At 39.2% G+C, this 57671-nt stretch carries 47 protein-coding genes (1 of these 47 running past the window's edge); 26 read left to right on the forward strand and 21 right to left on the reverse strand.

Annotated elements, in window-relative coordinates; genetic code table 11:
• Positions 1–160: 160 nt before the first annotated feature.
• The 3 genes from I6E85_RS14625 to I6E85_RS14635 form a co-directional block, all read right to left on the reverse strand.
• Positions 161–976: a DUF2971 domain-containing protein gene (locus I6E85_RS14625; protein WP_197237056.1), complete on the reverse strand. Its 816-nt coding sequence runs from the start codon at positions 974–976 to the stop codon at positions 161–163.
• A gap of 605 nt (positions 977–1581) precedes the next feature.
• Entirely contained in the window at positions 1582–1761 is a 180-nt protein-coding gene (locus I6E85_RS14630) for a DUF6435 family protein (protein ID WP_007375469.1), read from the reverse strand.
• Between the two features lie 153 nt (positions 1762–1914).
• Positions 1915–3090, reverse strand: a complete 1176-nt coding sequence (locus I6E85_RS14635) for a PQQ-dependent sugar dehydrogenase (protein WP_197237057.1) — start codon at positions 3088–3090, stop codon at positions 1915–1917.
• A 275-nt stretch (positions 3091–3365) separates the two neighbouring features.
• Between I6E85_RS14635 and I6E85_RS14640 the strand changes: the two genes are divergently transcribed.
• From I6E85_RS14640 to I6E85_RS14650, 3 genes are all read left to right on the forward strand, one after another.
• Entirely contained in the window at positions 3366–4409 is a 1044-nt protein-coding gene (locus I6E85_RS14640) for a flavin reductase family protein (RefSeq protein WP_197237081.1), read from the forward strand.
• Entirely contained in the window at positions 4406–5458 is a 1053-nt protein-coding gene (locus I6E85_RS14645; RefSeq protein WP_197237058.1) for an acyl-CoA desaturase, read from the forward strand. The genes I6E85_RS14640 and I6E85_RS14645 overlap by 4 nt, the downstream gene beginning before the upstream one ends.
• 200 nt (positions 5459–5658) lie before the next feature.
• Entirely contained in the window at positions 5659–6660 is a 1002-nt protein-coding gene (locus I6E85_RS14650) for a branched-chain amino acid aminotransferase (protein WP_257983256.1), read from the forward strand.
• 81 nt (positions 6661–6741) lie between these two features.
• Here I6E85_RS14650 and I6E85_RS14655 read toward each other — a convergent pair whose 3' ends face one another.
• Entirely contained in the window at positions 6742–9324 is a 2583-nt protein-coding gene (locus I6E85_RS14655; protein ID WP_197237059.1) for a TonB-dependent siderophore receptor, read from the reverse strand.
• Between the two features lie 670 nt (positions 9325–9994).
• Positions 9995–10309, reverse strand: coding sequence for a DUF962 domain-containing protein (locus I6E85_RS14660; protein ID WP_010552524.1), 315 nt, complete (start codon positions 10307–10309; stop codon positions 9995–9997).
• A gap of 164 nt (positions 10310–10473) precedes the next feature.
• Between I6E85_RS14660 and I6E85_RS14665 the strand changes: the two genes are divergently transcribed.
• Positions 10474–12630: a prolyl oligopeptidase family protein gene (locus I6E85_RS14665; RefSeq protein WP_197174173.1), complete on the forward strand. Its 2157-nt coding sequence runs from the start codon at positions 10474–10476 to the stop codon at positions 12628–12630.
• Positions 12631–12713: 83 nt separating this feature from the next.
• Here I6E85_RS14665 and I6E85_RS14670 read toward each other — a convergent pair whose 3' ends face one another.
• The gene (locus I6E85_RS14670; protein ID WP_197237060.1) at positions 12714–14006 is read right to left on the reverse strand and encodes an anti-phage deoxyguanosine triphosphatase; all 1293 of its coding nucleotides are present in this window, start codon (positions 14004–14006) and stop codon (positions 12714–12716) included.
• A 247-nt stretch (positions 14007–14253) separates the two neighbouring features.
• Here I6E85_RS14670 and I6E85_RS14675 point away from each other — a divergent pair, with 247 nt between their 5' ends.
• Complete coding sequence (locus I6E85_RS14675; protein ID WP_197237061.1) at positions 14254–15060, forward strand: glucosaminidase domain-containing protein; 807 nt, start codon at positions 14254–14256, stop codon at positions 15058–15060.
• Positions 15053–15721, forward strand: a complete 669-nt coding sequence (locus I6E85_RS14680; RefSeq protein ID WP_007585308.1) for a DUF2987 domain-containing protein — start codon at positions 15053–15055, stop codon at positions 15719–15721. Before I6E85_RS14675 ends, I6E85_RS14680 begins: the two co-directional genes overlap by 8 nt.
• 72 nt (positions 15722–15793) lie before the next feature.
• On the opposite strand, the gene I6E85_RS14685 is transcribed toward I6E85_RS14680, so the two are convergent.
• The 3 genes from I6E85_RS14685 to I6E85_RS14695 form a co-directional block, all read right to left on the reverse strand.
• Positions 15794–16798, reverse strand: coding sequence for a LacI family DNA-binding transcriptional regulator (locus I6E85_RS14685; RefSeq protein ID WP_197237062.1), 1005 nt, complete (start codon positions 16796–16798; stop codon positions 15794–15796).
• Between the two features lie 62 nt (positions 16799–16860).
• A complete protein-coding gene (locus tag I6E85_RS14690; RefSeq protein ID WP_197237063.1) occupies positions 16861–18183 on the reverse strand; it encodes a glycoside-pentoside-hexuronide (GPH):cation symporter in 1323 nt (440 codons plus the stop codon).
• 46 nt (positions 18184–18229) lie between these two features.
• Entirely contained in the window at positions 18230–19558 is a 1329-nt protein-coding gene (locus I6E85_RS14695) for a GH1 family beta-glucosidase (protein WP_197237064.1), read from the reverse strand.
• Between the two features lie 258 nt (positions 19559–19816).
• Here I6E85_RS14695 and I6E85_RS14700 point away from each other — a divergent pair, with 258 nt between their 5' ends.
• Both I6E85_RS14700 and I6E85_RS14705 read left to right on the forward strand, forming a co-directional pair.
• Positions 19817–21091 carry a sugar MFS transporter gene (locus I6E85_RS14700; RefSeq protein WP_197237065.1) on the forward strand — a complete coding sequence of 425 codons (1275 nt, stop codon included), beginning with the start codon at positions 19817–19819 and terminating at the stop codon, positions 21089–21091.
• A complete protein-coding gene (locus tag I6E85_RS14705) occupies positions 21091–23643 on the forward strand; it encodes an exo 1,3/1,4-beta-D-glucan glucohydrolase (protein ID WP_197237066.1) in 2553 nt (850 codons plus the stop codon). Before I6E85_RS14700 ends, I6E85_RS14705 begins: the two co-directional genes overlap by 1 nt.
• Positions 23644–23832: 189 nt before the next feature.
• Here I6E85_RS14705 and I6E85_RS14710 read toward each other — a convergent pair whose 3' ends face one another.
• Both I6E85_RS14710 and I6E85_RS14715 read right to left on the reverse strand, forming a co-directional pair.
• On the reverse strand, positions 23833–24786 hold the full coding sequence (locus I6E85_RS14710; protein WP_197237067.1) for a GGDEF domain-containing protein: 954 nt from the start codon (positions 24784–24786) through the stop codon (positions 23833–23835).
• A 354-nt stretch (positions 24787–25140) separates the two neighbouring features.
• Positions 25141–26031 carry a TIGR01777 family oxidoreductase gene (locus tag I6E85_RS14715; RefSeq protein WP_010552533.1) on the reverse strand — a complete coding sequence of 297 codons (891 nt, stop codon included), beginning with the start codon at positions 26029–26031 and terminating at the stop codon, positions 25141–25143.
• Positions 26032–26201: 170 nt separating this feature from the next.
• Here I6E85_RS14715 and I6E85_RS14720 point away from each other — a divergent pair, with 170 nt between their 5' ends.
• Positions 26202–27239, forward strand: coding sequence for an AI-2E family transporter (locus I6E85_RS14720; RefSeq protein WP_007585280.1), 1038 nt, complete (start codon positions 26202–26204; stop codon positions 27237–27239).
• A gap of 83 nt (positions 27240–27322) precedes the next feature.
• On the opposite strand, the gene I6E85_RS14725 is transcribed toward I6E85_RS14720, so the two are convergent.
• From I6E85_RS14725 to I6E85_RS14750, 6 genes are all read right to left on the reverse strand, one after another.
• A complete protein-coding gene (locus I6E85_RS14725) occupies positions 27323–28405 on the reverse strand; it encodes an FAD-dependent oxidoreductase (RefSeq protein WP_197237068.1) in 1083 nt (360 codons plus the stop codon).
• Between the two features lie 124 nt (positions 28406–28529).
• Positions 28530–28940 carry a hypothetical protein gene (locus I6E85_RS14730; RefSeq protein WP_197237069.1) on the reverse strand — a complete coding sequence of 137 codons (411 nt, stop codon included), beginning with the start codon at positions 28938–28940 and terminating at the stop codon, positions 28530–28532.
• Positions 28927–30264, reverse strand: coding sequence for an ATP-binding protein (locus I6E85_RS14735; protein WP_010552535.1), 1338 nt, complete (start codon positions 30262–30264; stop codon positions 28927–28929). The genes I6E85_RS14730 and I6E85_RS14735 overlap by 14 nt, the downstream gene beginning before the upstream one ends.
• Positions 30258–30932 carry a response regulator transcription factor gene (locus tag I6E85_RS14740; protein ID WP_007375447.1) on the reverse strand — a complete coding sequence of 225 codons (675 nt, stop codon included), beginning with the start codon at positions 30930–30932 and terminating at the stop codon, positions 30258–30260. Before I6E85_RS14740 ends, I6E85_RS14735 begins: the two co-directional genes overlap by 7 nt.
• A 3-nt stretch (positions 30933–30935) precedes the next feature.
• Positions 30936–31193 carry a PepSY domain-containing protein gene (locus I6E85_RS14745; RefSeq protein WP_002959808.1) on the reverse strand — a complete coding sequence of 86 codons (258 nt, stop codon included), beginning with the start codon at positions 31191–31193 and terminating at the stop codon, positions 30936–30938.
• 162 nt (positions 31194–31355) lie between these two features.
• On the reverse strand, positions 31356–31658 hold the full coding sequence (locus I6E85_RS14750) for a YciI family protein (RefSeq protein WP_010552536.1): 303 nt from the start codon (positions 31656–31658) through the stop codon (positions 31356–31358).
• Positions 31659–31847: 189 nt separating this feature from the next.
• On the opposite strand from I6E85_RS14750, the gene I6E85_RS14755 reads away from it, so the two are divergent.
• Both I6E85_RS14755 and I6E85_RS14760 read left to right on the forward strand, forming a co-directional pair.
• Positions 31848–33272, forward strand: coding sequence for a sodium-dependent transporter (locus tag I6E85_RS14755; RefSeq protein WP_024590912.1), 1425 nt, complete (start codon positions 31848–31850; stop codon positions 33270–33272).
• A 111-nt stretch (positions 33273–33383) separates the two neighbouring features.
• On the forward strand, positions 33384–33836 hold the full coding sequence (locus I6E85_RS14760; protein ID WP_197237070.1) for a hypothetical protein: 453 nt from the start codon (positions 33384–33386) through the stop codon (positions 33834–33836).
• Positions 33837–33889: 53 nt separating this feature from the next.
• Here I6E85_RS14760 and glp read toward each other — a convergent pair whose 3' ends face one another.
• On the reverse strand, positions 33890–35107 hold the full coding sequence (gene glp / locus I6E85_RS14765) for a gephyrin-like molybdotransferase Glp (RefSeq protein ID WP_197237071.1): 1218 nt from the start codon (positions 35105–35107) through the stop codon (positions 33890–33892).
• A gap of 45 nt (positions 35108–35152) precedes the next feature.
• On the opposite strand from glp, the gene modA reads away from it, so the two are divergent.
• The 3 genes from modA to I6E85_RS14780 are packed head-to-tail and all read left to right on the forward strand — an operon-like array spanning position 35153 to position 37599.
• Positions 35153–35905, forward strand: a complete 753-nt coding sequence (gene modA, locus I6E85_RS14770) for a molybdate ABC transporter substrate-binding protein (protein WP_197237072.1) — start codon at positions 35153–35155, stop codon at positions 35903–35905.
• Entirely contained in the window at positions 35892–36569 is a 678-nt protein-coding gene (modB, locus tag I6E85_RS14775) for a molybdate ABC transporter permease subunit (protein ID WP_002959821.1), read from the forward strand. Before modA ends, modB begins: the two co-directional genes overlap by 14 nt.
• A 1-nt stretch (position 36570) precedes the next feature.
• The gene (locus I6E85_RS14780; protein ID WP_197237073.1) at positions 36571–37599 is read left to right on the forward strand and encodes an ATP-binding cassette domain-containing protein; all 1029 of its coding nucleotides are present in this window, start codon (positions 36571–36573) and stop codon (positions 37597–37599) included.
• Here the strand turns inward: I6E85_RS14780 and moeB are convergent, their stop codons facing one another.
• Positions 37600–38358 carry a molybdopterin-synthase adenylyltransferase MoeB gene (gene moeB, locus I6E85_RS14785; protein WP_197237074.1) on the reverse strand — a complete coding sequence of 253 codons (759 nt, stop codon included), beginning with the start codon at positions 38356–38358 and terminating at the stop codon, positions 37600–37602.
• 288 nt (positions 38359–38646) lie between these two features.
• Between moeB and I6E85_RS14790 the strand changes: the two genes are divergently transcribed.
• From I6E85_RS14790 to moaE, 11 genes are all read left to right on the forward strand, one after another.
• Positions 38647–40116, forward strand: coding sequence for a NarK family nitrate/nitrite MFS transporter (locus I6E85_RS14790; protein WP_197237075.1), 1470 nt, complete (start codon positions 38647–38649; stop codon positions 40114–40116).
• Positions 40117–40129: 13 nt separating this feature from the next.
• On the forward strand, positions 40130–41887 hold the full coding sequence (locus I6E85_RS14795) for a bifunctional protein-serine/threonine kinase/phosphatase (protein ID WP_197237076.1): 1758 nt from the start codon (positions 40130–40132) through the stop codon (positions 41885–41887).
• 9 nt (positions 41888–41896) lie between these two features.
• A complete protein-coding gene (locus I6E85_RS14800; RefSeq protein ID WP_197237077.1) occupies positions 41897–43090 on the forward strand; it encodes an alginate export family protein in 1194 nt (397 codons plus the stop codon).
• A 227-nt stretch (positions 43091–43317) separates the two neighbouring features.
• Positions 43318–44841, forward strand: a complete 1524-nt coding sequence (locus I6E85_RS14805) for an FAD-dependent oxidoreductase (protein WP_024590921.1) — start codon at positions 43318–43320, stop codon at positions 44839–44841.
• A 43-nt stretch (positions 44842–44884) separates the two neighbouring features.
• Positions 44885–47581, forward strand: coding sequence for a nitrate reductase (locus tag I6E85_RS14810; RefSeq protein ID WP_024590922.1), 2697 nt, complete (start codon positions 44885–44887; stop codon positions 47579–47581).
• Positions 47582–47597: 16 nt separating this feature from the next.
• Entirely contained in the window at positions 47598–48569 is a 972-nt protein-coding gene (moaA, locus tag I6E85_RS14815; protein WP_024590923.1) for a GTP 3',8-cyclase MoaA, read from the forward strand.
• 1 nt (position 48570) lies between these two features.
• Positions 48571–49251 (forward strand): molybdenum cofactor guanylyltransferase, encoded by a 681-nt coding sequence (locus I6E85_RS14820; RefSeq protein WP_024590924.1) that lies wholly within the window; start codon positions 48571–48573, stop codon positions 49249–49251.
• Entirely contained in the window at positions 49248–49787 is a 540-nt protein-coding gene (gene moaB, locus I6E85_RS14825; RefSeq protein WP_008135434.1) for a molybdenum cofactor biosynthesis protein B, read from the forward strand. The genes I6E85_RS14820 and moaB overlap by 4 nt, the downstream gene beginning before the upstream one ends.
• A 1-nt stretch (position 49788) precedes the next feature.
• On the forward strand, positions 49789–50259 hold the full coding sequence (gene moaC / locus I6E85_RS14830; protein ID WP_166377637.1) for a cyclic pyranopterin monophosphate synthase MoaC: 471 nt from the start codon (positions 49789–49791) through the stop codon (positions 50257–50259).
• The gene (locus tag I6E85_RS14835) at positions 50237–50536 is read left to right on the forward strand and encodes a MoaD/ThiS family protein (protein ID WP_024590926.1); all 300 of its coding nucleotides are present in this window, start codon (positions 50237–50239) and stop codon (positions 50534–50536) included. The genes moaC and I6E85_RS14835 overlap by 23 nt, the downstream gene beginning before the upstream one ends.
• Positions 50536–50994: a molybdopterin synthase catalytic subunit MoaE gene (gene moaE / locus I6E85_RS14840; protein WP_024590927.1), complete on the forward strand. Its 459-nt coding sequence runs from the start codon at positions 50536–50538 to the stop codon at positions 50992–50994. Before I6E85_RS14835 ends, moaE begins: the two co-directional genes overlap by 1 nt.
• Positions 50995–51711: 717 nt before the next feature.
• Here the strand turns inward: moaE and I6E85_RS14845 are convergent.
• Both I6E85_RS14845 and I6E85_RS14850 read right to left on the reverse strand, forming a co-directional pair.
• Positions 51712–52872, reverse strand: coding sequence for a putative zinc-binding metallopeptidase (locus I6E85_RS14845; RefSeq protein ID WP_024590929.1), 1161 nt, complete (start codon positions 52870–52872; stop codon positions 51712–51714).
• 69 nt (positions 52873–52941) lie between these two features.
• Entirely contained in the window at positions 52942–53715 is a 774-nt protein-coding gene (locus I6E85_RS14850; RefSeq protein WP_024590930.1) for an SHOCT domain-containing protein, read from the reverse strand.
• 1021 nt (positions 53716–54736) lie between these two features.
• Here I6E85_RS14850 and I6E85_RS14855 point away from each other — a divergent pair.
• Positions 54737–57671, forward strand: the 5' portion of a protein-coding gene (locus I6E85_RS14855; protein ID WP_197237078.1) for a DUF2126 domain-containing protein. Its footprint extends 377 nt past the window's final position; 2935 of the gene's 3312 nt are visible here — the first part of the coding sequence; the start codon lies at positions 54737–54739; the stop codon falls past the right edge of the window.

The raw sequence follows: 57671 nt of genomic DNA on the forward strand, positions 1-57671 counted from the left end.
ATTCAAGGTTAAAAAGCAACCAACCAAGAATAGTTGGATACGTTCCTAAAAAGAGTAATTCTACAGCCTCAACGCCCACTTAAGCGGACAAAAATAGTTGGTTAAAATGTGAAGCGAAGCGGAACCTAACCAACTGTTTTTATTCCGTTTGAAGTGCTTGTTAGCTACCGTTATGTACATAACTTTCAAGTTGCCAATTGTTTTTTATTTGGCGAACATTAAAAACAGAAATCCCTTTAGTTTTCCACTCATTTTTTATTTGTGCATATTCTTGTTCAGGAAAACCTAGTCTCGATATGTTTTTATACGTTGAACAACCTAAATAAATTTCTTTCACTGACCCTATAGGGATACTAAGACAGTAAATTGGTCGCCCTTGAAATTGAATAGTGTTCCATACTCCAGACTTGTTTTCAAAATTAGATTCTGAATACCTTGATGATGAGTGTGAATTTATATTTTTAACAACTCTAACTTCTTCCTCATAGTTCCAAGGTAAAGATTTATACAAAAATGTTCTTTTGAAAAGCTCATAATCTTGTTCTTCAAAAGATTCGACTTCATTACCAATTGCCATTAATTGCTCAGTTGATAATTGTGGCAACTGCTTAGTTGGTATTGTTGATGAATAAATTACATCGCCATATTTAGCAGGAACTAGGCTGGTTTTTGAAGAGTTTAAATTGGCTGCTTCAACGTCAATGCCTATTACAACACCACGATGATCATCACCATAATGTGACCACATCGTAGGATTTAATGGTGTTCTAGTTAGTGAAAGAACACCAAATTTTCGACTCATTCTATTTCGAACTGCATTAGCTGCTAAGTTTGTTGGAACATCGCCATTATCTTCAAAATGGACTGAAGTTCCCTCGAAAGGGTCGTTAAGATCTTCAAGACAAGAAAAACCAATTGTTGAGTTTTTTACAATTGATACAGCAGTTTTGAAAGATACGTATTTATATAGAATCATCCAGACTGACCTTAGGTAGCTAACACTTTATCGAGGACACTTCCCTCTTTTTATGAGCAAAGTATGTCCTCTTAATTATTTTTAATATTAATAACAAATCCTGTAACACATTGCGAGTATTAAACTTTAAGTCGGGCTGTTCTTTTAATAATATGCAGAAATGAGGAAAACGTCCTCATTTTTTGACTTAGGAGGAAAAACGCCAGCGCGGTACATAAATGCAGCAATTAAATATTTAAAATGAAAACCAAACCCGATTTTAAATCATTTAATAGTCACTAAAAAACGGTGGCGATAATGTAAGTAACCGCTTTAAGTACACTTGTTTGTGTAAGCATATTATAAAAGGTGGTTTACGGATGTTGGAAGCTGTAAAAAGAAGGTCATGAATTATTTACTAAACGCGTCTTCCTTCTTTTAAAATAGGGCAGACACGATGTATTTATACCAATCGACTTAAATATTTAGCCTTTCTAGCGTGCTAAATAAAGCGTTAACGGCGTTATAAATTTCTCATGTAGAACAACTACATGTCGAAATTTATGCCTTGTTATCACTCTATTTATCCGTCGCTATAAATGTCTAATAACTTAACACGATTGGTATTATTTGGCTTTTTTAGCCTCTAGAGTTTCTATTTCACTCCAGATTTTTTCGGCTTCTGCACTTAACATGGCAAAGCTTTTAATGTCGCCTTTTCTTTGTGCCTGCATGCCTTGCTCTAGTTTTACGTCGTATTCTTTACGCAGTTTTTTTACGGGATCAGGCTTTAAAAATGAAAACATTAGTATTCTCTTAATTTATTAAATTATATGTAGTTAGTGTACGCATTAATGGGCTTAATAGTTCTTTGTTTGGTGAAAATGTTTACTTTGCGCTTTAAAAGCGCAAAGTAAACACGGTGTAATTATTAACGAACTGTGTGCTAGTTCTAGTGTTTACGTTTCTGGCTCTAGGCGTTTAATACCTTGGCCATCAATACCTAAATAAATAAAACCATCACTGCCTTGGGCTAAGCTGCGTACTCTGCCTATTCCATCGAGTATTTTATATTGCTTAACAACCTTACCTTTTGATAGTTCCAGAGCGCTAATAAATGCAAATTTCATTGATGCTAATAATAGCTTACCTTTAAGTTTTGGGTATTTATCACTTGTTACATACAACATATCGGAAGGGGCAATTGAAGGGGTCCAATGTAATACGGGCGATTGCATGCCGTCTTTTTCTTTAAGGTCTGTAAACTTGGTACCGCTGTAGTTAACGCCATAGCTTACTAAAGGCCATCCGTAGTTAGCGCCTTTTTTTATTATGTTAAGTTCATCGCCACCGCGTGGTCCGTGCTCGTGAGACCATAAAATATTATTTTGATTATCAAACCACATGCCCTGTGGATTACGGTGCCCATAAGACCATGCTGCATGTTTTGCATCTTTTTGTTTAACAAACGGATTGTCGCTTGGGATACGGCCATCATCGTGTAAGCGATAAATTTTACCGCCGTCCCGCGTGAGATCTTGTGGGTTTATGTCGCGCGAGCCGCGATCGCCAATTGAAAAATAAACATAACCTTCATTATCAAACACAATACGGCTGCCGTAGTGCTGGCCTTTGGTAGTATTATGCTCGCCTTTGTATAGCAATTGCTGATCAGACAGCTGCGTATGATCGCTATTTAGCTTGGCGCGCATTAAGGCGGTGTTACTTCCGCTTCCTTTGCCCTCACTACTTGAGTAACTAAAGTACAGCCATTGGTTTTGCTTACTATCGGTGTGTAGTGATAAATCAAGTAATCCACCTTGGCCATTAGCGTCAATGTCGGGAAGCCCTGAAACCTTAGTTAATTTAGTGGTATTTTTAGGTAATAAAAATAACGCTCCACTGCGCTCAGATATTAGCAAGTCACCATTAGCTAAAGGCTCAATAGCCCAAGGTATAACCACACCTTCTGCCGCTGTTACTGCGTTAACGTTAAGCGATAAAGTATCGAGCTGTTTATAGTTTTTTACGTAATCGCTTTTTGCATTTGCGGGTGCATTAATAGCAAACATAACAACGGTTAAGCCTGCACTTATTATTTTAGGGAGTGTGTTATGTGACATTAAATTTATCATTATGGCTTCCAAAATTAATCCAATCTTACATAACCTTAACATGGCATAAATAAATTTGTTAAGCGTTGAGTTGAATGAAAAACACACACTTATATTTTTATACGATGATCTTTTAACAGAAAATTGTTTTAGTAATTAGTGCTAATAAAAAATTGAATAATTACTCTATTGGGGTTGAAAACTAAAAATTTCAGCGTACACTTGTGCGCTGAAGTTTGAGCGTACACGTGTAAGTTCAAACGTTAAGTATTTTACGATCCAAGAGATTAATAGTGATGATAATTAAAGTATTAAACCAATTTTCAAAATGGTTTTTACACCATCAAAGTTTTGCAGGCTATATAGAGCCAATAATGCAGGTGTTTAAACCTGCGTGGCGTGCAGGACAGTTTAGAGCGCAAGTAGTTAGTACCGCTGTGCTTGATGGCGGTTTTTTAAGTGTGCAGCTTAAGCCAAGCAAACAATGGCAGGCGCATACGTCAGGGCAGCATATAAGTTTAACGCTTGAAATTAATGGGCGATTATTAACACGCGTTTTTACCGTGGCTTCAAGCGTTCAACAATTTAAAAATACAGGTTTAGTGCGCTTACTAATCAAAACAAATGCGCAAGGGCGCTTTACAGGCTTACTAAGCAGTGCATTAAAAGCGGGTTTATGGTGCAATATTTCTGCGCCAAACGGCGACTTTGTATTTAAAAATACACATACACCGGCTACTTTTGTTGCCGGTGGGTCGGGTATAACACCTATGCTGGCTATGCTTGATGATTACTTAAGCCAAACTACGCAAAAAGTCTCGTTAGTGTATTACGCAAAAGCCACTGAGCATCAATGTGTTGATGAGCTGAGTGAGTTGGCAGCGCAATTTGAGCATTTTTCGTTTTTATTATTAACGCGTGAGCAATCAAGCGATATAACCAGCAATATTAAGCCGTGGGAAAATCCAGACATTTACTGCTGCGGTCCGGCAGCATTTATGCAAACGGTGAGTGATTTTGCTAAAACGCATAAGCTAAATTATTACCAAGAAGCATTTGGTTTAGCGCTACCAAGCTTAAACGACGATAGCCAATTTAACGTAAAAATTAACGCCAGTGCCCATGTTGTATCGGGCAACGATGTTTTACTGACTCAGTTTGAAGAAAAAAAGCTACCCGTTAAACGCGGTTGCGGTATTGGTATTTGCCATCAATGCCAATGTATTAAAAAGTCAGGCGTGGTACGCAATTTAAAAACAGGTGAATTGAGTGACAACGGCGAGCAGTTAATACAACTTTGCGTAAGCCAACCTGTTAGTGATTTGGAGTTACAATTATGAAAAACATAAACTATGACATGCTCGCAAGCGAGCTAGATGCCATTAAAATGGATACCCTTGGCAAAGTAGGCCAACAAGATGCTGACTATATTCGCTCTGTTGTGCGCAAACAGCGAGTGTGTGAATGGAGCGGGCGAATTTTGCTAATGCTTGGTTTTATCCAGCCATTATTGTGGGTTGCAGGTGTGTTGCTATTAGCGCTTGCTAAAATTTTAGACAATATGGAAATTGGCCACAATGTAATGCATGGTCAATACGATTGGATGAACGACAAGCAACTTAACTCACAACATTATGAGTGGGACATAGCGTGCGACGGGCAAAGTTGGCACCGCGTTCATAACTTTGAGCACCATACATATACTAATATTATTGGTAAAGACAGAGACTTTGGTTATGGCTTGTTGCGTTTAAGCGATGATTTTAAATGGCGCTTTAAAAATGTATGGCAGTTTTTTACGTATATTAATTTAAGTGTGTTATTTCAGTGGGGCGTGTCGTATCACGAGTTGGCTGCAGAGCGTGTTTTTATTGGTAAAAAGAAAGAAAACCGCGAAGGGCTTGTTTCACACTCTACATTAAAGCAGCGCTTTTTTAGTAAAGGCGCTCGCCAATTAATTAAAGATTATGCGATATTTCCGTTACTTGCAGGGCCTTTATTTTTATGGGTATTGGCGGGGAATTTAGTAGCTAACTTAATCCGTAATTTATGGACATCGACCATAATATTTTGTGGTCACTTTACTGAAGAAACGCACACTTTTAAACAAGAAGACTGCGTAAACGAAACCCAAGGGCAGTGGTATTACCGCCAAGTACTGGGCTCGTCTAATATTAAAGGACCGCATTGGTTTCATGTTTTAACAGGGCATTTGAGCTGCCAAATAGAGCATCATTTATTTCCTGATATGCCGTCTTCGCGCTATCAAGAAGTTGCACCTCAAGTACAGGCCGTTTTGAAAAAACACGGTATTGATTATCATACAGGTGGTTTTTTTAGACAGTATACGTCGGTGTTAAAACGTATTATTAAATATTCGTTTAAATAAACATGTTTTAATTAACGAATGAAAAAATCGGTCTGTGTAACTACACTGACCGATTTTTTTGTTTATTGCACTCAATACGGTTGATTAGTAAACAGCACTTGCAAAAAATTCTCATAGTTAATTAAAAAAGCCTTACTTTAGCTATGGTTAAATAGCGTGTGATTGTCATACAATGGAGGGAAATAGACCACACAAGAGAGATTAAAATGGCCGCATTTGGTACCGTGTTTATGCCGCAGATGATTCAAGCTCGTTTTTCTGATAATAAATGGAGCGAAAGCTCAATTGTCCCTTCCGATAAACTTGAACTTCATGCTGGTGCGCACGTTCTTCATTATTCAAGTACATGTTTTGAAGGCTTAAAAGCCTTTCGCCATGAAGATGGTTCTGTTTATCTTTTTAGAATGGATGCAAACATTGCACGCATGCAACAAAGCTCAGCGCTATTAAGCTTACCGAGTTTTGACAGCGATATGCTAAAAACGATGATTATCGATATTATGCGCGAATACGCAGATGAAACGCCATTACCGCCGGGCTCTATGTATATTCGCCCAACGCACATTGGTACTGAGGCTGCAATTGGTAAAGCGGCAGCGCCATCAATGAGCTCGCTTTTATACACGTTACTATCGCCAGTAGGTGATTACTTTGCCGGTGGCGCAACTGCACTGCGCGTACTACTTGAAGAAGATGGCATGCGCTGCGCCCCGCACATGGGAATGGTAAAAAGTGGTGGTAACTACGCCAGTGCTCTAGCACCTATTAGTGCTGCACGAACTAAGTATCAAGCAGATCAAATTTTATTTTGCCCTGGTGGCGACGTACAAGAAACCGGTGCTGCTAACTTTATACTTATTGATGGCAACGAAATTATTACTAAAGCGCTTGATAGCACGTTTTTACACGGTGTAACGCGTAATAGTATTTTAACCATAGCCAAAGATTTAGGTATGACGGTAAGCGAGCGTAACTTTAGCGTTACTGAGTTACTAGAGCGTGCTGCTAAACCAGGTACTGAAGCGGCGCTTTCGGGCACTGCAGCTGTACTAACTGCTGTGGGTACGTTTATTCATAACGATAAAGAATACAAAGTAGGTACTGGCGAGCCAGGCCCAACGACTGCGCGCCTTCGCCAAGCATTGAACGATATTCAATGGGGTAAAAGTGAAGACAAGCACGGCTGGTTAACTAAAATCTAATTATAGATTTAATAGCAACTCGCATTAAAAAGCCACCTAATCGGTGGCTTTTGTGTGTTTGGTTACTTTAAGCTGTGCTTATTAGAACTTCATTTCTATTTTACCGTACACGTAGCGTCCGTTAAATCCATACGGTGAGAAGCTAGAGTAAGCAAATAAACGTGAGAAGGTTGTTACATCGTCAACATTTTCACGGGTTGCATCTGGGTAAACATCAAAAATGTTATTAGCCCCTAAGCTCAGCGATACGTTGCTAGTAAGCGAATAGGCAACATCTAAGTCGGTTATCCATTTAGGCTTAAGCACTTCGTTACGTTCTGGATTATCTGAAGGGTCTTGAGTTTCGCCGTAACGCGTTGTTCTAAGAGTGGTACGAATATCATCGTTAGTCCACGTTGCGCTTAAGTTGTACTTATTACGCGGTGTGCTTACTTCAAAACGACGCAGCTCAGTGCCTGAGAACAAGTTGTCTTGATCAAACCCTGCGCCTTGAAGCTCTGCTGGTGGGTCGATAATATTTGTTACTTCATTTTTACCGTAGTTGTAACCTAGGTTAAAGGCTAAATCGCCATAACCATCAGTTGCTACATTATAAGAGGCAACCACATCAACACCACGGGTTTTACTGTCAATTGCATTTAAGAAGAAACGACCTTGGTTAGCGCCTGTGCCTTGAAGTAAATCGGCAATAGCAGCACCCGATAAGTTGTTTGATAGCACAATGCGGTCATCAATTAATATTTGGTAGTAATCAACCGATAAGCTGAAATTAAAGTCGGTAGACCATGTAAAACCAACGCCGTAGTTTGTTGCTTCTTCAGCATCAAGACCAGGTGAGCCCAGTGCTTTTGCTACATCGCTGCTTGGTGCAAAGGTACCTGTTTCGGTTGGTTCGCCATCAACAAATACAGTGGCCACTGAGGTAAAGTATTGCTGCTGCAAAGAAGGTGCTCTAAAACCAGTAGATACTGAGGCGCGTAGTGCTAAGTCTTCAGTTAATGAATAACGAGTCGCAATTTTACCGTTAAGTGTATCGCCAAAGTCTGAGTAATCTTCATAACGGGCGGCAACCGCTAAATTCCAATCGTCGGTTAGGTAGGTTTCAAGGTCTATATATAAGCTCACGTTGTGGCGGCTGTTATCGCCCTCTGATTCGGGTGTAAACCCCGGGAATACTTGTGCCCCCGCTGCGCCAAATGGGCCATCAACTGGGTCGGTTACTGCGCCTCCTGGGCCAAATGTGCCTTGTGCATATGATGCTTCTTCCCCTGCATCTATTTGGTATCCTTCGCGGCGATACTCAGCACCTACAGCTACACTTACCGAGCTTTCTAAAAAGCTGACGTCTACTTCACGACTAAAATCAACGTTTAAAGTAAGTTGATCGTAGGTAAGTGTTCCTGCATCAAAGCTTGTTTGGCTAGTAGGGCCGTATGAGGTATTTAAGCTATTTATAACACCAAACTCAAATGCATCTTGACCATATACGGCCGATACATCGTAATTCCATTCACTTACAAAACCTTTAGCGCCAAGTGCCAGTGAAAAGTCATCTATGTCTGAGGTGATAACAGGTAAAAAGCCATCAGGATAAACTTCTTCTATATTACGGCTATCGCTTGCACGGCGATAAAAACCGCCGCCTTCGCCTTCGCGTTTGCTGTAAGAGCCAAACGAATATAAATCTACTTCGTTTGTTAATTGATACCCTGCGTTATAAAACACAGAAAAGTCTTCAACATCGCCATTACCAAAGTTATGGTTATATCGATTTACGGTAAGTTCACGTGGGTCAAGCGCGCCATCTACTGAACCGTCATCTATGCGTGCGTAGTTTTCACGATTATCGTAGTCAGAGCGGTTAGTTGAATGGCGGTCGCGGTATTCTGTTGAAATGTTTAAAAAGCCATTATCGCCAAGTTCAAAACCCATATTACCTTGCAGCGTTAGTGTTTGGCCGTCTGTTAAAGAGCGATCGCCTCCTTCAGTAAAGGCTAAATTACCATCACTGCCTTCAGATACAGATTCAAGTTGTGGTACACCGTCCATTTCGGTTACGTTAGCACCATATATAGCCGCAACTGAACCACCGCTGCTGGCACTTTTAAGCACAATATTAATAACACCGGCTATCGCATCAGAGCCATATTGCGCTGCTGCACCATCGCGTAATACTTCAATACGGGCAATAGCATTTGCTGGTATTGCATTTAAATCAACCGATGATGAACCACGACCCGTTGAGCCATTTAAGTTAAGTAATGCGTTGCTGTGGCGGCGTTTACCATTAACAAGCACTAAGGTGTGATCGGGTGCTAAGCCACGAAGCTGAGCGGGGCGTACATGGTCGCTGCCATCAGTAAGTGATGCCTGCGGGAAGTTAAAGCTGGGTAATAAACTGCTAAGTAGGGCATTCGTTTCAGTAAAGCCAGAATTTTTAAGTGCATCTGCACCAATTATATCGATGGGTACTGCACTGTCTTCTACTGTACGGCCTAATCGACGAGAACCAATTACGCTTATTTGTTCGATGTTTTCTTCTGCTTTAGTGTCTTGCTCTGCAGCATTTACTGAGAGCGAACCAAGTAGTGCAGCAGACGCGCTCATTGCGAGTAATATTTGTGGTACCGATTGCTGTAATTTAAATAACGGTTTTCTATTCATGCTGTATTTCCCCATACCCATTGAATTATTTTAGTTTTGTACAAAAAGATTAATACCAACCCGCAATAATACTTAATCATTTTTAGGGGCTAAACGTGCCGTTACCTGCGTTAAAAAATTCTCATTTGGAGCAACTAAATAGCGAATTTTTTGCCTAGCTATCAACACGTTTTTCCATCCTCAAAATAGATCACTTAATTAAGCGGATTGGTATAAACCTCTTTGTTACCTTGAACATATACTTAATTAACAAAGTCAGTCAATTGAATAACATTCAATTAATTTAAGGGTTTTTATAATTACATTTGGTTGTTTTTTATAATGATCATTGTTTTAGTTATATAGCGGAGGTAATTGCTAAGTAATTGATGGATAATGAATTATATTTAAAAGTTAAATTTAACGTTTAATTAACTGGTAAGATGAGATGGGTGGTTTAAATTAATTATGGGTAGGGAACCATTTTTATTGGGCTGGCAATAAATAGCTGTTGAGCTATAAATATTTTTTAAAATTTAAAATACAAATAAACCCATTAAATGTTAACTAAATTAACATTTAATGGGTGTACTATAAATTATGTACTACTTATTAGAACCTATACTTTAAAGCATGAAGCAATTTTGTTTTTATAAGTAATTGGTATAAAAAAAGAGTGCTAAAAATAGTGTTAAAATTTAATTTTTCCAACAAGCATATCTTTAAACATTACCCAATCTCCCCATAAACTGTAAAAAGGGTGTTTAAAAGTAGCAGGGCGGTTTTTTTCAAAAAAGAAATGTCCGACCCACGCAAACCCATATCCAATAACAGGTAATAGCCATAATAAACTGTAGTGTTGTTTTAATAATGCTATTGCGATTACAGCAAGAACGAGTGTACTTCCTATAAAATGTAAGCGGCGGCAAATCACATTGCGATGCTCTTTTAAATAATAAGGGTAGAAGGCTTTAAAGCTTTTAAACGTGGGGTTTGTACTTTGCATAGTGTGCTCTTTTATTGTTTTTTATTTTAATGAGGGTCGTGCTATTAAAGCGTAAGTTTACATTTGTTTACAGCGATAAATGGCGCTTAACGCATCTAAATAGACAAAAGGGCTAAAAGTTAATAACTTAGGCGCACTATTAATAAATAAGAATGGAACTCAGGATGTTTAAACACACTCTAGCATGTGCTGTAATTGTAGCGCTTAGCGGCTGTTCAGAGCCAACTAATACGGTAACTCAAGAAGAAGTAAAAGCACCAATGAAGCAAGTTAACGCAGTTATATACCCAGAAACAAAAAAAGGCGATATCGTAGATACCTACTTTGAAGAAGCCGTTAGCGACCCATATCGTTGGCTTGAAGATGACATGAGCAGCGAAACTGCCGATTGGGTTAAAACGCAAAACAATTTAACGTTTTCTTATTTAGAACAAATCCCTTATCGCGATAAGTTAAAGCAGCGCCTTGAAAAACTAATGAATTACGAAAAAATAGGCGCTCCTTTTACTGAAGGCGATTACACCTATTTTTATAAAAACGATGGCCTGCAAAATCAATATGTTTTGTACCGCAGTAAAGATGGCGGCGACGTTGAAGTATTTTTAGATCCAAACAAGTTTAGTGAAGATGGTACGACGTCTATGTCGGGTTTATCGTTTTCAAAAGATGGCTCATTACTCGCGTATCAAATATCTGAAGGTGGCAGCGATTGGCGCAAAATTATAGTTATTGATGCACGTACCAAAGAGCAAGTTGAAGAAGCGCTTGTTGACGTTAAATTTAGTGGCATTGATTGGTTAGGCAACGAAGGTTTTTATTATTCAAGTTACGAAAAACCTAAAGGGAGTGAACTTTCGGCTAAAACAGATCAGCATAAAGCGTATTACCATAAGCTAGGTACTGCACAGTCTGCTGATAGTGTTGTATTTGGTGAAACTGATGAGCAAAAACATCGCTATGTAGGCGCTGATGTAACTCATGACGGCCGTTACCTACTTATTTCAGCTAGTACGTCTACGTCAGGCAATAAGCTGTTTATAAAAGATCTAACAAAAGAAAACAGTGAGTTTGTAACGGTTGTTGGAAATACTGATTCAGATACATCAGTTATTGATAACGAAGGCAGCAAGCTGTTTTTAGTTACTAACCTCAATGCACCAAACAAAAAAGTAGTGACGGTTGATGCAAGTAATCCAAGCCCAGAAAATTGGGTTGATTTAATTCCAGAAACCAAAAACGTACTAAATCTTACAAAAGGTGGCGATACCTTTTTTGCCAACTACATGGTTGATGCTATTTCACAGGTAAAACAGTACAACAAAAAAGGTGAGTTAATTCGCGAAATTACATTACCAGGCGTGGGTACTGCACGTGGTTTTGGCGGTAAAAAAGATCAAACAACGCTTTATTATTCGTTCACTAACTACAAAACACCAGGTACTACTTATACGTTTGATGTAACTACGGGTGAATCGGGTGTTTATCGTAAGTCGGCTATTGATTTTAATAGTGATGATTACACGTCTGAGCAAGTGTTTTACACATCAAAAGACGGCACTAAAATACCGATGGTAATTACCTATAAAACAGGCATTAAGCTTGATGGTTCAAACCCTACTATTTTATATGGTTACGGTGGTTTTAATATTAGTTTAACGCCAAGCTTTAGCCCCGTTAATGCTGTATGGCTTGAGCAAGGTGGTGTGTACGCCGTTGCTAATATTCGTGGTGGCGGTGAGTACGGTAAAGACTGGCACAATGCCGGCACTAAATTGCAAAAGCAAAATGTGTTTGACGACTTTATTGCGGCTGCTGAGTATTTAAAAGATAAAAAGTACACGTCTAAAAAGCGCTTAGCACTTCGCGGTGGATCTAATGGTGGTTTATTAGTTGGTGCAGTGATGACGCAGCGCCCAGACTTATTTCAGGTGGCTCTACCTGCTGTAGGCGTACTTGATATGCTGCGCTACCATACCTTTACCGCAGGTGCTGGTTGGGCATACGACTACGGTACCAGTGAGCAAAGCAAAGAAATGTTTGAATACATTAAAGGTTATTCACCACTTCATAATGTAAAAGCAGGTGTTGAGTATCCAGCCACTATGATTACAACTGGCGATCATGATGACCGCGTTGTCCCTTCACATTCGTTTAAGTTTGCTGCTGAGCTTCAAGCAAAGCAAACAGGTAATAACCCAACGCTTATCCGCATAGAAACAAATGCGGGGCATGGTGCAGGTACACCAACGAGTAAAACAATTGAGCAGTATGCTGATATATTTGGTTTTACGCTATATAACATGGGCGTAGAGTCGTTATAAAAGCGCTTTAACAAAATAGCTAACTTTAATAGCTGAGGAAAAAGGCCGAGTAAATTAAATTTACTCGGCCTTTTCAATGTTAGCTATTGCATAGGTGAAAATAATCGTTGATATGTTTTATAGGCGTACTCGTCGGTCATTCCGCTCAAATAATCGCAAATTATACGCATACCTTGGTTTTGTTTTTCGGCTTCTATGTATTGTGCTTGTGTAGTTTCTGGCAATAAACGCAGCGGATCGCTAGCAAACGCGGTAAATAACTCTATTAGTAAGTTTTGACCTTTAAACTCTATTTGCTGCATTTCGGGGTCGCGTATTAAACGTTGAAACACAAAATGCTTAAGTATTTGCAATACACTGTCGTATTGGGCATCTAATTTAGCGGTGTACTTTAAAATAGGGCATTCAAAGTCATCGTTTTGAATATCTAAATGTATATGAATAATAAAGGTATTAACCAGCTCACCTATGGCGTCCTTTCGCTCATAATCATTTTTTGAAAACAAACGCTTCGTGAGCGACTCAAGCATGGTGTTTAACCAGTCAAAGTTTAATGCTTTTAAATGAGGTAGAGCATGAGTTTGCCAATCGTCTAACGTAAGTACATGGGTTGCAATGGCATCTTCTAAGTCGTGTACGGCGTATGCTATATCGTCGGCATGCTCCATTATGGCACTGTCGAGCGATTTATACGTTGTTTTAGCGCGGTACTTATCAATAGCGGCATGGTTACTCAGCAACGTTTTATCGTTTTGACTCAGTGGTTCTACTATCCAATTGAATATGGCTGCATCGTCGTTGTATAACCCTTTGGCAGGTCGCCAATCATCTGCTTTTATAAATGCACGACCGGTTGTATCGTTGGGAATGGTATGCCATAGCGTGTTAATAAACGCGGGGTATTTTATAAAACCTAATAAAGTACGACGAGTTAGGTTCATACCGTGCCCATTACTGTAGGGCTCAAGTTTTGCAACTATGCGCAGTGTTTGTGCGTTACCTTCAAAACCACCGTGATCGCGCATCATGTAATTTAGCGCTATTTCACCACCATGACCAAAAGGCGGATGGCCAATATCGTGCGCCAAACACAGTGTTTCTAGCAGTCCGGTTGATGGAAAGTGCTTAAAGTCGCTATGTTGCGCTTTTAAATGGCGCAATATGCCAGTACCAATTTGCGATACTTCTAAAGAGTGGGTAAGGCGAGTGCGGTAAAAGTCGTTTAGGCCAATGCCCATAATTTGGGTTTTAGCTTGCAAACGCCTAAATGCAGCTGCATGAATAATACGCGAACGGTCGACCTGCCACGGCGAGCGGTTATCGTTAGGACGATGTTTATATTGCTCTATTATTCGGCTTTGCCATTGTTTATCCATACTGCTTACTCACACATAGTTAATATTATTAAACTTTGCTCAGTATACCCATGGACTTATAAATTGCGAATGAACAAATGCACTACATAGGCTCCGTTTTATCTAAAATTCAAGTACACTGCTGAAAATTCAACCGTAAAAGGTCACCAAACCCCAGTTATTCGCGTTTATAAAGTGGCTTAGGTATAATGCGCCTTCGTATGCTTGTGTATAAACCATGCATAACTAAGTTTAATAGAGAGAATAGATGTTAAAAACGATTTTTAAGCTTTTACTAACTGTATTTTTTGTTTGGGCGCTTGCATACCCGTTTATACAAAATGATGATGTTGAACTAGATGAACAAACGTCAGAACAACCAAAAAAAGTGAAGAAAAAAGAAAAACCATTACATAATGTAAAACTGCCAAAGTTTTCAGAATTTAGTGATGTTAAAGAAAAAAAACATGCATTTTTTAGCTTTATTCGTCCGCACGTTGAAGCCGAAAATAAAAAAATATTACAGCAACGCGCTAAGCTCGAAATAGCACGCATGATGTTACAAAACGAATTACCTTTAGAAAAAAAGCAAAACAAAGATATTGCTAAAATTTTAAAGTCGTATGACTTACCAACCACGGTTGATACGCTAATACTTACGCAAGCATTGCGCCGTGTTGATATAATTCCTAAAGAATTAGCGCTTATGCAAGCTGCAAACGAATCTGCATGGGGCACTTCGCGTTTTGCACGTATTGGCCTTAACTTTTTTGGTCAGTGGTGTTACACAAAAGGTTGTGGCATGGTGCCAAAACGCCGTAATACCGGGGCTGCGCACGAAGTTGCTGCGTTTAAATCAGTAAGAGCTGCTATAAACTCTTACTTTAAAAACATAAATACGCATCCTGCTTATAAAGATTTGCGCGCAATACGTGAAAACTTACGTCTTGAGCAAAAAACAATTTTAGCGACTGAACTTACACAAGGTTTAATGTCTTACTCTGAGCGCGGTGAAGCGTATATAGAAGAGTTAAACACGATGATTAGCCAAAATAGAGCCTACTTTGATGAATAAATACATTTTTAATTGTACCAACGCTATTGTGTTAGTACTGCTGAGCATTAGTGCATTTAATGTAAATGCGAGAGAATTTGTGATGTCGTATGACGGTTTTTACGACCGCTTAAAAATTGTTAACAAAGGCGATTTTCAATATGCGCGAGTTAACTTTTACATTAGTGATATTGGTACTAATGAAACATGTGCGATTAAAAGCGGTACTATTTTAACCGAAAGAAACGAGTATCCACTTAACTTTACCGATAAAGCACAATTACTATTGCCGTTCGATAAGCAGCTTGATACCGATAAAGCGGTTATTGTAGTAGAGCCGCTCAATCCTGTGCACGATTGCCAACTAAAGTTACAAATAGAAGCAAACGAACTTGAAGGTTTAGCATTTTCAAAGCAGTCGTTATATACCATTAACGAAGAACTTGATGAACTATTAACTGATTTGTCGGGCTTTTTTGTAAGTAAATTAATGTGGTTTTTATTACCAGAGCAAAAGGGCGTAGCAGTTACATTTAAAAGCCCAATGCAATTTGATGATGAAAATATAACGTGTGAAAAGTCAGTGTGTTATTTTGCAGTTGAAGATAGCTGGGAAGATGATAGCGCAGTGCTTGGCGATATATCGAACGTTATTAAAGTAACGCCTTGGATTGTTAAGTAGCTCATATATAAAAAGCGGCATTTAGCCGCTTTTTTTGTACCAAAATCAGTACTCGTTTTTAGCCTTTAGTTTTTATTTAATAAGTGGTGCTGATGAATCGCGCTGCATTAAAGTAGGTTCAAAAAAGCGATTTATAACGAGGTTTTTATTTTGATATACGTCTTTAAGCACTAATTTAGCTGCCATTTCGCCCATTTTCCCGACCGGATTATCTATGGTCGTGAGTGTAGGGTAAAGGTAGTTTGCAAAAATAACGTTATCAAATCCAACAATCGATAAATCAATTGGTAAGTTATAACCGTGCTCTCTTGCATACTTCATAGCACCGGAGGCCATTTCGTCATTGGCGCATACCAGTGCAGTAAAGCTAAGTTTTTCATCAATAAAATGTTTTAAGCCTTTACTACCGCCAGTTTCGTTAAAGTCGCCAATATAATAAAGCGTAGGATCAAATTTAACACCAGCCTCTGTAAGTGCTTGTTTGTGACCTTGAAGTCTATTAAAAGCATCGGCTTTAAACTGCGGGCCTGCAATATATGCTATTTGTGTATGGCCTTGATTTAATATCGATTTAGTGGCTAGGTAACCACCTAATTGATTATCTAGACTGATACAGTTGTCTTTTAGTTGCTCTACGTAACGGCTCATTAAATAAACGGGTGTAGAGCCTTGGCTTAGTTTTATTAGGTAGTCGTCTGAGACGGCTTCTACGTGCAAAATAATGGCATCGCAGCGTCTGCTAATTAAAAACTCAATGCCTTCTTGTTCTTTGTCTTCTTCACTGTGCCCGGTGGTAATAATAACGTGTTTACCCGCAGCACGAAGCTCTGACTCAATACCTGCCATCATTTGGGCAAAGAAAGGACCATGTAACTCAGACACTAAAATACCGACACTGTTAGTACAGTTAGAGGCTAAAGATTGCGCTATTGAATTAGGCTTGTAGCCAAGCTGCGCCATAGCATCAAGCACTTTTTGTTTAGTTTTATCGCTTACACGGGTATTTTTGTTCATCACGCGAGAAACGGTGGCTAACGATACGCCCGCAAGCTCTGAGACTTGATAAATTGTTGCCATGTTATTTGTTCACTCGCTTATCCTTAACTACTTCGGCTAAATAATACCTTAGAGTATATATCTTAACTAGCTGTTAGTTTAGATTGAATATTTTCAACAACCTGATTAGTCAGTGTATATTTTTTCATTATGTAGGCAACAAATAATGAGCCAAAAGCAGGTAGTACAGTGAATGACAGTAAAATACCGTGCTGGGTATCAAGAGTTTGTACTGCATCGGCCTGATAACTGTAAAAAGATAACAACCAGCCTGCAATTGCGCCGCCTACAGCCACGCCCATTTTAATAAAAAATATAACGCCTGAATAAACCAAACCCGTAATGCGTACACCTGTTTTTTCATGCCCGTAATCTATGGTGTCGGCCATTTTTGCCCACAACAACGGGGTTGCCATATCTAAAAAGAATTTCCATAAAATAAAGGCAGTAAATGCGAGTACTAATTGATCTTTACTAATAAAGTAACTAAAACCACAAATAGCGGCGGCAATAACTTGTAAACTTATATAGGCCTTTATTTTACAAAAGTGTTTTGCAAGTGGTTGAGCTAAAGCACAACCTACCATGCTGGCTGCAACACCTAGCGTCATAAATAAAGTGATTAAATCGTCTCGACCTAAATAGTATTTTACGTAGTAAACAGCAAGCGTAAGCCTTAATACTTGCCCGGTAAGTAAAAAGAATGCAGCTAAGCAAAGTGTTCGCCATTGATCGTTTTTAATTAATGCTTTAACACTTTGGGCAAAAGGAATGTTTTGCTCTTTAGGCTGTTGTATACGCTCTTTTGTGCCTAAAAAACAAAGTAAAAACAGTACAAAACCTAAAATACTCATTGCAGTCATTGTGTATTGATAGCCCTTGGCAGCATCGCCTTGGCCAAAGTACTCAACCATTGGCATAGTACAACCCGCTACTATTACGCCGCCTAGCATACCAAATACAAACCGGTAAGACTGAATAGTCACGCGCTCTTTTACATCAGCAGTAAGTACGCCGCCCAATGCACAATAAGGAATATTGATAGCGGTGTAGACAACCATAAGCAGAGTGTAAGTAGTAAAGGCATAAATTATTTTATCGGTGCCTTCTAAATCGGGTGTAGTGAACGCTAAAATACTAATAATGGCAAAAGGGAGGGCAAGCCAAAGTAAGTAGGGGCGAAAGTGCCCCCAGCGCGTATGTGTTTTGTCAGCAAGGTTACCCATTAATGGGTCGGTTACGGCATCAAAAATACGCACTGCTAAAAACATAGTACCTACAACAGCAGGCGATAAACCCACTACGTCTGTGTAGTACAGCATTAAAAACATCATAACTGTTTGAAAAATAATATTACTTGCGGTGTCGCCTAAGCCATACGCTATTTTTTCTTTTACACTGACCATGATTATTTATCCCGCTTTATACTTGTTTTTAGTTATGGGTATACTCTTATCTTTTAGAGATGAGTTCTTTATAAGCTAAGCCACTATTTTTAATGGTGCGTTGCTGCGTCTTATAATCTACATACACAATACCAAAACGTTTTAAGTAGCCTTCTGCCCATTCAAAGTTATCCATTAAGCTCCAAGCAAAGTAGCCATCTATAACAACACCTTGTTCAATCGCATTATGAACCGCATTTAAGTGATCATTATAGTAATTTAAACGATCTAAGTCGTTAACTTCACCATTATTATATGTATCGGGCATGGCTGCGCCATTTTCTGTTATATAAATAGGCGGTAGGGTGTATGTTTTATTTAGCGATACGAGCAAGTCGGTGAACGATTGCGGGTAAACTTCCCATCCCATATCAGTCAACGGACCTGTAGGTGCAATGGGTTCATAAATGTCAGTAGGATGCGCCTTATAAACTTGGCGGGTATAAAAGTTAATGCCTAAGTAATCAATTGGCTGAGAAATTAATTCCATATCACCAGGGTGTATGTCTGGTAAATGATCGCTTGGTAATTGGTTAATTATATCGGGGTACTTACCATCTATTATTGGTTTCATGTACCACTGATTTAAGTAGTCATCAGCGTATTTGGCACTGTCTATGTCTTGTTGATTATCGGTAAGTGGATATGCGGGTGTAAAGTTAAGCACAATGCCGTTTTGAGTATTAGGCGATGTTTTATTTAGCACGCTCATGGCCAGACCATGAGCGAGTAATAAGTGATGAGCTGCTTTTTTACCATACTGCTTGCCGACTAGGCCTGGGGCATGTATGCCAATTTCGTAACCCAAAAACGCGCTGCAAAAGGGTTCGTTTAATGTAGCGTAAGAATACACTCGTGTTCCAAATGCGTTAGTAATTAGTTCTACGTATTGCTCAAATGCGTAAGCAGTTTTTCTGTTGAGCCAGCCGCCTTCATCTTCAAGGTGTTGCGGTAAATCCCAGTGGTACAAAGTAACAAAGGCTTTTATATTTTTTCGTTTTAGCTCATCTAAAATATCAGTATAAAACTTAACGCCTACAGGATTTAACTTTCCGTCTTGAGTCATAACGCGAGGCCATGAAATAGAAAGCCTGTAAGCATCAACACCTAGAGACTCTATTAAATCTATGTCTTGTTGCCAATTATTGTAATGATCGCAGGCAATATGACCATGTGAATTGTCAGCAATTTTACCTGCAGTACTACAAAAGGTATCCCAAATACACGGTAAGCGATGCTCATATCCGCCCTCTATCTGAAATGATGCTGTAGCTACACCATAAACAAAGTCTTTTGTTAATAGAGGTGAATTAAATGGTAATGATATTTTTGTCATTGGTTACAAACCTTTTTGAGAACTTAATTGCACGCTTAGCGCTTATTTTTACTGACTTTCAGCGGGTACAAAACATTATTAAAAATAAAAGTTGTTGAAATATGTAACATGTTCGTATTTAATTAGCCGTGAAAGCGCTTACATTTTTAGATTAATGTTAATTAATCTTCAGGTCAACTCTTAAATACTGCGCCTTAGCGGGGTTTGTATTAATTACTTACTGAAGATCAATTTATAATAATAAATTGCGGAGAGCACATGGCTAGTTCAGCACCACTGACATCACACACACAGTCGCAAAACCACCAAGATAAAAACTATGGTTTTGCACTTACATCTTTAACTTCACTGTTTTTTATGTGGGGTTTTATTACCTGCTTAAATGATATTTTGATTCCGCATTTAAAAGCGGTTTTCGATTTAACGTATGTACAAGCAATGCTTGTGCAGTTTTGCTTTTTTGGCGCTTACTTTTTAATGTCACTCCCTAGTGGACACATTGTTAAAAAGCTTGGTTATAAAAAAGGAATCGTGGTTGGGCTTTTAATTGCGGCAGTAGGGTGTGTCTTATTTTACCCAGCAGCGTCTTTACATAGTTATCCTGTGTTTTTATTCGCTTTATTTGTACTTGCCAGTGGCATAACGTTATTACAAGTATCTGCAAATCCTTATGTAAGTTTGTTGGGTTCTGCAAAAACAGCGTCTTCTCGTTTAACGCTTACTCAAGCTTTTAACGCGTTAGGTACTACGGTTGCACCATCATTTGGTGCTCTGTTAATTCTGGACTCAGCGTCAGATGCCTTTTTAACACCGGCACAAAATGCAGAATCAGTACAACTTCCTTACCTCCTTTTAGCTGCAATGCTTATTTTACTAGCCGGTATTTTTGCATGGCTTAAATTGCCAGACATTATGAGTGAACAAAAAGAAGCGGCTAAAAACTCAGACACTATTGAGGGCAGTGCATGGCAATACCGCCACCTAACATTAGGTGCTGTGGGCATATTTATGTATGTTGGCGCAGAAGTGGCAATTGGTAGCTTTTTAGTAAGCTTTTTAGCACAAGAACATATTGCAGGACTAAAAGAGCATGTTGCAGCTCATTACATCACTTATTATTTTGGTGGTGCTATGGTTGGGCGTTTTATTGGTGCTGCTGTAATGCAAAAATTACCCGCTGGTAAAGTACTTGGCTTTAACGCAACCATGGCTATTATCTTAGTCATTATTGCCATGAGCACGTCGGGTCAATTAGCAATGTGGTCAATACTATTGGTTGGTTTATTCAATTCTATTATGTTCCCCACTATTTTTAGTTTAGCGTTAAATGGACTTGGTAAGCATACCGCTCAAGGCTCTGGTATTTTGTGTTTGGCGATTGTGGGTGGTGCAATAGTGCCACTTTTACAAGGTGCACTTGCTGATAGTGTGGGTGTTCAACTTTCGTATGTTTTACCTATTTTATGTTACATATTTATCGTGTTCTATGGTTTAAGCGGTAGTAAACCAGTTCAAGCGCAGGAGACTCTATAATGAAAACCCCTTTTACACTTAATAAAATAGCCTTAGCAACATTAATTGCATCAGTAGGTACTTTATTGGCTTGTTCAAACGACGCAGTAACATCGGTTGAAACTAATGAAACGTTATCTAAAACAGCGCAAATTTGGCCAAAACTTAATATTGCCGTTAAAAAAGATGCCGATATTGAAGCTAAAATAGTTAACTATTTAAAAGCCATGACGCTTGAGCAAAAGGTTGCTCAAATGATTCAGCCAGAAATTCGTGATATTACCGTTGAAGACATGCGTAAATATGGCTTCGGTTCATACCTTAATGGCGGTGGTGCATTCCCTAATGGCGACAAACATGCAACACCAATGGACTGGGTGGCCTTAGCAGAGAGCTTTTATCAAGCTTCTGTCGATGACTCAGTTGATGGCAGTAGTATCCCAACTATGTGGGGCACCGATGCAGTACATGGTCATAATAACGTAATTGGCGCGACGCTTTTTCCACATAACATTGGTTTAGGCGCGGCTAATAACCCAGATTTAATAGAGCAAATAGCGTCTATTACCGCAGTAGAAGTAATGGCTACGGGGATAGATTGGGTATTTGCACCCACAGTTGCCGTAGTGCGCGACGATCGCTGGGGAAGAACCTACGAAGGTTACTCAGAAGATCCAAAAATTGTACATGATTACTCAGCAGCGATTGTAAATGGATTGCAAGGTAAAGCCGATGGCGACTTTTTAAGTGATAAGCGTGTTATTAGCACGGTTAAGCACTTTATTGGCGATGGCGGCACCGTTGATGGGGATGATCAAGGAAATAATATAGATAGCGAACAGTCGCTATTTGATATTCATGCCCAAGGTTATGTAGGTGGTTTGTCGGCGGGTAGCCAATCAGTTATGGCGTCTTTTAATAGCTGGAATGGCGTTAAAAATCACGGCAATAAATACTTACTTACAGATGTATTAAAAACACGTATGGGTTTTGATGGTTTTGTAGTGGGTGATTGGAATGGTCATGGGCAAATTAAAGGCTGTACTAACGAAAGCTGTGCACAAGCCGTTAATGCAGGCCTTGATATATTTATGGTGCCAACAGGTGCCTGGAAGCCACTTTATAACAATACAATTGCGCAAGTTAAGTCAGGCGAAATTAGTATGAGCCGCATTGATGATGCGGTTTCACGTATTTTACGCGTTAAGTTACGCGCTGGTTTATTTGATAAACCAAGTCCGGCTAAGCGTCTTTACTCGGGTAAAACAGAACTTATTGGCGCGCAAGAGCATCGCGAAGTCGCACGTCAAGCTGTGCGCGAATCGCTTGTATTACTTAAAAATAAAAATAACCTATTACCTATCGCAGCTAATCAACGCGTACTTGTTGCAGGTGATGGTGCTGATAATATAGGTAAACAGTCGGGTGGTTGGAGTATTACGTGGCAGGGGACTAATAATAAAAATGCTGATTTCCCTGGAGCAACGTCAATTTACAAAGGGCTTGAAGAACAAATATCTGCAGCAGGTGGAAGTGTTACTTTAAGTGCTGATGGCACGTTTGAACAACGTCCTGATGTTGCCATTGTTGTATTTGGTGAAGAACCTTACGCAGAAGGGCACGGCGATAAAGATAACCTTGAGTTTGAGCGCGGAAATAAAAAGTCATTAGCACTTTTAAGCTCGCTAAAAGAGCAAGGTATCCCTGTTGTATCGGTGTTTATATCAGGTCGACCTATGTGGGTTAACAGCGAACTTAACGCATCTGACGCGTTTGTAGCTGCATGGTTGCCAGGTACAGAAGGCGCAGGTATTGCTGATGTTTTATTAAAAGCGGCAGACGGCACCATTCAAAATAACTTTAAAGGTAAATTATCGTTTTCTTGGCCTAAATCAGCGGTACAAACTGCGGTTAATAAAGGCGATGAAAATTACGACCCATTACTTCCTTATGGTTTTGGTTTAACGTACGGCGATAAAAACGTGTTAGCTGACGACCTTGATGAAGACTCTAAACTTGATAACTCAGGGCTTACGAGTATGGATATACTTGTTGGTGCACCTGTAGCGCCATGGCGCTTATTGTTAAAATCGGGCGATGAGCTTTTAGATGTATCGAGTAGTACTCATGAATTTGGTGCAATTAAATACCGAACTGAGGACAAAATAGTACAAGAAGACGCGCGCCAATTTAACTTTAGCGGTGCAGAAAAAGCCAGTGCTGAAATAGTAACAAGCTTTGCAGAAGATACCATTGCCTACGTTGAAGCCGATAGTGTGATTAGTTTTGATATTAAATTAAACGAAGCACTAACGAGCGATATAGCACTTGCTATGACTTGCTCGGGTGAATGTGGTGCAAGCATTGATTTAGCAAACGTAGTGGATAAAACCATTGAGAATAAATGGCAGTCAGTATCAATCGATTTAGGTTGTTTTGCTGATAAGGGTGTTAATTTTGCAAACCTAACAAGCCCATTTAGCTTACGCAGCAATGGTAAAGCGTCAATTTCTGTGGCTAATATTCAGTTTGTGCCAAATAAGGCAGGCGAAGCTACACTGTCTTGTAAGTAGTTTATTAACTCTATTGTGTGTATACCAAAGCCCTTCGAATGAAGGGCTTTTTTTATGTAGAGGATTAATACTAACCTGCATAAATACTTGAGCTAATTAATATAACTAAATAGGAACAAGTCGCTATAAATACAAAGAGTTACCACGTTTTTATAGGAAGAACCTTTTTTATAATAGCTTGTAAAATAATTAGCACTGCATTAAGAGGTTTTTTTCGTCAAAGCTAACTACTTTATCTCTGCCGGTTTCTTTAGCAAGATAAAGGCGTTTATCAGCCAACGACAGTAAGTCTTTTACACTCATTTTACCATTTACAGAGTGACTCACTCCCGCGCTCACAGATAGTTTTATATGCGCGTTTTGATAATAAAACGGATGCTTAGAAATATTTTCACGTAAGTGCTCTGCATATTCTTTAGCTGCTCGTAGGGAATAGTCTGGTAGTAATATTGCAAATTCTTCACCGCCTATTCTGGCGCAAATACCCTCATCAATAAATTGCTCTTTTATGTGCTGCGCAATCCATTTAATTGCTTGATCGCCCGTGTTGTGGCCGTACTTATCGTTTACATGCTTAAAAAAGTCGATATCTAGAATAATTATAGATACATTTATATCATTGTTATTAGGTTGTTTAAGGACTGCTTTGGCGTTATTAAAGAAACCTCTGCGATTAAATAACTGTGTAAGAGAGTCGGTATTGGCAAGGTTCGATAGCGTATATTCACTATTAGAAAATAACAAAAATGGCAGTATAAGAGCACTCAGTGTGGCTAATAGTAAATGACTAATAAGCACAATTTGCAAAGGGGTTGCTACATCTTGAATACTCGAACTAAGTACCGGTATTGATAGAAATATAGCATTTAAAAACATAACTCCACTGTGCACTAAAAAGCAGGTAATTAACGCCTTTTTCTGGGCTTTAGCAACAAAGCTCATGCTTTTGATTAAATACGCTGTGTAAATAAATAATCCGGCAATTACTAAACTCGTTAGCATTTTTGCTGCACCGAAAGGATAAATTGCCAATAACAATAAGCTAGAAAAACCAAATATGCAGTAAAGAGGCATTAAGCTAATATTTTGTACGTTTTTGTATTTATATAGTCCAACAATAATTAAAAGTGGGCTAGTAATCATTGAAACACTAGCTAAATAGTGGGTTATTAAAGGAAAGTCTATGAATAAGCGCAAACATGCCAGTATTTCGGCTAATGCAAATGTGGCACAGGCTAAACCAAATAATAAAAAAGATGTTTGTTTTTTATATTTATAAATTGAGAGAAAAAATAAGCTTATTAATAAGTTAAGGATAAAAGAGAAGAAGATCACAGTAGGCAAATGAAACATGATTTATTCTCTTTATTATAAAATGATGAAATATATATTTAACTAACTGTTGTAATTATTATGTATTAATAAGAAAAGGTCAATTCAGTTAAAAGGATTGCTTTTTCAATTTTTATATTTTACCTCAAGAATTATTAACGCCCGCTAAACCAAACTCTCTAAAGCTGATTTAATATCAGGATGATGAAAACGATAATTATGAACGAGCGCCTTTTTAGGGACTACAAATTGTCCCGTTGTTAGTAAGTCTGACATTTCACCCATTAATAGTTTAAGTACTGCAGTGGGCATAGTGATAAATGCAGGTCGCGATAACGCCTCGCCTAAGCTTTTACCAAATTGAGCATTGCTTACAGGATTTGGCGCAGTTGCGTTAACAGGGCCAGATATTTCTGGATGCTTAATAATAAAGAGTATTAGCTGAATCATATCGTCGATGTGTATCCACGACATTCCTTGCTCGCCATTACCAATTGGGCCGCCTAAACACAATTTAAAGGCAGGGAGCATTTTACTTAATGCTCCACCTTTTTTAGCTAAAACAATACCCGTGCGCAAAAGGCACACTCTGGTGTGTTCTGATTGCGCGAGTAGCGCTGCATTTTCCCAGTCTTTACAAAGCTGGTGGCTAAATTCGTCGTGTGGGTTTTCAAAAGTTTCATCAATAGGGTTACTATTTTGTCGACCATAAAACCCAACGGCGCTTCCAGATATATAAGTATGCGGGGCAGTGCTACAAGCTTTAATAGCTTCACTAATTTGTTGTGTAACACCAATACGGCTGTCGCGTATTATTTGCTTTTGTTTGTCGCTCCAGCGTTTATTTACAATAGGTTCGCCAGCTAAATTAATAACAATATCAACAGTGTTAAAATCTACTGCATTGACATTGCTTACGGCTTTAACTTTATGGCCCAATAATACGTTTGCTTTAGTCGGATTTCGGCTAAGCACAGTAACAGTATTATGATGAAGTAAAAAAGGGCATAAGTGCTTACCAATTAATCCCGTCGCGCCAGTAACAAATATATGCATTATTAATCCTTACAATAAAATAGTAGCAAGTGATTAAAAAACATACTCGCTAGCAAACAGCTTTGCAAATTTATACGTAAAACAGGCTTTTATGATCACTTCGTAATTATTTCATTTAATTACCTTTTGCCTTACACTAAAGCCATATCATTAATAAAAGGATTAATAAATTGGCAAGTTTAACTGGAGTAAATAAAAGCTTAATAGTTTTTGCTTCCTTAGTGGTCGTACTCGCGGGGATAAAAGCGGCAAGTGTAATTATTATTCCGTTTATTTTGGCGGCGTTTATTGCCATTATTTGTAATCCGCTTATCAAGTTTTTTGCGCGCTACCGAATTCCTAAAGGCATTGCTGTTATGTTGGTAGTGCTTATCATAGTTGGCTTAGGTGTAAGCCTTGGCGGGCTTGTAGGGCAATCAATAAACGATTTTTCGCAGCAACTTCCTGAGTATAAAACACAACTCAAAGAAGAATTTGTATGGCTTGTAGATTTAGCATCTCAATACAACATACTGATTAATAAAGAGCAGTTAATCAATATGTTCGACCCAGGTAAAATGGTTGATGTAGCCACTAATATGCTCACCGGTTTAGGTGGCGTAATGGCAAACATGTTTTTAATTATTTTAACCGTTGTTTTTATGTTGTTTGAAGGGCCAATGCTGAGCAAAAAAATACACATGGCACTTGAAGATCCCGATAGCAAAATGAAGCAAATTGACCGCTTTTTAGAGTCTATTAATTCATATCTGGCAATTAAAACGCTAGTAAGTTTAGGTACGGGTATTATTGCTGCGTTTTACTTATGGATTTTAGACGTTGACTACTTTGTGCTGTGGGGGGTATTGGCATTTATGTTCAATTACATTCCTAATATTGGGTCAATTATTGCGGCTGTACCGGCTGTATTACTTGCGCTTATTACTCAAGGTCCGTTAATTGCGGGTTTGGTTGCTGCAGGTTATTTAACAATAAATACGGTGATGGGCAATATTGTAGAACCTAAGTTTTTGGGCAAAGGGCTGGGTCTTTCAACGCTAGTGGTATTTTTATCATTAATATTTTGGGGCTGGTTATTAGGTACTGTGGGTATGCTTTTATCTGTGCCCTTAACTATGATTGTAAAAATAGGCTTAGAAGCCAGTGCTGAAGGTAAGTGGGTTGCCACTCTACTAGGCAGTGGCGAAGACGTTGCTAAAAATAACTAACATCTATAACTATCAAGGGCTGTAAAATTATGGCCTTTGATAGTTAAATACTCGGTTACTAATACTAGTTATTGAGTGTTCGGCTATTGATCAGTAAACGAATTGATAGCTTCATCAACTGCGTTTATTGCGCCTTCTAAATATCCAGCTTCTAGTTTTGCAAACTCACTCGCTACAAAATGAATATTAAGGTTACTTAATTGCTCATCTAAGCCTGAAAAATCAAATTCTGGGTGCTGCGAAGGCTGAGTTTGATCGTCTCTATTAGCTACAAACTTATCGTCTGCCCAGTCTTTAATAAAATACCCCGTTGCCTTTTCAGCATCCTTACCATAAAAATAGCTAAGCTGTTGGACACAGGCTTGAATTAATTGCTCTTTAGTTACTTGGTTTCGTGATAAGTAGGGCACACCTATAAAGCCAAATAATGCGGCGTAATTGCCATCTTCAGCACTGGCATCGTGAATTTCAACCATTGGGCCTACGCGACTAAAGCATTGCCCTGATAAGTTTTTATCACGCCAAAATGCATGTTCAAAAGTAGTTATAAACTTGGCTTGTCCTGCCATCCATGTAGGTACACTACTAAGGCGGTTTATGAGCGTTGGAGTAGCCCATAGTTCAGGTGTTAAGTGTGTTGTAACCATACGAGCAGGAATTGCTGAAATTAGTTTTTCAGTAGTAAAGTGCTTTATATTACCTAAGTGATTAACCGTAATTTGCCAGTTATTATCACCTTTTTTAAGCTCAGTGACATTGTGTTCTAATAACACTGAATCAGGATTAAGTTGCTCGTATAAGGCAGTTATTAAGGTATTCATGCCGTGTTTGAGTCTAAATAACTGCATATCTCCAGCACCTGCAATTTGTTGAGGCTGCTTGGAGTTAGGTGCTTGATATAACACATCACCTTTGTTGTATTGCTCAAATATACTTAAGTGGAGTGACTTTATTAAAGCTTGGATTTTTGGTTGGTGAGGAAATATCCACGTAGGACCCAAATCAAAACTAACATCGTTATTTATTGGTGATTGCGCAGCAAAAATTCGGCCGCCTAATTGCGATTTGGCTTCCAGTAATAAGTACTCAATATTAAGCAGTTGTAATTTATACGCACAGTATAAGCCGGCCAGTCCGCCACCTATAATTATTACTGGTTTAGTCATTTGTTTACCTATTAGCTATTTAGCAATCTACTAGTAGGTAGTTTGTTTTGATATGAATAAATTGTCAAGTAGGCTAAAGGGAACGAGTAGATAAACGTAACTAGTTTAGTGTGCTTAAGTTACGTTAAAATGGGTGTTTTAGTGATTCTGTAAATTGATTTATAAGCTCTATTTCACAGAGTTTATAGCTAATGGCCGCTGTTGTCGCATTAGGAAGTTTTATTAAGTAACGCCATTGGCAGGCGCTCGCAAGGTACTTTTCGTTATTTTTAATGCTGCGCATAAATAACGGCAGTACTTGCGTATTACCTGTGCTTTCTTGTGATTTAGTTAGCTCATATTTGCGCTTTTGTATCCAACTGCCTTGTGCTTGCTTTGCTTTATCAATCTGGCTATCTAGGCATTGAATATACCGCTTAGCTTCATCGGTTGTTGCTTTAGCGGCTAAAGTACATGCCTCATCTGCAAAGCTGTACTGGCTTGTAGCTAATAGCACAATGGCAGTTAGTTTTAATAAATAGTTACTTTTTGTCATTGTAATTAAACTCTAAGATAAATTGAGCGCCGGCTAAGTTATCAGCATCGGTAATGGTAAGCGTCCCGTTATACGACTTAACTAAATCAGATACAATCGCCATGCCTACGCCGTGTCCGCTTTCGTATGTATCGAGGCGAGTACCACGTGTAAGTAAAGATTCACGTTTATCCTCTGGCACACCAGGGCCATCATCGCTAATTCCAATACACAGAGTTTTACTTTGGATTACTTGTATTTCTACTTGCGAGCGACACGCTTTACAGGCGTTATCAATCAAGTTACCGAGTAATTCCATTAAATCTGTTTGGTCACCTAAAAAGTAATCTTTTTCGGTTACGGTGCAGGTAAAAATAATATCTTTATCACGGTATACTTTTGCCATAGCACTGAGTATTGAATCGAGTACTGGCTTAATAGGTGTTTGCTTTTTCCATGTGTCTGATGCACCCGTTGCAGCACGCTTTAATTGGTGCTCGATCATCACATTAATTCGGTCGAGTTGTTCTTGTGCATCGGCATCGTTTGCCAATGGACTTGATTTTAGTACTGCAAGCGGTGTTTTAAGTGCATGAGCAAGGTCGCTTAATGAGGCTCTGTAGCGCTCTTTTTGGCGCTGTTGCGACTCAAGTAGCAAGTTTAGGTCTGCTTTTATTGTTTGCAGCTCTACAGGGTAGAGGCCTTTAATTTCTTGAATATCACCCGATTCAATCGCTTTTATTTCTTTATCGAGTCGTTGGAGTGGGCGAGCGCTCCAAATGAAACCAATCGCCATTAGGCCTGCAATTGCAATCCCCATGATAAACATCCAATCTACAAGGGTTTGCTTAAAGCCATCCATTATACGAAGTAGAGCGTCGTTACGTTTGACTAATATAAAGCGAGCTTGTTCTGATTGATCTATGTTGTTTAAAATTACAGTCAGGCTAAGTTGCCAGTACGCGGTATTATTATACTCCACGCGCCTGAAGTCGGCGGCACCGGCTTTGGTCTCTATTTGTTGAGGTACATAGTTTAAATTTACAGCCGATTCTGAGTTCCAAACAGGGTCATCATCGCGGTAAATCATTGCGTAGGTATCTGAATTTAATCTGTTTAACTCAGGCGCTAAAATAGTGCTGGGCATAATAATACCATGCTCAGTAAAGTCGACTTCAGATATTAGCGAGTAGAGCTGTGCCTCGAGGGTTTTTTCTGTCGCATCAACCAGTGAAGCGTAATACGCTTTGCCAATTGAATAAAATAAGATAGGGAGTGCGACTAATAAAACAAAGACAAGAATAAATCCTTGCCTTATTTTTAACGATATTTGCGGTATTACCACTGGCTTTTAAGCCTGTAACCACGCCCACGTAGTGTTTCAACTGGGTTTAGTACGCCTTCTGGATCAAGCTTTTTACGCAAACGTAGTACAAATACTTCAATTACGTTTGAATCAAGGTCAAAATCTTGGTCGTAAATATGCTCAGTAAGTTCTGATTTAGAAATTACTTTTTGCGGATTTACCATTAAGTATTCAAGTACTTTATATTCGTAAGCTGTAAGGCTAAGTTCTTTATCATCAACCCATACTTGTTGTGAACGTGTATGAATTTTAATTGGACCCGCAGTCATTTCTGGATTTGCTTTACCAGCACTGCGACGAATTAATGCATTACAACGTGCAATAAGTTCTTCAACATGAAATGGTTTTGTAAGGTAGTCATCTGCACCTGCATCTAAACCTTCTACTTTATCTTGCCAGCGATCGCGCGCTGTTAAGATTAAAATAGGGATAGTAATGCCTTGTGCTCGTGCTTTATTGATTAGCTCAATACCGTCTATTTTAGGTAAACCTAAATCAACTACGGCCATATCAAGCGGGTATTCTGTAATGTGGAAAAGACCTGCTTCACCATCGTGACATAAATCCACGCTGTAACGTTCTTTTTCTAAAGCATTACGTAGGTTATCTGCTAAATGTAAATCGTCTTCAATAACTAAAATTCGCATTTGTTAATCCTTTTTCACTTCGCCGGTTTTTTTATTTATATGTAAATCAACGACGTGGCCGTCAGATTTGAGTATTCGTACGGTATAAAAATCTGTTTTTTCGGTAATTTTTAAGGTCTTACCGCCTATTGTTTTCTTTGCAAGTATTACGGCTTTCTTTTTGTCCACCTCAGCATGAGATGCTTGGGTGGCCGTCGCTGCTTGAGCAAAGTTAGCTAAGCTAACACAAGCAATAAAACCGAGGCTTAATAATACGCGCATAATGGAAAACTCCTAGACCAGACCCACTTAGTTTAATTAACTAAGTTACTAAAATTCAAGTAAAAACGCTAAATTCGCTTTTATCTCAGTAATTTTAATTAAAATCTTGTGAACAAACCCTGAATTACAGTGCAACACACGCTCTTAGGGTTTAATACACTTTTAAGCAGGGAACACTTTTTTGAAAGGTTTAACAATTGTATTTTCATAGATGCCAGCGGCAACGTAAGGGTCAGCTGCTGCCCACTCTCGAGCTGCTTCTATTGACTCAAACTCAGCAACAACTAATGAACCGGTAAAACCTGCTTCTTGAGGATCTTCACTATCGACTGCCGGAAACGGACCCGCAGTTAATAAACGGTTTTGTGAATCAAGCTCACTAAGGCGTGCTAAATGTGCCGGGCGTGCTGCTTTTCTAAGCTCTAAGCTGTTTTCAACGTCTGTTGAGTGAATCATGTACAACATAAGGAATCTCATAAAAATTGTTAAATTTGATTAACGCAATACTACCACAGCGTTGAAAATTGGTGAATTAAAAGCGTATTTACACAGGTTTACACTTCGATTTTATTTTTAAGCTGTAATTGCTTGAAAATCTCTGTGTAACACTGGTAGAGTCGCTGAAATATACAAAATAATAAAAAGGTTTTATGCATGAGCGAAAATAGAGAACGATTTAGTTCCCGTCTCGGATTCATAATGGCAGCGGCAGGTTCGGCTGTTGGTATTGGTAATTTAGTTGGTTTTCCGGTTTCTGCTACCAAAAATGGTGGTGGCGCATTCTTATTAATTTACGCTTTATTTGTCGTGTTCATTTGTTTACCAGTCATGATGGCTGAAATGGCAATGGGTCGTAACGCTCAAAAAGATCCACTTGGTTCGTACAAGCTATTATCTACTAACGATAAAAAATGGAAGCTAGCAGGTTTTTTAGCGGTGCTTACACCATTTATGATTGCTGTGTTTTATATGGTAATTACGGTTTGGATTTTTGGTTACTTAACGCAAACAGGCCTCGGTAATTTAGATTTACTTGCAGATCCTGGCCACTTTGGTGTTTTTATTAATAGTTACACTGTGTTTGGTTATATGGCCGTTGTGGTTATTATTGTTAACTTAATTTTATTAGGGGGTGTTAAACAAGGCATAGAAAAAGCCGCTAAATTTTTAATGCCAGCCTTACTTTTCATGCTACTTGCTTTAGTTACTTATGTATTAACGCTTGATAACGCAATGGCCGGTGTAAAATACTACATTATTCCTGATTTTTCTAAGATGAGTGCAAGTGTACTTAATGGCGCATTAAGCCAAGCGTTTTTCTCGCTATCGCTGGGTATGGGTATATTAATGACTTACGCGTCGTACATTTCTAAAAAGGATGACATTGTAAGTAGCGCTAAAATGGTCGCTATTACAGACTCACTCGTTGCGTTTGTAGCGGGCCTAATGGTGTTGCCCGCTATATTTAGCTTTGATCCAAACACAGACCCATCAGCACTTTCTGACTCGTCTGTATCAATGATTTTTGTATACCTACCTAAAATATTATTAGCACTGCAAAATGATATTGGCTATGTAGGTGCATCTATTGTTGCGTTCTCATTCTTCTTATTAGTATTTTTTGCAGCGATTACTTCACTTGTTTCAATAGTAGAAGTCCCGACTGCAACACTAAGTGACCGTAAAGGTATTAGCCGTAAAAAAGCATTGGGCATCCTTACACTTTCAACCGGTGTACTTACTATTTTATGTACAATGTCGTTTGGTATGATTGACAGCCTCACATCTTTCACCAGTTATGGCGGCGTTAATAAGAGCTTTTTTGATATTATTGTTGATGTATTTTACGACACAATTTTACCGCTTAATGGCTTAATGGTGTGTTTGTTTGTAATGTACCGCTGGAAAAAAGCACGCTTAACACAAGAGCTAAGCTTAGGTTCGCCTAATTATGCGGGAAGCTTGATGGAAAAGTACGTTAACTTTTCACTTTCAACGTTTATTCCTGTCATTCTAGCTGTGATATTTATAAATACAGTGGCGACTAAGTTTTTTGATTTAAAAATATTTGGTTTTTAAATAGACCTCTTTAAAAGCTTATTGAATAATATAATGCCGCTCAGTTAAGCTTAGCGGCATTTTTTATGAGCGTTTTTTTCAGGTATCTGGTAACTATTAAAAGGATTTAAAATGAATAAAATTATTATTGGGTTTGCTTTTGCTATTTCACCATTTGGCGCATTTGCACAAAGCGCTGATGGTTGGCCAGAAGGCGGTGCAATGCACACGGGCAATACTTATAATTTAGAGGGCAATAGATACAAAACTAAAATCAGTAAAATGATGGATGAAATCTACCCACAACTAAATGACGATTACCAAGTAGATGCAGTTAAAGCACAAATAAAAGCATGGGAGCAGTATATAGATGCTACATGTAACGTTGTTGGCATAGCAACGGGTGCCGGTGGCTCTTGGCCCTCAACGTATAGTGTTAAATGCGAAAGAAGCCTAAGTTATGATAGATACTTTGCGACTAAAAATGCGCTAAAGTGTGTTAATAGATTAAGCAAAGAAGAGTTTGTAGGACATAGCGAAAAGTTAAATTGTTTAATTCAAACATTAAATATAAAAATATTTTAAGACCTACATAGCGCTACAGCTAAATTATACAGTTAGCTGTAGCATTTTAGGCTTTATAGCAACTCAATACTTACAGTTGCGCCTTTTTCGATATTGCCGCTTTGTGCTGGCACTACAATTAAGCAGTTAGCTTTACTAAGCGACGAAAGTACACCCGAGCCCTGTTTATTAAACGGGGCAACCACTAAGTCACCTTGCTCGTTAATTGTTGCTGTACCGCGTTGAAAGTCAGCTCTGCCAGGGCGCTTTTTAATAACGGATGTAGTAACCGCGTTAAATCGCATTTTAGGGTTTACTTCACCAAGACCCGACAACTTTTGCAGTGCAGGCTCTACTAACTGATTAAACGTAACAGCAGCCGACACAGGGTTACCTGGCAAGCCAAAAAAGTAACTGTTAGCTAGTTTACCAAAGGCAAAAGGTTTGCCTGGTTTCATGGCTATTTTCCAAAAGTGTATTTCGCCAATTTCGTTGAGCACTTCTTTAGTAAAGTCGGCTTCACCAACCGATACACCGCCTGAGCTTATTACGGCATCGGCAAGTTCGTTCGCTTTCAAAAATGCATTAGTAATGAGTTCTTTGTCATCAGGGATTATTCCTAAATCAATCACATCGATATTTTTTTGTTGCAGCGCACTAATAATAACAGCGCGGTTACTTTCAAAAATAGCGCCTTGCTTAAGAGGCTGACCAGGTTCAATTAGCTCATCGCCTGTAGAAAGCACGGCTATTTTTAAGGTTCTTACCACGTCTATATTGGCAATTCCCAAAGATGCAAGTAACCCCACATCAACGGCTTTTAATTTATCGCCTGCTTTTAAAATAACATCGTCGATTGCAATGTCTTCGCCAGCAAAACGTACGTTTTCATTTAGCTCAGGTTGCGCAGTAAACGTAATTTTATCGCCATCAACCGAGGCGTTTTCTTGCATTACAACGCCGTTAGCGCCGGGTGCAATGGCGGCGCCGGTCATTATTCTTACGCATTGCCCTGGGGTAAGCGTTTTTTCAAAAACTTGCCCCGCAAACACGCTACCTACTTGTGTATAGGTTAAGCTTTTATCTGAAATACATAGCGCATAGCCATCCATTGCGGAGTTATCATGAGCTGGTACGTTTATAGTTGATTTAACATCGCTCGCTAAAACGCGATCAACGCTTTGCATTATAGTGATGGTTTCAACATCTTTAACAGGCGTTATTGAGCCAAGTATATTTTGTATTGCAGTTTCAATTGGCAATAAACCGGGTGCATTGCAAACATCGTTCATATATATTGCTTACTTAAATCATTTTATTTTGAAACAATACTTATAATGTCAAAGCTTTACAATACATGGTTGGGTTATTTTTTGCTTATAGCATGCACGCTTTCGTGCGGCGTAAACGCAAAAGAAACGCTGCAAGTAGCCGTAGCGAGTAATTTTAAAACTGTATTGCAAACCCTACTAAAAAAAAACCCATTACCTAATGTTGACGTGAAAATATCAGCTGCTTCTAGCGGTGTTTTATATTCGCAAATAGTGCATGGTGCGCCATTTGATGTGTTTTTATCGGCTGACGGTTTTCGACCGCAATCACTTATTAAAGAAGGTTATGCCGAGCAAAGTAGCTTAATCACTTACGCGTTAGGCGAACTTGCTTTGTGGCAACCCAAAGCTGAAAAAGTAAATGATAAAGTAGCCATTGCTAATCCACGTTTTTCACCATACGGGCGTGCCTCAGAGCACTACGCTAATAACCATTTTAAAAAGCCAGTAAATTATGTGTACGGTAATAACATTACGCATGCTTTTCAGTTTGTTGAAAGCGGTAATGTAGGAGTAGGGCTGGTGGCTGTTTCATCGCTAAAGGCGGCTTACAGTAACACGCAAGATCAAAAATATTTAGATTATACCGTGCTGCCTACCAATCAATATCCCGATATAATTCAACAAGGCGTTATTATTAGCTCGACTAAAAAGCATGCTAGCGCTAAGCAACTTATGCAATTTTTAATGGCAGAAGCTACGCAGCAGCAGTTAATTGAATTAGGTTACAGAATAAAGGACAACAATGCTTCAAAGTGATTTAACCGCGCTGTGGTTAACTATAAAACTTGCCTTTATAACCGCAGTACTCCTTCTTGTTTTTTGCATTCCACTGGCTTACAAGCTCGCTGGCTATAACGGTAAATTTAAACCATTTTTAGAGGCATTAATTGCAATGCCTTTAGTGCTGCCGCCTACGTTATTAGGGTTTTACTTACTTGTTTTATTTTCGCCTGATCACGCTTTTGGGCAGTTTTGGTTTTGGCTAACGGGTACACAGCTTGCGTTTAGTTTTCAGGGCGTGGTTATTGGCTCGCTTTTTTATTCGCTGCCTTTTGTTATGCAGCCACTTGTGGCTGGGTTTAAGCATATTAATCAAACCTATAACGAAGCTGCCATTGCGCTTGGTTTAAGCCCGTTTAAACGTTTTGTACATTTAATTATTCCGCTTTTAAAACCCAGTATTGGTAGCGCATTTGCTTTAGGCTTTGCGCACACATTGGGTGAGTTTGGTTTGGTATTAATGATTGGCGGTAATATTCAGGGGCAAACACAGGTGGTGTCTATTGCGCTTTATGACCATGTTGAATCGTTAAATTATACGGCGGCGCATCAGCTTTCACTTATTTTACTGGCTATTTCGTTTGCCTGTTTAGTGCTGTTATTTAAGTTTAATAAAAGCATTGTAGGGGTTAAGCAATAACATGATTAAGTTAAGCCTTTTTAAAGCACTCAATAATTTTGATTTAGATATAAACCTTGAGCTTGAGTCGTTTAATGTATTGGGTGTTTACGGACCTTCTGGCTCGGGTAAGTCAACATTGCTGCGTTGTATTAGCGGTTTAGAGCCTGCAAAAAGTGTTTATGTAAACAATCAGCCAGTGCATGAGTTGCCAAGCGATAAACGCGGTATTACGCTTCAGTTGCAATCGTGCCCGTTGTTTCCTCATTTAGATGTGGCAGGTAATTTAGCGTTTACACAAAAACACTGTGGGAATAAGCAAACCAGCTTAACGCTTCAATACGTTGTTAAAACACTTGAATTACAAGATTTACTAAACCGTGATGTACAAAGCTTATCGGGTGGCGAACGCCAACGTGTAGTATTTGCGCGTACGCTATTAGCCGGTCAGAAATTTATAATGCTTGATGAGCCTTTTAGTGCGCTTGATTGGTCATTGCGCTTTAAAACGCTCACTAAACTTAGCGAGTTTGCAGTTAAGTTTAATATTAAATTTATAATAGTAAGTCACTCATTAAAAGAGCTGCTATTTTGCTGCGATACCCTTATTCAGCTTGATAAAGGTAAGGTGATAAACCAAGGTGCAAGTGCACACGTTGCAAAAGCTATTTATGCAAACGATAGACAAACACCGCTGAGCTTAATTAATTACAATGTGGTTAAATTTGATGAAGACTACGGGCTATATCAACTGCAATTACAGCAAAGTGAGCAACCGCTTTTTGTGCTTCCTGCACTTATAGATAGCAGTAATAAGCTAATTATAGAAAGTGAGCAAATGTCGTTTAGTGCGTTAAAGCCTGAGCAAACAACGCACAGTAATGTTTTAAAGTCGATATTAACTCAGGCTGAGCTTATTAATAATAAGTGGCAGCTAACGCTTAATGTAGATGGGCAAACATTGTATTGCTTGGCTTCAAGACGAGTGTGGGACAAAAACGACTTTAAAGTGGGCGATGTGCTTTATACAACAATCAGCAATCTAGAATAACTAAATGCTGCACACCGCACATTGACTGTTTTTAGCTATTTTAAAACGATTAAACTCCATGCTTAAACCATCCACCAGCAATAAGTGTTCGCTTAAGCCGCTGGGTAAACCAGCAAGCATTTTTAGCGCTTCAGTAGCCTGAATACTGCCTATTAGCCCCACAATTGGGGAAAGTACGCCGGATTCAGAGCAGCTTTGTGTTTGTTCACTAAAAAATTGCGATAAACAACCATAACAATGGCTGTTTTCATCCATAGTAAAACAGGCGACTTGTCCTTCCATACGTATTGCAGAGCCTGACACCAGCGGAACTTTAGCCTTAAAACAGGCGCTATTAAGTGCATTGCGCGTTGCTAGGTTATCTGAGCAATCAATCACTATATCAATGTTATTAAATAATTGTTCTGTAAAGGTACTTGCATCAAAAAATGCCTTAATAGTGTTTATATCTATTTCACTATTAAGCGCGTTAAGCTGTTTTTTAGCAGCACTGCATTTTGAGCTACCAATATCACTTTCTTTATACAGTATTTGCCTTTGTAGGTTGGTCACGTCTATTTCATCGTTATCAACTAAGGTAAGCGTCCCAACGCCAGATGCCGCTAAGTATTGACCTACCGCACACCCAAGCCCACCCACACCAATAATTAAGGCATGCGATTGCCATAGTCGCTCTTGCCCGTCTATATCAAGCTGCGGGAGCATAATGTGCCGAGAATAGCGCAGTTGCTGCTGGTAAGTTAGCGGTGTTTTTTGCATTTTTAAAATCTCAACCTTTTTTTGAACAATACCAAGTTGTTAAATCCAAGAGCAAGTAGTAACGCTTTTTATTTGCACTCTAACAACCCAGAGCCCTTCACTCATATAGTGCAACTATAACGTATAAAAATAACTGTTGCATGTAACCATATGAAATTTATGGTTTTTAATTAGTGGCTCAGTAATTGCTATATCGGGTTAACTTAAATTTAACAAACATTGGGCTGCTACTCATATAAAAGGGTGGGGCATTAATAAAACAATAATACGTTTACGAGGAAAATAAACATGCAACCGAGTTCTGGGTTTAACCTAATATCGTTTAGCGGAAAAATGAAAGTATTGCATCTGAGTTGGATGGTCTTTTTTGTGTCATTTTTTGTATGGTTTAACCATGCTCCTTTATTAGGTGCCATAGCGGGTTCACTTGGGATCACCATGGCACAAGTTAAAACATTACTAATTTTAAATGTAGCGTTAACTATTCCAGCGCGTGTTGTGGTGGGTATGCTAACCGATAAATTTGGTCCCCGTATTGTTTATGCGGCACTCCTTATTAGCTGTAGTATTCCATGTTTTATGTTTGCTATGGCAACCACATTTGAGCAAGCCGCAATAGCGCGTTTTGCTTTAGGCTTTATTGGTGCTGGCTTTGTTGTGGGCATTCGAATGGTGAGTGAATGGTTTCCTGCTAATGAGTTGGGTATAGCTGAAGGTATTTATGGCGGCTGGGGTAATTTTGGATCAGCAGCAGCGGCTATGTTATTACCAATTATTGCACTTATGTTTGGTGGCGAAGATGGTTGGCGTTATGCAGTAGGTTTAACCGGTGTATTAAGCGTTATATTTGGTGTTATTTGGTATTTAAATGTAACCGATACGCCAAAAGGTGGTACATACTTTAAACCTAAAAAAGTAGGCGCAATGGAAGTAACCAGTAAAGGCGACTTTGTATTACTGCTTATTATGAAAATTCCTATGTACGGCGCATTAGCATTACTTACTTGGAAGCTTTCGCCAACCGGTGCTAACTTAATTTCGGCTAATTTTGTACTTGCTGTGTATGCTTTTTTAGTTCTACTTTATATTTACGAAGTATATAAAACCTTTGACGTAAATGGTCATATTTTTAAAGAGCCAGTACCTGAGTCGCATCGTTATGAGTTTAAGCAAGTAGCTGTTTTAAATATTTTATATTTTACAACTTTTGGTTCTGAGCTTGCGGTTGTCTCTATGTTGCCGCTGTTTTTTATGGATGTATTTGCGCTTGATATGGTGTATGCCGGTATTTTAGCCTCTGCTTACGCATTCATGAACTTAGCATCTCGCCCTGGTGGCGGTTGGATTTCAGATAAATTGGGTCGTCGTATAACACTTATTGTACTTACGATGGGTCTTGCTGTTGGTTATTTTGTAATGGGCTTGGTTGATGCATCGTGGCCTTTATGGCTTGCTGTAGTAGCTGCTATGGCATGTTCGTTCTTTGTGCAAGCCGGTGAAGGCGCTGTATTTGCCGCAGTACCACTAATTAAGCGTCGTTTAACAGGGCAAATTGCAGGTATGACAGGGGCTTACGGTAATGTTGGTGCAGTAGTTTACTTAACTGCATTGTCACTTGTTGATTATAAAACCTTCTTTTTCATTATTGCGGGTAGTGCATTACTTGGCTTAGGCGCACTATTTTTTATGAAAGAACCAGACGGGCATATTACCGAAGTAAATGAAGACGGCACCGTTGAACTTATTTCAGTGACTTAAGGCATTATTGACTATGTTTGATGAAACACACCACGCTAAAGCGCTTGAAAATGAACTCAACGTTTCATTTGGCGGGCACAGCGCTAAAGGGTTAAAAGCAGAAAACCAAGATGCGTTTGCTGCTCTTAATACCAAAGCGCAAGAAAAAGAGTCTAAAGGCGTTATTGCCTGCTTAGCCGATGGGTGTTCATCAGCAAAAAATGCTAAACAAGCGTCTCAACTTTCGGTTACTCATTTTATAAATGAGTATTTAAATACCCCCGAAAGTTGGGCGGTTAAAAAGTCAGTGTCGAAGGTGTTAGCAAGTTTAAATCAGTGGCTTTATTCGCAATCAGTTAATTACAATCACTTAGGTCAGCGCCAAGCCGATTGGATGACGACTTTTACAGCACTTATTTTAAAGTCGGCAACGGGTTATATATTTCACTTAGGTGATACGCGTATTACTCGCTTGCGAGGAAATAAAATAGAGGCAATAACACGGGATCACAAAGTAAACGATACGCTAACGCGTGCACTTGGCGCACAACTTCATCAAGAAATAGATGTATACGAAGTTGACCTAAAAGCAGACGATATTTATATATTAACCTGCGATGGCGTACACGATGTGCTTCCACGTAGTGATATAGCTAAATTAATTAATGAACACGTTAATTTGGAGCACACTAATTTAGAAAATGCGGCTAAAGCAATTACCGAACTTGCATTAGCGCGAGGTAGTGACGACAACGTAAGTTGTTTGCTTGTAAAAGTAGAAAATATTGCCGAGCAAAAGTTAGATGAGCTTTATCATTCGCTAACACGACGAAAAATTCCACCTGCGCTTAATGTTGGTCAAAAAATTGATGACTACACGGTTATTCGTAAATTACATGCCAGTAGTCGCTCGCACATTTATTTAGTGCAACAAGCGCCCGATATACCGCCAGTGGTTTTAAAAGCACCTTCGGTTAATTTTGAAGACGATGTGCACTACCTTCAAGGCTTTATAAGAGAAGGCTGGGTAGGGCAACGCATAAACCATTTAAACGTGATGAAAGTGCTAAGTACGCAATCGCAGAGTCGTTTTTTGTATCATATTTGTGAGTACATGGACGGGCAAACACTCAGTGATTGGAAGCACGACGTCCCGCACCCAGAAATAACCCAAGTACGCAGTATTATTGAACAAATAGTACATGCACTAAGGGCGTTTCAGCGACTCGATATGGTGCATCGCGATTTAAAACTTGATAACGTAATGATAGATGCGCACGGTAAAGTAACGCTCATTGATTACGGCACCGTAAGTGTTGCGGCTATGGACGAGTCGGTTAAACAAATTGCGGATGATTGCCCGCAAGGCACTGCCGACTATACGGCACCCGAAACACTTATTACTATGCACGCCGATTTTAAAAGTGATTTGTTTTCACTTGGCGTGATTGCATATGAGTTATTGTGCTCAAAATTGCCTTACAAACCACTGCCACTTAACCACGTAGCGCCAAAAGATTATAGCCATTGGCACTACACAAGTATTCGTAAATACAGAGCCGATATTCCGTTTTGGTTAGATCAAGCCCTTATGAAGGCGCTTGCCCCTAAACCTGAGCTCAGATACCAAGCTTTTTCTGAGTTTATAAACGATATCAATAAACCTAACCCTTATTTAGAAAGTACCGCTAATAAAAGCTCAATACTAAAACGCGATCCAGTGATGGTCTGGAAATGTATTTCGCTGTGTTTATTTATTGCTTTGGTATGTGTATTAATAATTAAAACTTAGAGAACCAAAATGCTTAACTATAAGAACAACTTACCTATTATTTTTATACTGGGTTGCTTCACTGCGCCTTCAATAAGCCAAGCTTCGCAAACTGATCTTGATTTTAGACTGCGTTTTGAAAGCGTTGATCAAGACAATGCTTTAAAAGATGCAAGTGGCTTTACACTTAGAACCCGCTTAACGCATCAAACAGATGAGATGAATGGTTTTTCAGCCCTTATTGAAGTAGAAGACATTCGCAGCCTATTGGGCGTAGATGATTACAACAATACGGTGGGGAAAAATACTAATTACTCTGTTATTGCAGACCCAGAAAACACTGAGATTGACCAAGGCTTTGTTAAATATGTACGCGATGGTTTATCGCTAAAAGTAGGGCGCCAAGTAATAGCACTTGATGGACAGCGTTTTGTTGGGCACGTAGGTTGGCGCCAAGACAGGCAAACCTTTGATGCAGCAACCATTAATTACGCATTTAATAACATAGATTTACAATACAGTTATTTAAATAAGCGTAACCGCATATTTGCTGACGATAAAGACATTGAGTCGTCCGATCATCTAATTAATGCAAGCTTTAAAACAGACTACGGTAAAGTGGTTTTATACAGTTATTTATTAAGTGACGATGCACTACAAGACGACAGTTTAGACACTTATGGCGTTTCTTTTAACGGTAATAAAACCCTAAACGACATAAAGTTTTATTACAAAGCGGAGTATGCAACGCAGTCTGCCTCAACAAGCGTGAACGATTTTGATGCAGACTATTATGCACTTGAAGGCGCTGTGGATTTAAATGGTTTAGGCATAAAAACAGTAACATTAAAAGTTGGCATAGAGTCACTTGGCTCTGATAATGGCGATTACGGGTTTGCAACACCGCTTGCTACTTTACATAAATTTAATGGTTGGGCCGATACGTTTTTAAATACACCATCACAAGGCTTGGACGACGCTTATATTAGTTTAAATGGTAAAGCGTTTAACGGGAAATGGCTGGTGGCTTATCACCGTTTTGATGCCAATGAGCAATCAAATGGGGTTGACGATTTAGGCAATGAGCTAAACGTACAATACGTTAAACCTATTAATAAAACCTATTCTGTCGGTGCTAAATACGCTGATTACTCAGCGGGGGATACTGCTGCTAATAAAGTCGATACTCAAAAATTATGGGTATGGATGAGCGCTAAATTTTAACCCTCACTATCTTCTAATATCCTCTTGTAATTTATAGCGACACAAGATGGTGCAATTGCACCATCTTGTGGGGCTTTACGCTTTTCACCTCTGCACCAAAGTAGGCAACTTACTGATTTATAATGCTTATATATTTGGCTTGCATATTGCTATAACAATCCTATAACAAATTATTCGATTTCAATTTTAGTCAATTACTAAAGTAGATATCACTTTGAGGTGGGTAAATGCTAAGCAAGCAGCGTGTTGTAGTGGTAGGAAACGGAATGGTGGGGCATCATTTTGTGCAGCAGCTAGTTTCTCAAAATCAAGCTGATGAACAATTTGAAATTATGGTACTGAGCGGTGAAGACCGTTTAGCGTATGACCGAGTGCAACTATCTTCCTTTTTTAAAGGTAAAACCGCAGACGACCTCGCACTTACATGCAGTAAAACCTATGACGATTGGCAAGTGTGCTTTCATACTCATTCTAAAGTGGTTGATATAAATCGTGATGCGCAAACAGTAACAACCGCTAAAGGGGAGTTGTTTGAATACGACAAGCTTGTGCTTGCTACAGGTTCATTTCCATTTGTACCTCCTATACCGGGTAAAGATCGTGAGCATTGCCTTGTTTATCGCACCATTAACGATTTACACGCAATAAAAAACTCAGCCCACGGTAGTAAAGTAGGCGTGGTAATTGGTGGCGGTTTACTGGGGCTTGAGGCTGCAAACGCATTAAAGCAACTGGGTTTACAGACTCACGTAATAGAATTTGCACCGCAACTTATGGGCGTACAAGTTGATGCGGGAGGCGGTCGGTTACTAAAAAACAAAATTACAGATTTAGGCGTTACTGTGCATACATCGGTAGCAACCGAGAAAATAGTAGAAGGTGAAAGTTGCCGTTATAAAATGTGTTTTAAAGGCGGTAAAACCCTTGAAACCGACATGATTGTATTTTCTGCGGGAATTCGCCCTTATGATAATTTAGCCCGCGAGTTTAATTTAGAGATAGGTGAGCGCGGCGGTATTGTAATTAATAACCATTGCCAAACGAGTGATGAAAACATATACGCGATTGGTGAATGTGCACTATGGAATAATTTTATTTTTGGCTTAGTGGCACCCGGTTACGCCATGGCTAAAATAGCAGTTGGGCATATTTTACAACAGACCCAGCAAGACTCTCTGCAAAGTACTGGCTTAGGCAATAAAGCCGATGAATTTAGCGGTGCCGATATGAGTACTAAGCTTAAATTAATGGGTGTTGAAGTAGGCTCTATTGGCGATGCACATGCACGCAGCGAAGGCGCAATAAGCTATTACTTTGAAGACCAACCCAATGGCATTTATAAAAAAGTAGTCACTAATTCACAAAGTAATAAGCTGATTGGCGCAGTACTTGTTGGCGATACCAGCGATTACGATAATTTACTGCAATATCATTTAAACGACATTGAACTTACCACCGCCCCCGAAGCGCTCATCATGCCCCTTGCCGGCGACATCGCAGAGCTAAGCGCCGACGACTTGCCTGATGACGCCATTATTTGCGCTTGTCATAAAGTAACTAAACACACCATTGAGCAAACAGTCGCTAAAGGCTTTATAGACCTAGCAAGTGTGCAGCAAAGCACCAAAGCCAGTACAGGTTGTGGAGGGTGTGAAAAACTCGTTCAAAACGTAATAAACAGCGCACTCGCAAAAGCTAGTAACACCATTAACGTAGTTACCCTTAATGAGCCTGTAAAGCAACCTGCATAAATTAAAACGTACTAATTAAAGCACACTAAAAGAGAGCAGTAGCATGACAACCGCAAACACGTCACCAACTATAAATAAAACCAGTTTAAAACAAACAACATGTGCTTACTGTGGTGTAGGGTGTGGTGTTGATATTTCACTTTTTAATAATGTGCCTACCAAGCTTGAAGGCATGCGAGAGCATCCCGCAAACTTTGGTCGCTTATGTGTAAAAGGCACGCATTTGCTCGACACGACAGGCAGTGATAATCGCTTAACGACGCCTCTTATTAATAACCAAGCCGTTACGTGGGATGAAGCCACCGACCATGTTGCCAATAAATTTAACGACATAATACAAAAGCACGGACCCGATGCTGTGGCATTTTATGTATCGGGGCAACTGCTTACAGAAGATTACTACATCGCTAATAAATTAATGAAAGGCTACATAGGCTCAGGCAATATTGATACAAATTCGCGCCTGTGTATGTCATCTGCTGTGGCAGGTTATAAACGCGCTTTTGGTGAAGACGTAGTGCCGTGTACTTACGAGGATTTAGAGCAAACTGAGCTGCTTATTTTAATTGGCTCTAATGCCGCGTGGACTCATCCGGTTTTGTATCAGCGAATGGAACGTGCAAAGCAGCTTAACCCAAATATGAAAGTGGTGGTTATTGATCCGCGTAAAACCGACACAGCTGAGCTTGCCGACACATTTTTAAATATAAAACCAGGCAGTGACGCCGCACTTTATAACGGCTTACTTAATTATTTAAATGAGCATAACCACCTCGATACGCAATTTATTGCTCAGCACACAAACGGCTTTGAAAGCGCACTGCAAGAGGCAACAAAATGGAGCTGCGAGGCAGTTAGCGACTTTTGCGATATAGCAATTGAGCAAGTCACTGAGTTTTACGCGCTATTTGCTAACAGCCCAAGTGCGATTAGCTTTTACTCAATGGGTATAAATCAATCAAGCTCGGGTGTAGATAAATGCAACGCCATTATTAATGCGCACTTAGCCTCAGGTAAATTACTTAAACCAGGTAGCGGTCCGTTTTCGATTACAGGCCAACCCAATGCGATGGGCGGGCGCGAAGTAGGTGGTTTGGCTAATCAGTTAGCGGCGCATTTAGATATTGAAAACGAAGCGCATCAATCACTTGTGCAACGTTTTTGGCTCTCGCCAACTATGGCTAAAAAAGCAGGCAGCAATGCCATTGATATGTTTGATGAAATAGCCGCAGGCAAAATAAAAGCAGTGTGGATAATGGCAACAAACCCAATGGTGAGCTTGCCCAACAACGCCGCTATTAAAAAGGCATTAGAGACCTGCGAGTTGGTGGTTGTATCTGACTGTATTGCAAAAAGTGATACGTTAAAATTTGCCGATGTTGCTTTTCCATCAACTGGATGGGGTGAAAAAAACGGCACTGTGACTAATTCAGAACGCAGAATATCAAGGCAACGACCGTTAGTAGCGCCTTATTCGGGTGCTAAAAACGATTGGCAAATTATGTGCGACGTTGCTAAAAAAATGGGCTTTGAAGGGTTTGATTTTATAGAACCTAGTGGCATTTTTGAAGAATGGGCACAATTAACTGATTTTGAAAATAACGGCAGCCGATTACTAAATCTTTCTGGTTTAGTTGGGCTCACAAAAAGCCAGTACGATAATTTAAAACCCATTATGTGGCCGGTTGTTAAAAATCAGCCTTATAAAAATGGTCAGGTTTTTACAGATAACCAATTTAGCACCGCTGATAAAAAAGCACGCTTTATACCTATAACGCCGCAATTACCGGTGCAACAAACATCAAGTGATTATCCGTTTGTAATGAACTCGGGTCGTATACGCGACCAATGGCATACCATGAGCCGCACCGGTAAAAGTACCGCGCTTTCATCGCATATTACACGCCCGTATATTGAAATTAATCCGCTTGATGCCAGTAAATTAGCAATTAAACAAAACGATTTAATTAGTGCGATTGCCCAAACAGGGCAGGTTACCGCGCATGCAAAAGTAACCGATGCCGTGCGAAAAGGCGAATGCTTTATGCCTATTCATTGGAACAAGCAATTTGCGTCATCAGCAACAGTAAGCGGGCTGTATCAATCGGTAGTTGACCCACTATCTGGTCAGGCTGAGTGTAAACACGGCGCTGTTAATATAGTTAAAGCACCGTATGCGCAATATATGCAGCTGTTTGCTAAAAACGAACTTGTTATAAAAAGTGATTTTTGGCTCAAAGTTAATGCAAGTAATTGCTTTAATTATCAGTTGGCGCTTAATGAACCACAAAGTGATTTACTGTATTTCTGCCAAACCTTAACCGGTTTGCAAGGGCAGTGGTCGGCTATGAATACGGCAAAAGCTATGCATGTGCAGTGTATTCAAAACGATCAATTAGCGTTTGTTGGTGTTATATCTAATGAGCAAAAAGAAATATCACTTGAGTGGATAAACCATTTATTTGCAGAGCCTTTGCTGAGTTTTACACAGTTACAGTCTTTGCTTTATGCAACCCCCGATGAAGAATTTACCCAAGGTATGCAAGTGTGTAGCTGCTTTAAAGTAAGAGAGCAGCCAATTATAAACGCCATTAAAAACGGTGCAAACACGGTAGAGCAATTGGGGTCAGAACTTAAATGTGGAACGAACTGTGGTTCGTGTAAAACACAATTAAGCCAATTAATAAAACAACATTACAAAGCAGGTTCTAGCAGCATTGATGTTGCGGTTGTAATGTAAAGAAAAAAGGAAGCATATGCTTAATGATCAATTTGGTCGGCAGTTTAACTATTTGCGTCTCTCAATAACCGATGTATGTAATTTTAGTTGTAGTTATTGTTTACCAAACGGGTATCAGTGCGATACGCCGCGTAATTTTTTAAATAAAAACGAAATTAGCACGCTTGTAAATGCGTTTGCAGAACTAGGTACTAAAAAAGTGCGTATTACAGGTGGCGAACCATGCTTACGAAACGACGTAACCGATATTATAAAGCTCTGTAAAAATACGCCAGGCATAGAAAAAGTAGCTATTACTACCAACGGGTTTAATTTATTAAATAAAATTGATGAATTTGCAGAAGCAGGGCTTGATGCGCTTAATGTCAGCATTGATAGTTTAAATCCGAGTATGTTTAAACTCATAACAGGGCACGACAAACTTACCCTTATTTTAAAAGGGATTGAGCGCGCGGTAGAGCTGGGCATAAAAGACATAAAAATAAATGCAGTGCTTGCCAAGCAGTTTAATAAAAACCAATTGAAGGATTTTTTAGCGTGGGTAAAACACCACAAAGTTACGGTTCGCTTTATAGAATTAATGGAAACAGGTGACGGCGCAACCTTTTTTGAAGAAAACCACTTAAGTGGGCAAACGGTTAAAGCCCAATTACTCGACCAAGGTTGGTTACAAGTAGTTAGGGGGAAACTAAACGGACCCGCTGAGGAGTTTTGTCATCCTGATTACGATGGTCGTATTGGTTTAATAATGCCGTACAGTAAAGATTTTTGTAAAAGCTGTAATCGCTTAAGGGTGTCGGCGCTGGGTAAATTACACTTATGCTTGTTTGCCGAGCAAGGTATAGATTTACGCGAACTACTAAACGAGGACGATACTGCAGCGACCGTAAAGGCAATTCGAGCCGCTATGGGCAATAAAGAAATAAGCCATGAGCTAGATAAACGCTTAACAGGTGCGACAACTCACTTAGCTATGTTGGGCGGCTAATATGGAAGTAAAAGCTAATCGAGATTTTACAGGTGTTGTGCTTGCTGGTGGTAAGTCATCAAGAATGGGCACAGACAAAGCCGATTTAGTTTTAAAAAATAAAACGCTATTGCACAATGCGTGTGATTTATTAAAAGACGCAGGCGCTAAAAACATACTGATAAGCCGCAACGTTACAAATCCAATCAAATCATTGAACCATTATTCACCGAGCGATTATCCCTCAGAAAAGTACGTTAAAGATATATACCCAAACAGTGGGCCCCTTGGCGGAATTTACTCAACATTAATAGCCACTGAGCACGATTTACTTATTACTGCGGTAGATATGCCTCTACTTACGAGTAGTTTGTTAAGCACAATAGTGCTGGCTTCTCAGACAAATAACGTACAAAGTGTGAGCAATCAATTAAATCAGTCACAAATACATGCTTGGCACTTTGAAAATGAACCGCTACCGCTGTATATTCGTAATACAAGCAGTGTAAAAAATCATTTAAAACACATACTCACAAACGCAAACAGTCATAAATCAATAAAACAGTTTACCCAAAGCATTGGTGTGCAAACGCTTTTATGTAATAAAGCGCATGCATTAATAAACACCAATACACCGGCGCAATTTAAAGCTGTAAATGAGCATTTTGACCTAAGCATTAACCAATTGAGAAGAACATTATGAGCCACACAAGCGAGTCACAAATACCTTTAAACATTGCCGTACTTACCGTAAGCGACACGCGCGATGCGATTACCGATACTTCTGGTCATTACTTAATTAAAGCGCTAACTGAGGCGGGTCATCACTTAGCGGATAAAGAAATTGTAAAAGATGATGTGTACCAAATGCGCGCTATTGCATCGCAGTGGATAGCCGACGACACCATTCACGCTATTTTAGTGACTGGTGGTACAGGATTTACCGAACGTGATTCAACACCTGAGGCATTTGCGCCGCTGTTTGATAAAAGCGTAGACGGCTTTGGTGAGCTATTTAGACATATATCGTACGGTGAAATTGGTAACTCAACTATTCAATCTCGTGCACTTGCGGGACTTGCTAACAACACCGTTATTTTTTGTATGCCAGGCTCTACAGGCGCATGTAAAACAGCGTGGACAGGTATTATAAAAGATCAACTTAACTCAATGCATAAACCGTGTAACTTTGTACCGCATATTACCATTGGTAAAAAGTGTGAATCGCGTGAGCAATAGTATGTTAAGCCACGTTGACGAAAACGGCCAAGCTAATATGGTTGATGTATCGCTCAAAGACATAACCCTGCGCGATGCCTCAGCTGAAGCATTTATTAGCATGAGCAAGCTTGCCTTTGAACAAGTAATGCTTAATCAAAACAAAAAGGGCGATGTGTTAGGCGTGGCACGTATTGCGGGTATTCAAGGCGCTAAAAAGTGCGCCGATTTAATTCCGCTTTGTCATCCGCTTGCACTTACTAAAGTCGCTGTTGATTTTGAACTTGATGAAGCAAACAGCCAAATTAAAATAACCAGCTACTGCAAACTTGCCGGTAAAACTGGCGTAGAAATGGAAGCGTTAACAGCGGTATCTGTGGCTAGCCTTACTTTGTTTGATATGTGTAAAGCAGCCGACCCACTAATGGAAATTAGCGGTATGCGCGTTACTCAAAAAGCTGGGGGCAAAAATGGCAGTTGGCAGCGAGATTAATCCAAACGATGCTATATCTAGCGCCCAAAATGTAGAGTTATTGTTTTTTGGGCAACTAAAAGAGCGCTTGAAGTGCAGTAAATTAAGCCTTGAGATTACGCAGCCGCTTAGTATTTCAGAGCTTAAATTAAGATTAGTTAGCCAATACCCGCATTGGCAACCGTGGCTGGAGGAGCGTGAGCTACTTGCAGCGCTTAACCAAACTATGTCATCAAGCGACGCAATAGTGAAAGCAGGGGATGAGCTTGCCTTTTTCCCGCCGGTTACAGGTGGCTAATGAGCATACATATTCAAGTACAAATTGATGATTTTAATGTAGGTGACGAGCACAATGCGCTTTGTAGTAATAATAAAAGCGATGGCGCTGTTGTCACCTTTACAGGTTTGGTAAGAGAGTTCAGCAGTGGCGATAACGTTACTGCACTTGAGCTTGAGCACTACCCTGGTATGACCGAGCAACTGCTTCAATCTATTGCAGAGCAAGCACAAACTCGCTGGCAACTGGCGAGAATATGCATTATTCACCGCGTTGGTTACTTAGCACTTGGCGAGCAAATTGTATTTGTAGGCGTAACTTGCCGCCATCGCCAAGCCGCGTTCGAAGGCGCACAATTTATAATGGATTATTTAAAAAACCACGCCACGTTTTGGAAAAAAGAGCACTTTAAAGACTCATCAAATTGGGTTGAGTTTAAACAAAGCGACAAACAAGCGCTGGGTAAATGGGAAGAGTAGTTATAAATGTAATGTGTGAATAAAGATGCGTTCAAAATTTATCTCAAAAAGAGAGTCATTAGAGTCCGCTGCACTTTGGGTAGCGGCTCTATTAATTTTAGCTATTATGTTAGAGCTCATAACAGGCTGGTCGATAGGTGGAAAAAGCACTGCTGGTCACTCTATAAATATTGAGCCTGAACAGTTTTGGTTTGAAATAAAATTGCACTGCAGCTTAGTATTGTGGTTTATTTTTAGATCTTTTTTTACTTTTCCATTTTTTAGGGCGCAGTACAATAGCTTGCTTAGCTTCAGAGAAGAACACAAAATCATATCAAATATTCTTTTTTATATACTTACTCCCATTTTTGTAGTGTTTCTAATTTTAACTTTATTATTTATTAGCGACTTATAAATATTGTTCAGTTTCTTATTAAGAACGAGTGATTAAAATTTATACGCTCTTACTATTAGCCATTTTTTACAGCCGTTCTATATTTACTTTTTGCCTTAGTTGGAACGTTAAGCCTTACTCATTTTACAGTGAAGTGTTTTAGGGGCATTTACATATCGTGATTATTTTATTGTCGCTTATAGCACCCAAAATTCTAAATTTAAAACTAATAGAATATAGTCTTCGAAAAGATCAATACGCCCTAATGTTTTCTATCTCTTTATCAGTTATTTTAATAGTTTACTGAGTAAAACAGTAAACTATCTTACTCAATTAATTACTTCTTATGTTAGTAAATCAGGCATTAAATTGAGCCTGTTATGAATAGCATGATGGATGAAAGACAACTTAGTTCGCACCGCTTGAGTAAGTACAAATGGGTAGGCATCGGCAAGTCCCATGCTGCGATTTAGTGAATTTAGAATGATCGAAAATTCCATCCAAGTATCTAAAATAGCATCAATCGATGTTTGTGAATTAAAGTAATAAGCACTTTGTGGCAATCGAAGCTCGTCTGCTTCATCTAATTCAAACTCATTACCCGTTGTTGAGCCTGTAATTGAAAAGTTTTTGGCTGTTTCTAGCGTATCGATAATATGCATGTAATGCGCCCATGTTTCTGCCCAGTCTTCATAAGGGTGCATAGTAGCGTATTCACTAATAAAGGTTTCATGCCAGTTAGCTGGCGCGCCTTGCTTGTAATGAGTATCGAGCGCTTGCTGGTAATCTAATTCGTCATCACCAAAATATTGCTTACATAAAGCATGTTTTTTTGGTGAATTTGCGATTAGTTGATCAAAATAATAATGACCAAGTTCATGGCGAAAATGACCAAGTAAAGTACGGTAACGCTCACCCATTGCTATTTTAGCTTGAGAGCGTGCTACGTCGTCTGCTTCAGCTAGGTTTATAGTGATATGCCCGCAATCGTGTCCTGTAAATACAACGTCCTGACCTATAATAGGGCTTACAAAGTGATCGCTTACGTTACGGTCTGCTATAAAATCGAAGCTTAATCCGCTTTCAGGTTCTTGAATCGTTGTATTTAAAGGGAGTGATAATGATTTTAATGTATACAAAGCGCGACGTTTTGCAGTCTCCATTTTTTTCCATAATGGAATATGTTCAACAATACTTAAATCGGGCACCGTTTCATTAAAGCGGCACGAAAAACACAGCACTTCGTCTTTATCGGCAACAGGTATAAATGTGTCTAAATTAACCATACCATTGCATACGTGATACTGAGCGTTGTTATCACATTTTTTATAAAAAACTTCAGGCGCTTCTGCTTTGTAAAATAACCCCGATTGCTCATCAATTTCATAGGGTTCAACTTGATCGAAATCGTCGTCTATACCCACGGTTCTGCCGCAAGCCAAACAATGGCTGCTTTCAAAAAATAAAATAAGTTGATCTGTGCAATTACATTTAAATGTTTTCATATGTTACCGAATAAAAAAGAGACCGTATAAACCACTTTTACTTAGCGCTATGCTATTGGAGGATAGTGGTTAAATCCTTTTTAATAGTTCAGACTTTTTAATATTAAATTCATCATCACTCAACGCATTAGAGTCGCGAAGTTGTGCTAACTTTTCAATTATTTGAAGCGTTTCGTCTACCGAGTATTGCCCCACAGTATTATTAGCCGGTGCTTCAACTTGGTTTGGTGTTAACGATGCAAAATTCGGCTGCGTTACTTGCTGCGTAAAGTCTTTTTGTGGTTCTGGAGGCGTTGGCGTTTGCCCTGAAATTAATGGCAGGGTATTTACATTAATTGTCCCCCACTGACTGTTAAATGTAAGAGAGGTATTATTGCCTTGCTGTTGGCTTACACCACCAATATTATGATCTAACGTGTCGTATACGCTCACTTGTCCATTTAATTCAACGGCTAAGCGATTAGGGAATATAGCGTAGCGAATATTATTTTGCGCACCACTGCTAAATGGGCTGCCTAGATTACCTGGCCACCATTGATTGATGCCAGGCGTTCCTGCAGGAATAACCGGAAATATTTGGTTATTGCTCAATATATTAGCAAGTTCGTTGCACAAGTTATCAACGGTTGATTTTAAACCGTTGTTAAACATGTCGCCAACCATTGTCATTCCGCCACGCATCCATTGACCAGAACCACCAAGTTCTGGGCAATTAAACTGTGCCATTGAGCAACCGCCGTTATTAACGCTAACTAACATGTGAATTACTGCATCGTGACTGAGGTTATAACGAGATGCTATACCATTAACTAAGTTTTCACCGACATCTGTTAGCTTTTGCATAAGAAAATATCCTATTAGGTAGATTGGGTTGATTTAAAAAATCTGAAAATACGCTAGGCCGTGTTGATTTTTGGGATTGAAATTTGTTCAATCTAGGGGCGATTTAATCGCGGCGCGAGGTTTGTAACCTAGTGGGCTAAGTAAAAACCGAGCAACAAAGAGTCAATCGTCCCTAGAAAGAACCCAGGGGCAGCGCATGTTTGGCATTTATGCTGCGTTATCGCCTATGTATGGGGAACAACCACACATCATAGACTCTGCCTTGCTTAAATACCAAACACACTGCTGCAAATTCAACCACCAAAGAACAACACGCCCTAGTGCTGCATTACCTTTAGCATTGATGATAATGAAAAATTAACAGGTTAGTGAGATGTGTTGGTTTTTCAAATTGGACGTGTTCTGTTTTGTTTGAAATTAAAACACACCGCTGCAAAACTAATCTTTAAAACAAGCATCTTTGTATTAAAAGTTACTTGTTTTATCTCATCGAGATTGTTAGTTTTGCTGTAACGTAAGCGGTTAAAAATCGATCTAGTATAGCACCGTTACTTACTTTAACAGCAGCTTTATTGTGAACTATTTCTTACTATTTAATGATTTTTTTTAATGATTTTTAAACTATAAATAAATACTTTTAATTATACCTGTTTAGCGTTATAAATAACGGAGTAAGTATTTTAAAAAATTAACATTATTTGTTTTATTTCAATATTTTAAATTAACTAGTTTTAATTGTAAGTTATTTTTAAGCACTATTTTGGTGCATTATCTGCACCATTAAAAATCTAAAATTGATGGTATAAATTACACCAAGTTTAATATTTACAGAGTTGGTGTGTTTTTTCTATTAATTTGGTCAAAACCTTTATGCATGGCGTTGCTTTGTGTATGAGTCGGCAAATGGATGAGGAGCACTAATTTATAAGTTTGCTGGTATAAAAATTGCACAGGTGAATTAGTCCAAATAATATTTTCAGCGTTATATTGTGGCCATACATTATTAAAGGGGAATTAATAGATGACAATTACAGTTGGGATTTCGCACCATACTCAGTATAAATACGATCGGTCAGTTAATATGGGGCCGCATATATTCCGATTACGTCCAGCGCCACATAGCCGTACAAAAATTAAAAGTTATTCTTTAAAAATAGTTCCAGAAGATCATTATATAAATTGGCAACAAGACCCTTTTGGTAATTACCAAGCGAGGGTGGTGTTTAACAAACCAACTACCGAATTTAGTTTTACGGTCGATTTGGTCGCCGAACTAACGGTTATTAATCCTTTTGATTTCTTTTTAGAAGATTATGCCGAAAACTTCCCATTTGTTTACGATGCTATTTCAAAGTCAGAGCTCGCTCCTTATTTAAAAAAACGCAAAGCCAGTCCAAAATTTAAAGAGTTAATTGAATCTTTAAATCCTAAAGAGCCGCTTAGAAGCGTTGATTTTTTAGTGGCTGTTAATCAAGCTATTTATGAATTAGTAGGTTATGGCATTCGTTTAGAACCCGGTGTGCAAACGGCAAACGAAACAATAAGTAAAAAAACAGGTTCGTGTCGTGATTCTGCTTGGTTGTTAGTACAACTGTTTCGTCATTTAGGGTTGGCATCTCGATTTGTATCGGGCTATTTAGTCCAGCTAACCTCAGATCAAAAATCATTAGATGGTCCAAGTGGTCCAGAAGAAGACTTTACCGATTTGCATGCATGGACCGAGGTGTATATTCCGGGTGCAGGTTGGATAGGGCTTGATCCTACCTCGGGTTTATTTGCCGGTGAAGGGCATATTCCATTGGCATGTACGCCAGAGCCAAGCTCGGCGGCGCCGGTTACAGGCGGTATAGACGACTGTAAATCTGAGTTTAGCTTTTATAATAAAGTAACGCGTGTACACGAAGACCCACGTGTAACTAAGCCATATTCTGAGGCGCAGTGGGCGGCAATTAACCGCTTAGGTCAGCACGTTGACAATGTTTACAATGAAGAAAATATACATTTAACCATGGGCGGCGAACCTACGTTTATTTCTATTGACGATATGGAACATCCTCAGTGGAACACTGATGCCGATGGTAAAGAAAAAAGAATATTAGCTCAAAATTTATTTGTAGAAATGAATAAAGTATACACAAAAGGTGGCTTTACTCATTACGGACAAGGTAAATGGTATCCGGGTGAGCCATTACCACGTTGGCAATATGCGTGCTATTGGCGCAAAGACGGCGAGCCTTTATGGCAAGATGCTGCACTATTAGCCGATCCTAATAAAGATTATAAATTTGATCATACCGATACTAAAAAGTTTGCTGATAAACTGTGTGACTCACTTGGTCTTGAAACCAAGGCACTTACTACGGCTTATGAAGATATTTTATATCACATGTGGCAAGAAGCCTCATTACCTACCGAAATAAAGCCAGATCAACCAGAACTTCTCCATGCAATGAGCCGAAAAGGCTTTTTAGCTAAAATGGATAAAGGCATAGAAAAGCCTGTTGGCTATGTTCTACCTTTAAAATGGAACGATAGTAAAAACTGTTGGCAGTCGTGTACGTGGGAGTTCAAACGGGGTCATTGTTTTTTATTGCCGGGTGAATCACCACTTGGTTATCGCCTACCTTTAGACAGCCTTGAGTGGAGCGGCAATATTATTGACCGCGACCCGTTTGATATTCCAGAAAATTTTACCAAAGCTAAAAAGCTTAAAAAGGGCTTTATTGGTAAAGAAATGGTTAAAACTGCGCTTGTAATGGAAGTGAGAGAGGGGCGTTTATATATATTTATGCCACCAACAAGTCATTTTGAACATTACATGGGTTTAATAAGTAGTATAGAGAGTGTGGCTAAAGAACTTAAAATGCCGCTTGTTATTGAAGGCTATAGCCCACCTAAAGATAGCCGCGTAGAAAAATACGCTGTAACGCCAGATCCAGGTGTTATTGAAGTAAATATTCATCCTTCAACATCGTGGGATCAATTAGTCAGTCGAACCACAACGTTATACGGTTTAGCAAAAGAATGCCGATTAGGTACCGATAAGTTTATGGCAGATGGTCGCCATACTGGTACTGGTGGTGGTAACCACGTAACGCTTGGTGGCGAAACACCTGAGCAAAGCCCATTTTTACGCAGACCTGATATTTTAAGAAGTTTTATTACCTATTGGCAGCATCATCCTGGTTTGTCGTATTTATTTTCGGGGCTTTTTATTGGCCCTACAAGCCAAGCGCCGCGAGTGGATGAAGCCCGTGATGAAGTTTTATACGAGCTAGAAATTGCCTTTTCGCATATGCCCGAAGGTGAGGTGCCTGAACCTTGGTTAGTTGATAGGTTACTTCGTAATTTATTAGTGGATTTAACGGGTAATACACACAGAGCAGAATTTTGTATTGATAAGCTCTATTCACCCGACTCAGCCACAGGTCGTTTAGGGATTGTAGAATTTAGAGGCTTTGAAATGCCTCCACATTCACAAATGAGTTTAGTGCAAATGCTACTGTTGCGTACTTTACTTGCTTGGTTTTGGAAAAAACCTTACCACAAGCCATTAATACGTTGGGGTACTGAGTTACACGACAAGTTTTTATTACCACAATATGTAGAAAACGATTTAGCTGAAGTAAGCCGCGATTTACAACAAGCAGGTTTTCAATTTCAGTTAAGTTGGTTAAATCCATTTTTTGAATTTAGGTTTCCGGTATGTGGAACGCGAGAACTTGATAACGTGACACTTGAGCTTAGAACCGCAATCGAGCCTTGGCATGTACTAGGCGAAGAGGCAAGTGCGTCGGGTACGGCGCGCTATGTAGATTCGTCATTAGAAAGAGTACAGATAAAAGTACAAGGAACAATGAGCGACCGCTATGTTGTAACGTGTAATGGTCGAAGAGTGCCGCTTAAACCGGTTAAAGGTAAAGCAAAAGATGAAATGGTCGCGGGTATACGATACC

The organism is Pseudoalteromonas sp. NZS71, from assembly GCF_015864715.1.
GTDB lineage: Bacteria > Pseudomonadota > Gammaproteobacteria > Enterobacterales > Alteromonadaceae > Pseudoalteromonas > Pseudoalteromonas arctica.

What these genes read in the sequence shown, in the direction of transcription:
- I6E85_RS14625 (WP_197237056.1), bottom strand. Translation starts at nt 976, where the DNA reads ATGATTCTATATAAATACGTATCTTTCAAAACTGCTGTATCAATTGTA.
- I6E85_RS14630 (WP_007375469.1), bottom strand. Translation starts at nt 1,761, where the DNA reads ATGTTTTCATTTTTAAAGCCTGATCCCGTAAAAAAACTGCGTAAAGAA.
- I6E85_RS14635 (WP_197237057.1), bottom strand. Translation starts at nt 3,090, where the DNA reads ATGATAAATTTAATGTCACATAACACACTCCCTAAAATAATAAGTGCA.
- I6E85_RS14640 (WP_197237081.1), top strand. Translation starts at nt 3,366, where the DNA reads ATGATAATTAAAGTATTAAACCAATTTTCAAAATGGTTTTTACACCAT.
- I6E85_RS14645 (WP_197237058.1), top strand. Translation starts at nt 4,406, where the DNA reads ATGAAAAACATAAACTATGACATGCTCGCAAGCGAGCTAGATGCCATT.
- I6E85_RS14655 (WP_197237059.1), bottom strand. Translation starts at nt 9,324, where the DNA reads ATGAATAGAAAACCGTTATTTAAATTACAGCAATCGGTACCACAAATA.
- I6E85_RS14660 (WP_010552524.1), bottom strand. Translation starts at nt 10,309, where the DNA reads ATGCAAAGTACAAACCCCACGTTTAAAAGCTTTAAAGCCTTCTACCCT.
- I6E85_RS14665 (WP_197174173.1), top strand. Translation starts at nt 10,474, where the DNA reads ATGTTTAAACACACTCTAGCATGTGCTGTAATTGTAGCGCTTAGCGGC.
- I6E85_RS14670 (WP_197237060.1), bottom strand. Translation starts at nt 14,006, where the DNA reads ATGGATAAACAATGGCAAAGCCGAATAATAGAGCAATATAAACATCGT.
- I6E85_RS14675 (WP_197237061.1), top strand. Translation starts at nt 14,254, where the DNA reads ATGTTAAAAACGATTTTTAAGCTTTTACTAACTGTATTTTTTGTTTGG.
- I6E85_RS14680 (WP_007585308.1), top strand. Translation starts at nt 15,053, where the DNA reads ATGAATAAATACATTTTTAATTGTACCAACGCTATTGTGTTAGTACTG.
- I6E85_RS14685 (WP_197237062.1), bottom strand. Translation starts at nt 16,798, where the DNA reads ATGGCAACAATTTATCAAGTCTCAGAGCTTGCGGGCGTATCGTTAGCC.
- I6E85_RS14690 (WP_197237063.1), bottom strand. Translation starts at nt 18,183, where the DNA reads ATGGTCAGTGTAAAAGAAAAAATAGCGTATGGCTTAGGCGACACCGCA.
- I6E85_RS14695 (WP_197237064.1), bottom strand. Translation starts at nt 19,558, where the DNA reads ATGACAAAAATATCATTACCATTTAATTCACCTCTATTAACAAAAGAC.
- I6E85_RS14700 (WP_197237065.1), top strand. Translation starts at nt 19,817, where the DNA reads ATGGCTAGTTCAGCACCACTGACATCACACACACAGTCGCAAAACCAC.
- I6E85_RS14705 (WP_197237066.1), top strand. Translation starts at nt 21,091, where the DNA reads ATGAAAACCCCTTTTACACTTAATAAAATAGCCTTAGCAACATTAATT.
- I6E85_RS14710 (WP_197237067.1), bottom strand. Translation starts at nt 24,786, where the DNA reads ATGATTACTAGCCCACTTTTAATTATTGTTGGACTATATAAATACAAA.
- I6E85_RS14715 (WP_010552533.1), bottom strand. Translation starts at nt 26,031, where the DNA reads ATGCATATATTTGTTACTGGCGCGACGGGATTAATTGGTAAGCACTTA.
- I6E85_RS14725 (WP_197237068.1), bottom strand. Translation starts at nt 28,405, where the DNA reads ATGACTAAACCAGTAATAATTATAGGTGGCGGACTGGCCGGCTTATAC.
- I6E85_RS14730 (WP_197237069.1), bottom strand. Translation starts at nt 28,940, where the DNA reads ATGACAAAAAGTAACTATTTATTAAAACTAACTGCCATTGTGCTATTA.
- I6E85_RS14740 (WP_007375447.1), bottom strand. Translation starts at nt 30,932, where the DNA reads ATGCGAATTTTAGTTATTGAAGACGATTTACATTTAGCAGATAACCTA.
- I6E85_RS14745 (WP_002959808.1), bottom strand. Translation starts at nt 31,193, where the DNA reads ATGCGCGTATTATTAAGCCTCGGTTTTATTGCTTGTGTTAGCTTAGCT.
- I6E85_RS14750 (WP_010552536.1), bottom strand. Translation starts at nt 31,658, where the DNA reads ATGTTGTACATGATTCACTCAACAGACGTTGAAAACAGCTTAGAGCTT.
- I6E85_RS14755 (WP_024590912.1), top strand. Translation starts at nt 31,848, where the DNA reads ATGAGCGAAAATAGAGAACGATTTAGTTCCCGTCTCGGATTCATAATG.
- I6E85_RS14760 (WP_197237070.1), top strand. Translation starts at nt 33,384, where the DNA reads ATGAATAAAATTATTATTGGGTTTGCTTTTGCTATTTCACCATTTGGC.
- glp (WP_197237071.1), bottom strand. Translation starts at nt 35,107, where the DNA reads ATGAACGATGTTTGCAATGCACCCGGTTTATTGCCAATTGAAACTGCA.
- modA (WP_197237072.1), top strand. Translation starts at nt 35,153, where the DNA reads ATGTCAAAGCTTTACAATACATGGTTGGGTTATTTTTTGCTTATAGCA.
- modB (WP_002959821.1), top strand. Translation starts at nt 35,892, where the DNA reads ATGCTTCAAAGTGATTTAACCGCGCTGTGGTTAACTATAAAACTTGCC.
- I6E85_RS14780 (WP_197237073.1), top strand. Translation starts at nt 36,571, where the DNA reads ATGATTAAGTTAAGCCTTTTTAAAGCACTCAATAATTTTGATTTAGAT.
- moeB (WP_197237074.1), bottom strand. Translation starts at nt 38,358, where the DNA reads ATGCAAAAAACACCGCTAACTTACCAGCAGCAACTGCGCTATTCTCGG.
- I6E85_RS14790 (WP_197237075.1), top strand. Translation starts at nt 38,647, where the DNA reads ATGCAACCGAGTTCTGGGTTTAACCTAATATCGTTTAGCGGAAAAATG.
- I6E85_RS14795 (WP_197237076.1), top strand. Translation starts at nt 40,130, where the DNA reads ATGTTTGATGAAACACACCACGCTAAAGCGCTTGAAAATGAACTCAAC.
- I6E85_RS14800 (WP_197237077.1), top strand. Translation starts at nt 41,897, where the DNA reads ATGCTTAACTATAAGAACAACTTACCTATTATTTTTATACTGGGTTGC.
- I6E85_RS14805 (WP_024590921.1), top strand. Translation starts at nt 43,318, where the DNA reads ATGCTAAGCAAGCAGCGTGTTGTAGTGGTAGGAAACGGAATGGTGGGG.
- I6E85_RS14810 (WP_024590922.1), top strand. Translation starts at nt 44,885, where the DNA reads ATGACAACCGCAAACACGTCACCAACTATAAATAAAACCAGTTTAAAA.
- moaA (WP_024590923.1), top strand. Translation starts at nt 47,598, where the DNA reads ATGCTTAATGATCAATTTGGTCGGCAGTTTAACTATTTGCGTCTCTCA.
- I6E85_RS14820 (WP_024590924.1), top strand. Translation starts at nt 48,571, where the DNA reads ATGGAAGTAAAAGCTAATCGAGATTTTACAGGTGTTGTGCTTGCTGGT.
- moaB (WP_008135434.1), top strand. Translation starts at nt 49,248, where the DNA reads ATGAGCCACACAAGCGAGTCACAAATACCTTTAAACATTGCCGTACTT.
- moaC (WP_166377637.1), top strand. Translation starts at nt 49,789, where the DNA reads ATGTTAAGCCACGTTGACGAAAACGGCCAAGCTAATATGGTTGATGTA.
- I6E85_RS14835 (WP_024590926.1), top strand. Translation starts at nt 50,237, where the DNA reads ATGGCAGTTGGCAGCGAGATTAATCCAAACGATGCTATATCTAGCGCC.
- moaE (WP_024590927.1), top strand. Translation starts at nt 50,536, where the DNA reads ATGAGCATACATATTCAAGTACAAATTGATGATTTTAATGTAGGTGAC.
- I6E85_RS14845 (WP_024590929.1), bottom strand. Translation starts at nt 52,872, where the DNA reads ATGAAAACATTTAAATGTAATTGCACAGATCAACTTATTTTATTTTTT.
- I6E85_RS14850 (WP_024590930.1), bottom strand. Translation starts at nt 53,715, where the DNA reads ATGCAAAAGCTAACAGATGTCGGTGAAAACTTAGTTAATGGTATAGCA.